Here is a 57,671-nt window from a genome sequence, read left to right on the forward strand (position 1 = left end):
TTATTACCAATGTTTTGTCCCGCCGTTGGCATGACCAGCCACGTGATCTTGGCCAAGATAAAAGCGATATAAATTAATAACAACACACTTATTGCTTGTGCAATAGTTCGTTGTGGTAATTTTGCTAACGCAGTCGAGAGTGATGTAAAATTATTAGTTAAAGTCATTGATATTTTAAACTTCTTTTTTACTTCATCATTTAAAGTGACTTATCACTTTAAATGTAAAATATGTGCAATTACAATATAAGGCTACCGATAATACTTGACCATTAGCCCACCAACAAGCGATGACCGTCGTTTTTAACTAATATTTACAAAAAAACACAAAAGAGTGCGCAGTTTATACTGGAATATGCTATTTTTCTGCTAAATAAATCTCTAAAATTAAATACATGCATTTTATAGTAACAACATCAATAAAACAGTCTCTATATGGCAACAACGCTTAAAGTTAGTTCAATATTATCGTGATTAACAAAAGTTAATATAGATCTCTGAATACTTATCATTGATAACTCTGCCAAAGCCCATATTATAATCAAAAGCTAATAGTTATTTAAGCACTGTTAACGTGATGGATTTTTAATTATATGACAATCATAAAGAACGCTGAACTTACCTCAGCTAGATTAGATAAATGGCTCTGGGCTGCACGTTTCTACAAAACTCGTGCTATAGCAAAGCAAATGATAGATGGCGGCAAAGTCTTTTATAATGGGCAACGAGCCAAATCAAGTAAAGCTGTTGCTATTGGTGATTTTATCAAGGTGCGACAAGGTTTCGACGAAAAAGAAGTAGAAGTCATTGCGTTAGCCGATAAACGCCGAGACGCAACTTTTGCTCAAACCTTATTTAACGAAACGGCAAAAAGTATTGAGATAAGAGAGAAGAATAGCTTAGCTCGCAAACAAGGCATTTTACTCAGCCCTGCAAGTGATACTAAACCCGATAAGAAACAACGCCGAAAATTACGAGAATTCAAAGAAAGGATATAATCACTATGTCTACAACCGACATCAGTAAAACCGACGTACTAAACCGCTACTTATTTAACGATAGACATGTACGTGGCGAATTAGTGCAATTAAGTCAAAGTTATCAATCTATTATTAATAACCATAACTACCCTCTTGGTGTACGTTTATTATTAGGTGAATTGCTTGCTGCTACTTGCTTGCTTACAGCTACCTTAAAATTTGAAGGAGAAATAACCGTTCAATTACAAGGAGATGGTCCAGTAGGTTACATGTCTGTTAATGGTGATAATAATCAAAAATTACGTGGTATTGCTAAAGTTGTAGAAGTAGAAACTGCTAATATAGCACATTCCCTAAAAGAGCTTATGGGTAAAGGTAATATGATCATTACTGTTAAGCCTGAGAAAGGTGAAGCCTATCAAGGCGTAGTCGCGCTAGATCAGCCGACTCTTGCCCAATGCTTTTCCCAATATTTTGAAATATCAGCACAAATTCCAACACAAGTATGGTTATTTAGTGATGATGAGAAGCAGCAAGTTGCTGGTAGTTTAGTTCAATTATTGCCTGACGGTGATGGCAGTAATGAAAATAAAGCCCAACAACAAGATGATTTTCAGCATTTAGCACAATTAACAAATACCATCAAAGCCGATGAAATTTTTTCGCTCGAAGCTGAAGCACTACTTTACCGCTTATATCACCAAGAAAAAGTTAGTTTGTTTGAGCCTCAAGCAGTGAGTTATCAATGCGGTTGTTCAAATGAAAAATGTCTTAGCGCTATTGCGCAAATAGAAGGCGATGAAATTGAAAAAATACTGGCTGAACAAGGAAAGATTTCAATGACCTGTGACTATTGTTTGACTACATATGACTTTTTTAATGAACAATTAAAAAGTTTCATTTCGAAAGATAGCCATTAGTTACTAACTTTCAATTGTAACGCTAATTTTCTTTATCGATGCCATTTTGGTTAATTATTACTTAAATGGTGTCGTTCTTCACCCTTCTACAGCCCTTATCAGTATTAATGTTGTAAACTTACAAACAATATTAGCACCGCTAATTTAACCATTCATGTCGCTTATACTGAAAACTTTCATCTTAGGTTATTTTTTACTTTCGTTTTGAGTATTTATCAAATAGAATGTCGGATTATTAGCTAGATGAAAACTTTTATACCCTATTACACAGTAATAAATACTAACCAGATCGAACTAAACCACAACTTAAAATTCGTCATACCTTAGGAGTAAAGTCGCTATGACCGCCCAAAAAAACTCAATTGATTTGTCGCAATACGGCATTAGTAATGTTGCAGAAATTGTTTACAATCCATCTTATGAGTTGCTTTTTAGTGAAGAAACCAAAGCAGGCCTCGAAGGCTTTGATAAAGGCGTAGTCACAGAGCTTGGCGCTGTCAATGTTGATACAGGTATTTTTACTGGTCGTTCACCTAAAGATAAGTACATTGTTCGTGATGATGTAACGCGAGATACTGTTTGGTGGTCTGATCAAGGTAAAAATGACAACAAAGCTATGAGCCAAGAAACATGGTCTGAGCTTAAAAGTTTAGTTACTACTCAGCTTTCTGGCAAACGCTTATTTGTTGTTGACACTTATTGTGGCGCAAACGATAACACTCGTTTAAAAGTACGTTTTATCACAGAAGTAGCTTGGCAAGCACACTTTGTAAAAAATATGTTTATTCGCCCAAGTGACGAAGAACTTAAAAGCTATGAACCTGATTTTGTTGTAATGAATGGTGCTAAAGCCACTAACCCTAATTGGGAAGCACAAGGTTTAAACTCTGAAAATTTTGTAGCCTTCAATTTGACTGAAAAAGTACAGTTAATTGGCGGTACATGGTACGGCGGCGAAATGAAAAAAGGTATGTTCTCAATGATGAACTATTACCTTCCATTGCAAGGTATTGCCTCAATGCACTGTAGTGCTAATGTTGGTAAAGATGGTGATACGGCAATTTTCTTTGGCTTATCAGGTACAGGAAAAACAACACTTTCAACAGATCCTAAGCGCCAATTAATTGGTGATGATGAACATGGCTGGGATGATAATGGTGTGTTTAACTTTGAAGGTGGCTGTTATGCGAAAACAATCAATCTAAGTAAAGAAAATGAACCTGATATTTATAATGCTATTCGTCGTGATGCGTTATTAGAAAATGTAACTGTTAATGACGAAGGTAAGATTGATTTTGATGATAACTCAAAAACTGAGAACACTCGTGTATCTTACCCAATTCATCACATTGATAACATTGTAAAACCGGTATCACGTGCTGGTCACGCTAAGAAAGTAATTTTCTTAACAGCTGATGCTTTCGGTGTATTACCACCAGTAGCTAAATTAACACCAGAGCAAACTGAATATTACTTCTTGTCTGGTTTTACTGCTAAGTTAGCAGGTACAGAACGAGGTATTACTGAGCCAACACCTACTTTCTCTAGCTGTTTTGGCGCAGCTTTTTTAAGTTTACATCCTACACAATATGCTGAAGTATTACATAAACGTATGGAAGCTGTTGGCGCAGAAGCTTATCTAGTCAATACCGGCTGGAACGGCACAGGTAAACGTATTTCAATTAAAGCGACTCGTGCGATTATTGACGCTATTTTAGACGGTTCAATTGATGAAGCTGAAACAACAGTAATACCAATGTTCAACTTAGAAGTACCTAACGTTGTTGCAGGTGTAGAAGGTGATATTCTTGATCCAAGAAATACTTATCACGATACTGCTGAATGGCAAAGCAAAGCAACTGACTTAGCAGAACGTTTTGTAAATAACTTCAATAAATTTACTGATACAGATAATGGCAAAGCGCTTGTTGCTGCAGGACCTCAACTGTAATAACAGTATAAAGTGATAAAATAAAAAGTCGCTAACAAGTCATTGTTAGCGACTTTTTTTACAAAAATATTCAGCTAAATATTCTTATAACTGACTAAGTTAATAATCAAAAACTACACCAAAAGTAATTAAATCTGCGCCTTTTAATTCAACTGATATTTTTATATTAGCTCGTTCAGCTAAAGTTTTAACAATAGCTAAACCTAAGCCAAAATGGGTTTCAGATGTTCTGGCATTATCTTTTTGCCACAGCGGTTCGAACATATTATTTATATCTGCTGCCGTTAATTGCTGCAGTGGTATGTTAGATATGGTTAGTTTTGGCTTGTCATTAATAATATTCAGTTCAATTGTTACTATACTTGCTTCTGGGCTGTAATGGATCGCATTGTTAATAAGATTTGTTAGTATTGCTTCTAAGGAAAACACATCATTCGTAATAACAATGTTATTGGTAAGCTTGGTGCTAATTCTTTGTTCAAAATTAGGTATTGTTATTGCTAGCCTTTCTAAAATACAGAACACTTTATCTGATAAATCTATATCAACCATGGTTAAGTTAAATTGCTCAGTACTCACTTTATTTAATAGCAATAATGACTCTACAATATTTTTCATACGTGTAGATATAGATAAAACATCATCTTTATAGTTTTCGATAACCTCTTCATTTTCTGGATATTTAATTGCTATTTCACTCACACTCATTAATTCAGTAATAGGTGTTTTTAACTCATGTGCAATATCAGAAGTTAATCGTTTTTCATTTTTAAGTAATGCCCTGTTTTCAATTAAAAATTGATTTAATTCATCAATAATTGTTTTAATTTCACTCGGAGGATGATCAATGAAAAATTTTTCTGATTCATTATTAATGTCAATTTCTCTGATCTGTTTATTAAGTAAGGTGATTGGCTCTACCCCCTTAGAAACAATTTTATTCACTAAATAGCGAACAAAAAATGCAGTACCGATAGCAGTAATTAAAAAAACAATATCAATTAATATTAAAATTTGTTCAAGCGTTGCACTTGACCGAGCAAAAACTAGGTATATAGGAGACTGAATATCTGTGGCGTCATTGTCATTCGTCGGTATAAATTTAAATAAAAAAACACGCCCACTTTCACCATTGGGTAAATCAGCTTGCGTAATCATATGTCCGCCAAGTGACAATGCTACGCGATTAAAGTCAAATTCAGGTGTTTGATTTAATGTCGGTGAATATTTTAATATTTTATCATTTGACCAAATTTGAAAATATTCAGCATGTTCTGTGCGGCTAAACTCCGTCATCACATCAATTAGCATGGTTAATTGTAATGAATTTTCTTTATAACTAATTAAATTAACGAGACTCTTACCTTTCTGTTCTAAAGCATCATCAAATTGTTTATCTACATACGTATCGACACTAATGTCTAAAAATAAGAGAACAATAAATAAAATAAAGGTAATAAGTGTGGTTAGTTGCTTAACTAAAGACTGCTTTATTGACTTCATGTTGAACCTTACAGTTTATTGTTAATAATGTATTGCTCAAGCATTAGTAGCAACATAGCCAAATCCACGTTTATTTTTTACAGGGAATACAGCTGAAAACTTTTTCAATTTTTTACGAATAGATGAGATATGAGCTTCTAATGAGTTTTTATTAATGGCATCGTATTTACCAACAATATACTCCCCCATCTTTTCAGCGCTCACTACTTTCTCTTTATTAATAAATAAACATTCTGTAATTTTATATTCTGTTGGGGTTAAGTCTATCGCTTTACCCGAAAAGCTAAGCACTTTTGCTTGTAAATCGACAACAAAATCATCAATAGTGATTGTGTTTGATGTTCTTAATAACTCACCTCGCCTTGTTAACGCGATAATTCGAGCATGCAACTCATCAAATGAAAAAGGCTTAGTCATATAATCATCGGCACCGGTAAACAAACCATCAATGCGATCTGACAGTTGATCTTTAGCAGAAAGAATAAGTACCTTACTTTGTTTTTTATGCTTTCTTAGCGATTTTAATATTGATAAGCCATCAACACTGGGTAACATTAAATCTAAAATAATAATGTCATAATCATCTGATAATGCCATCGCCAAAGCATCGGCTCCGTCACCTGCTTCATCAACAGCAAATCCTAAGGCAACTAAGCCTATACGCAAACTACGCCTTAATTTATCAGAATCTTCAACAAGTAAAATATTCATATTAATCATCAATAGCATTTTTCTTTAATTTATCACGCTAAACTTAATATTGGCTGAATTTTATAAAAACCGCGAATAAAAGAGACCTTTTATAATATAAACATCGGTATATTCAGTAAATCTTAAGCTCCCCTTCAGGTGCACTTAAGTTCACTTTGCTAAATTAATGATGAAAGATTATTTATTATTGAGTTAACAATGACAATACAAAAACATAAAGGTGCTAAACGCATTTTTCTAGCCTTAATTAATTCATTACAAGGCTTTAAATGGTTAATAAAAAATGAAACAGCTTTCCAACAAGAGTTAATTATAATCCTTGTATTATCAAGTGCTAGCTGCTTTCTCAATATCAGCTTATTACTGCATTTATTACTAATTGTGTCACTGCTGTTTGTTCTATTAGTTGAAGTTATTAACACCGCAGTAGAAGCCACGATTGATCGCATCGGGTTAGAGCATCATTCATTATCTGGTTTAGCAAAAGACTTAGGATCTCTTGCTGTATTGATTAGTTTAGCAATCGCTATTGCTACCTGGGGAGTAGTTTTATGGGAGCTATAATTTATCCGTAAACAAGAAAATTCAGCAAAAATTCAGTTTACGCTCAGTTTTAATTAAGGTTGAAAAGGCACACTATTATTTTTACTAAAGAGATAAGATTGTGCAAAAAATATTTTCTAAAACGCTATCATTAAATTCAGCAACAATATTGTTAAGCCTTTATTTTTCGCTTGTTTTTAACTTTCCGTTTTTACAAAAAACGTATTATGATTTAATTAAGTTAGATAGCTTTGATTTTGCCTACTTTATATCTCTCCCCTTATTTTTAAGCACTATTTTTGTTCTGCTATTTAGCCTATTGCCGAGAAGGTATGTTTATAAAACAGCGATGACTGTTCTGATCATATTATCAGCCGTATTCTGCTATGCAATGAGTAGTTATGGCATTATTTTTGACTACGGTATGGTTGAAAACATGGCTGAAACATCTACGTCTGAGGCTTTTACCTACCTTAATTTATCAGCTATTTTTTATATAGCATTTTTAACAATTACGCCTTTAGTGATATTAAGAAAAATTAATTCTCGATCAAATTCGCTGGGCTTAAGCGTAAAACTCCGTTTAAAGCTAATTGTTTCTGCCCTAATCATCTTTATCATTATTTTTTTTAGTCTGTATTCTAGCTACGCATCTGTTAACCGAAATAATAGAGATTTAGCAAAATATATTGTGCCAATACCAACATTAATTGCGAGCTATAAATACATTAAACGAAACCATTTCGCTGAGCCAATAGTATTTAAAAAGTTAGATTCTCATCCTAAAATGCAAACATCACTTAAAGCAGATAAAAAAGTCGTGGTAATGATTGTAGGAGAAACAGCAAGAGCAAAAAACTTCTCGTTAAATGGTTATTCTAAACAAACCAACGAATATACAGAGAAGTTTAATATACAGTCTTTTAAGCAAATGTATTCCTGTGGTACGGCAACGGCCGTTTCTGTTCCTTGTATGTTTTCATTATTAAACAAAGACCAGTTTAATAAGCAATCAGCGTCTTCACAACAAAATCTATTAGATATTGCGCAATTAGCAGGTGTCGATGTGTTGTGGGTTGATAATAATGAAGGTTGTAAAGGTGTCTGTAAGCGAGTAAAAACTATTAATATTGACAAAAATAAAAGTAATTCATTATGCGATGGTGACTATTGTTTTGATGAAATATTATTAACGCAATTAGATAATAAACTAACCACGTTAAGCGCTCAAACCACATTAATTGTCCTGCATTTAATGGGTTCACATGGGCCAACATATTATCGTCGTTACCCACAAGAATTTGCTACTTTTCTACCTGACTGTCAGCAAAGTGATATACAAAACTGTACATCAGAGCAACTAGTAAACACTTACGATAATACAATACATTATTCAGATTATGTGATTTCTGAAGTAATAAATAAATTAGCTAAATTTACCAAAAACAGTACTCAGACGATAAATGCAAAAATGATTTATGTATCCGACCATGGGGAATCATTAGGTGAAAATGGTCTCTATTTGCATGGTTTTCCATACGCCATTGCGCCTATCGAACAAACCCATATCCCGCTATTATTTTGGTCAAATAACACTCAGGAATACTTCCAAAATAATTGCTTAGAACAGAGTACGCAAACGATATATAATCATGACAATATATTTCATTCCATGCTTGGTGTATTAAATGTAGCGTCATCAACATATCAACCAAAGCTTGATGTTTTTAAACCATGTCGAGATAACACCAACATAATGCGTATCGCTCAAAATTAAATGAACAAAAATCGATAAGCAGTTTAGCCAACGTCGAGCTGATATATAGCAGTAATTTAGATGCCGAAAATGAAGAACCTATAATAACATTAGTTTCTTATTATTATTCTACAAACTATGCCAGCCAAACATATCCCGCGACAGGTTTAGAATATATAGATGGATTTAGATTTAACGTTGTTTTCTGGTGCGCTTAAATTTCAGCTCCCGTTAAATGATTCAACTATAGGAACATGAGATCTTACCGGTAGCTCAATAGAACAAAAATATAATGTAGATTTCAACTTTACAGAGTTAAACTCGACTAAATCATCAAGCAAACTCTAGTGTGAATTTTACAAACAACAATTCTTATTCTAGTAATTGACAATCAATATATTGTTATAAAAAATCACTAATTCTCGTTAGAACTAAGAATTAGTGATAAGGCTAAGTCTATTATTTAGTCTAGAGATATACCGGTTGGTAAGCTCATACCACGTTGAACAGCAGGACGTGAGCCAACATGCTGGTACCATCTTAAGAGATTTGGATAATCTTCAATATTAAGCGTTGTCCATTCGCTAACGCTAATCCAAGGATAAGCAGCCATATCGGCAATCGAATACTCTCCGGCTAAATATTCATTATCTGCGAGACGATCATCTAATAGACGATAAACACGTGCGGTAAAATTGGCATGGTAGTCTAATGCTTGAGGTAACTTTTCTACGGCTAAATCAGACCAATAATGTGCAGACGCACTATGTGGCCCTAATCCAGTTAATGCCACCATTAGCCATGAAAGAGTTTCACCACGCGCTTGACTGTCGACAGGAAGAAATTGTTTACCTGCTTCAGCAAATTGTATTAGAATTGCGCCTGATTCAAATAAAAGACGTTGCTCTTCACGCTCTTGCCAAACAACAATTGGCACTTTTCCAAATGGATTCAGATCAGTAATCTCAGTAGCAAATTGTTCTTTTGCTCTGATATTAACAGGGTGAACATCAAAATTAAGACCCAATTCTTCAAAAAGAATTGATATCCGTCGCGAATTGGGCGTTGCCCACATATATAGTTTAATATTATTCATTTGTATAGTATGACTGAATGATATAGCAAACAGCACTACCCGAAAGAGTGGATATCAATAAACTACCCCTTTGGGTGGTATAGCATTTGTTGCTTAGGAGTATCTTAATTTGAGTAGAATAAACTTTACAACTTGTCGAGTTTGAAGCAAGACCACCAAACAATAACAATAACTATAAAAAGATTACTAAAACAAAAATATATTTAAGGCGAGGTAGTTACCCCATGTTCAAATTTAGAATGAAAAACTCATTGTCATCTGCGATTACTGCAGCTTTGGCTTTATCATCATTAGCCCCTGTTTATACATCAGCACAGTCTGCAGCACCTGTACAAGATCAAGTACCTGCGCAATCTGATATAGATACAGAAGAGATTGAGAAGATATCCGTCACTGGTTCACGTATCCGTAGTGGTCGACAAGCAGCATCAATTCCGGTTGATGTCGTTTCATCAGAGCAGATAAAATTATCAGGTTTTCAGAACGTTGAAGAAATTCTAAATAACATGCCACAATTTGTGCCATCTGGCACAGCCTCAACAAACTCTACAGCCAACCCAACGGCGACGGGTGCTGCAACCTTAGATTTACGCGGGCTGGGCTCTACTCGTAGCTTAGTATTAGTTAATGGCCGACGATATACTTTTTTCGATTCTAGCCAAACAACTGACATTAATACCATTCCAGCCTCATTAATTGAACGTGTAGAAGTTGTTACCGGTGGCGCGTCAGCGGTTTATGGCTCAGATGCGGTAGCTGGTGTTGTTAACTTTATAATGAAGGATGATTTCGAAGGTGTTGAATTACGTACTCAATTCAACCAAACCGCGGAAGGTGATGGCAATACTAAAGACTTTACCCTAACTATGGGTGGTAATTTTGCTGATGGAAGAGGTAATGCTGTTATTGCCTTAAATTATTTAGATCGCGATGCAATTTATACAACAGATCGTGATTTTTCTTCTTCTGTTTTAACTGATGGTACTGATGCCAACGGCAATAGAGTTTTAGTACCAGGTGGTAGTAGCTTTGTACCAAATGGTCGTTTTACCGGACTACCAAGTTCAGCTGAAGGTATTGCTGCTATTCCTGGCTTAGATAGCGCACTCGCAGCAGCAGGGCTTACCGGTATCGGTGGTGATGGATTCATTCCAGATGCAGATGGTAATGTTCGCCCTTTTTCTCGCCCTGATGATCTATATAACTACACCTTAGATAATTTTCTACGTATACCGCAAGAGCGACACAGCTTAACGCTGTTCGCTGATTATGAGATCAATGATGATTCTAAGTTATATATTGAAGGTGCTTATACTCACAACGAAACCTCTACAGGTTTTGCCCCTTCTTTTATCAGCACATCATTACCTATTGACGTTACCAACCCTTATATCAGCTCAGAATTAAGTGATGTATTACAACTTGTAGATGCTAATGAAGCAGGTGTTGCTCAAAATGATGGTTTAGTTAATCTGGGCGTTAATCGTCGTTTAGTTGAAACTGGCGCTCGCCGTAATAACGATAGCCGTCACTCATTCAGAGCATTAATTGGTGTAGAAGGCGTTATCGATGATTACAACTATGATCTGTATTATTCTTATGCCCGCTCTGACAATACACAAACTCAAATAGGTAATGTATCTAGTTCTGCTTTTGCTGCTGGAATTTTATCCGTTGATGGTGCTGCACCGATAGTGAACCCATTTGGTCCGAATATTTCAGCTGAAGGAGTAGATTATATCAGTATTGATACTATCAATACTGAAGTCACTGAACTCAACGTGTTTGGTGCCAGTATCAGTGGCGATTTATTAGAAGTACCTCATGGCTTTCTATCGGCTTCATTCGGCGTAGAATGGCGCTCAAATAAAGTTGTCTTTGCTGTTGATCAGGCTTTACTTACAGGTGATGTTGCCGGATTTAATGCCGTACAACCAACCGCTGGAGAAATTGAAGTTTGGGAAGTATTTGGTGAAGTCTTTATGCCTATATTAGCAGACGTAGCAGGCATTAAGTCTTTAGATGCTACCGCAGCATACCGTTATTCAGAGTATGATCTTGAACAAACAGATGGCGTAAGTACTTTTCTTGTTGGCTTAGATTGGATGGTGAATGATTCTCTTGCCTTCGGTGCTCAATTCCAAAAAGCAATTCGTGCTCCTAGTCTTGGAGAAGCATTTGGGGGTCAACAGCTGTTCCCAGTTGCCGCAACAGATCCTTGTGCCCTGCCTAGTGCTGCAACGGATGCAACTATTCGCAGCCTTTGTGAAGCAACAGGTGTACCTGCCAGTCTTGTTGGCAGCGCAAACCTTCAGCCAAACAACGAAATACCAGGTGTTTTTGGTGGTAACCCCAACTTAAGCGAAGAAGAATCAGATACTATTACTGTTAGTGCAATTATTACACCTACCAGCATACCTAACCTACGTGTTTTAGTAGATTATTTCGATATTGAAGTTGATAACGCAATTGGCGCGTTTGGTGGTTCAGTAAATAACATACTCGATATTTGTTATAGCCAAGTACAAGATATCAATAGTACTGCATGTCAGGCTGTTAGTCGTAATTCTACTAGCGGAGTTATTGATACTCTTAATCCAGTTACTGCAACCAATGTTAACGTTGGCGGTTTAGCAACATCTGGGGTTGATTTCCAAGTAGACTATAAAGTTGAATTGGATGCTAGCGAGATTAATATTTTATTTAATGCAACCTTACTTAATGACTATGACCTAACCCCTATTGCCGATTTAAATACAGTGAATGACTGTGCTGGCGCATTTGGCACAACCTGTGGCGAGCCTAAATCAGAACTGAAAATGAACACTTCAGTTACATGGACAGATGGTGATTTAACTCTTGGTTTGAGACATCGTTGGTCTGAGGATACTACCCTTGACCAAGTACAATTTGGCGCTGATCCATCAACGTCTGCGGTTCCTGAACTTTCAGGCTACAGCTATCTTGATATTTCTGTTAACTATAATCTTAGTGATAACTCAACTATATGGGGTGGTGTAAATAACGTGTTAGATAAAAACCCTCCGCTATTAGGTTCACGTCAAAGTAGAGCAAATACTAGACCTGATACCTATAATGCAACAGGTGCTGAATTATTTATAGGTGGATCTTACCGATTCTAAGTTAAGGTAGAAGAAAGGAAGGTTTATTAGCCTTACTGGCATTAAACCTTCCTTCCTATAAACATACACCATACTTTAATAGGTAACTTAATGGACAATCAGAATGATAGTCTTTGGGAATGGAGTGTTTTCTGGCACTCTAACCAGTTGCATTCTTGCATGCCAGTTAACAATGAATCTGACGCATTAGCACCGATATGGCGCAATTTTTTTAGTGAGTTACCCTCAGGCGCCAAGATTTTAGATTTAGGAACAGGAAATGGAAGTTTAGCTGTACAAGCCGTTGCAGTTTCCCATAAAAAGCATCCTCCTTTTTCAATTCATGGGGTAGATCTCGCAGATATAGCACCTGCTAAGTATGTTGCCAATGCCAAAGAACAGTTATCAGATGTAATTTTTCACCCCCGAACTCCTATGGAAAAATTACCTTTTGAAGCCGATACATTCGATGCTATTGGCAGTCAATTCGCTATCGAATATTCCACAATTAATGAGAGTTTACGGGAAGCGTGTCGTGTATTAAAACCTGGAGGACGATTACGATTTTTGTTACATGCGAATGACGGCATATTAAAAGAGCGTTGTCGTCAGCAATATGAACAAGCCCAGGTAATTTTAGCTAGCGAATTATTTTCAATCACGACTCAATTACTTATAGCACTAAATGAAGCTGAAACTTGCAATACACCACAAGCCATACAAACAGCAGAAAATTTAATATTATCCGTTAAGCAGGTATTTGATGAATTAGAAAAACGCTTTGCTGGAATCGAAGAACGAAGTCTTATCGATAACTTGTTTGCTGCTGTTCGCAACCTTCTAGGATTACGCAAGTCTTACGAAATTCAAGTTATCATAAAAATGAATGAAGATATAAAACTATTATTATTAGCACAATCAAAGCGCCTGCAATCTATGCAAAACGCAGCTTTAGATGACACCACGGTGACTGAAATGGCTGAACAATTGCACCAGCTTAACATTGATAACGTGTCATTAGAATTAGCTACAACAAATACAGGAAACCGTAGCATCGGCTATTGGTTATCCGGAGAAAAGCCCCAGCGAGTGGGTGAGGAAATATTATGAAAAGACGTGAATTTTTAGTAGCTGCTGCTGCGTCGGCTACGGGTATTATGCTCTCTGGTTGTACGCCGCCAGACAGATCAAACGTGTTACGAGCAGTTATGCACGCCGATTTACAATCTTTAGATCCTATTGTGACAACCATTGGTATTGTACAGCGACACGCATTAATGGTTTATGATTTTTTATTCGGTCGTGACACCAATGGCGTTCCACAACCTCAAATGGTTGGGCACTGGAATGTAAGTGAAGACCAACTCAATTGGGAATTCACCTTACGTAATGGACTGTTATTTCACGATGGCAGCCCAGTAACAACAACAGATGTTATTGCTTCACTGAAACGCTGGGGACAACGCGATGTTTACGGCCGACAAATATTTGCTGTAACAGAGCAGCTAGAAGCCATTGATGCGCAAAAATTTGTTTGGAAACTTAATCAGCCATACAGCTTATTATTGCATGCATTATCTAAAACTGGTGGACCGGTTGCTGCCATCATGCCTGCAAGTATTGCAGCAACAGATCCATCAACGTCAATTCAAAGTAGTATCGGCTCTGGGCCTTATGTTTTTGACACCGCAGCCTGGGTTCCAGGTGCAAAAGTTGTTTACCGAAAAAACCAGCATTATATACCACGTAATGAAACCCCAAATGGTACCTCAGGTGGCAAACATGTTTATATAGATACAGTAGAATGGCTGAATATTCGAGACCCTCAGTCTGCAGTCTTAGCCCTTGCTAACGGTGAGATAGACTTTTTTGAAAACCCATCACCTGAATTTTTACCGCTTTTGCGTGATTCAGGTGTTGTTATTCAACGTGCTGATCCACTTGGATTTCAAGGCATGTTACGCATGAATCATTTACACCCTCCATTTGATGATCCACGCGCGCGTCAGGCCTTGTTATACCTAATCGATCAAGATCGCTACTTGCAAGCCATGTTTGGTGATCCTGAAGTCACCAATAACTGTAGCGCATTTTTTGTTTGTGGCTCGCCACATGAAAGCTTAGCAGGTGTACCTAAAGGTCTTGGTAAAAACCGTGAAAAAGCAAAAGCATTAATGGCTGCCTCAGGTTATGATGGCCGTCCAGTCGTCATTTTACACCCCACAGATATTCAGTTTATGAATCTTGCTACCTTGGTTCTTGCTGACGACTTAAGATCAATTGGTGTTAATGTTGACTTACAAGCAATGGATTTTGGTGCTATGGGGTCACGACGTATCAATCGCTCTAGTCCACAAAATGGCGGTTGGGATCTTGGCTTAACTTATTGGCCAGGCGGTAACATTACTGACCCTATTGGTAATGTACCTATGCATGCAAACTGTGAAGATGCTTGGCCTGGCTGGCCATGCGATGCTAAACATCAAGCTTTAATTGAGCAGTACCCTTATGCGCCTAATGAACTTGAACGTAAGAAATTAGCTGACAAAATCCAAACCAGCGCTTATGAATTAGTACCTTATGTGCCAATTGGACAATGGTTTGCTCCCGTTGCTTATAGTCCACGTATAACCGGGATGCTTGAAGTACATGGCAGCACTGTTTTTTGGAATATTAAGAAAAAACCTTACCAACCGGCTTAACCCGTCTCAACTCAATTTATGATGTGTTTAATCAGTTGAAATATAGTATTTCAACTGATTATACTAACTTACCTGAACTCGGTTTAAGATATTTTTAATCCATTGAAATAATTACTAATAAAATTTAACTTATACTCTAGCTTGATAGTTTTTCTTTCTTCAAGGCAAATTTCGCGTTAATAGCTAGTCTATTGAAAGTAAATTTAACGATGAAGCAAGTAAAAGTAGCTGTTAGAGAAGAATATATTAAGCGAGCTCAGGTTAACTTGATAATTGCTCTACTTTGGCAATAACAAATAGCTAAATTTCACCTCAATCACGAGTCTCTGACCAATAAATTAAGGATGAAATCAGCAAAAGCAATCACTAGATAAGCATATGCCCCATCAGACATGCTTTGTGCTTACTCGGTTAGCTAATAAGTATGACTTAACCGATATTCTAGGCTAAGTCATCCTCTTTTCTAAGCTTCTTCTTTCGCGAAATGACAAGCTGTTTTGTGCCCTAGGCCTTGTACTTCTAAGGCTGGCTCTTCACTTGTACAAATAGGTTGAGCGATTGGACAACGAGTACGGAAACGACAACCTGAAGGCGGGTTTGTTGGACTCGGAATATCACCTTTCAAGACAATACGATTATTGATAGCATCTGGGTCACTATTTGGTACTGCGGATAACAATGCTTTGGTATAAGGGTGCTTAGGCGAATTAAAAATACTCTTTTTATCAGCAATCTCAACAACTTTCCCTAAATACATTACAGCAACATGTGTCGATATATGCTCAACAACAGCTAAATCATGGGCAATAAAAAGATATGCAATCCCGAGCTCTTTTTGCAAGTCCACCAGTAGGTTAATCACTTGAGCTTGTACTGAAACATCAAGCGCTGATACGGGTTCATCAAGAATAATCAACTTAGGGTTTGTTGCCAACGCACGAGCAATCCCAATACGTTGTCGTTGACCGCCTGAAAATTCATGCGGAAATCGATCGACCTGATCCGCACGTAAACCAACACGTTCAAATAAGTCTTGTACTCTATTCTTCAATTCGTCGCCGCTTTTTAAGCCATAATTCCCAATAGGCTCTGCAACCGTTTGGCCAACAGTACGACGTGGGTTTAATGATGCAAACGGGTCTTGAAACACTACTTGTAAATGCTTCCTTAATGGGCGTAATACCTGTTCAGAAACATGTGAAATATCCTGCCCGGCTAATTCAATTGTACCTTTTGTTGGTTCAACTAGACGCAAAATAGAGCGTCCTACGGTTGATTTACCACAACCACTTTCCCCAACAAGCCCCAAAGTTTCACCTTCAGCAATACTAAAACTAACGCCATCAACTGAACGTACAACACTCGCTTTTTGACCAAGCATTCGGTCAATAATACCTGTGCCACCAATCTCATAATGTTTAACCAGATCTTTGACAACTAATATATCGCTCATCGCGGTACTCCAACTTTTTCGCTATGCCAGCACGAAGCCAAATGGCCCGTGTTACCAACAGGTTGTAATTCAGGTGCATCTGTTCGGCATTTATCTGTCGCCAATGAACAACGCGGAGCAAAAGCGCAACCTATGATTGGCTCAAGTAATGAAGGAACTGTTCCTGGTATTTCTGTTAGCCGAGCCTGAGAGTTTGTGTCACCTAATCGTGGCATTGCACCAAGCAAACCTAAGGTATAAGGGTGCTTAGGGGTTCGCAATAAATCACGCACAGGTGCTTCTTCAATTTTTCTTCCGGCATAAACCACAATAACGCGATCAGCCATTTCAGCAACAACCCCCAAATCATGCGTGATTAAAAGAATTGCGGTACCTAAACGGTTTTTTAAATCTCGCATTAAATCTAAAATCTGCGCTTGTATTGTTACATCAAGCGCTGTAGTGGGTTCATCCGCGATAAGTATTGAAGGAGTGCAAGCTAACGCCATTGCGATCATTACACGCTGACACATTCCTCCTGACAGTTCATAAGGATATTGATCTAAGCGCTTTTCAGGTTCGGTAAGCTGTACAAATTGCAACATTTCCAACGCACGGGCACGAGCAGCCTTTTTGTCAAGATGCTGATGTAGCTGCACCGCCTCACAAATTTGCTCAGCTATTGTCAGTACAGGGTTAAGACTAGTCATTGGCTCCTGAAATATCATCGCGATTTCATTACCGCGAATTTTTTGCATTTCACTCTCAGTCATACTGAGAATCTCTCTATCGTTGAACTTAATAGAGCCACTATCAATTTTACCCGGCGGATTAGGAATCAAACGCATCAATGCCAACGCACCAACGCTTTTTCCTGAGCCAGATTCACCAACAATCGCCAAGGTTTCACCTTCATTTAAGGAATATGAAAAGTTTTGCACTGCTGGAACATTACCTCGCTCGGTACGAAAAGTAACCGAGAGGTCTTCTACTGTGAGTAAAGGATTTAATTTTTTCATGTGCGACTCACAAAACGAGGGTCAAAGATATCACGTAAGCCATCACCTAGTAGATTTACACCCAGTACAGTAAACGATAACGCTATACCTGGGAACATTACAATGTGCGGCGCGATTGAGAATACGGTGCGACCTTCCGCAATAATATTACCCCAACTCGGTGTTGATGGCGGTGTGCCAGCACCAATAAAGCTCAATATAGCTTCAGTCAATACCGCTGAGGCAAATATATAGGTCGCCTGCACAAGTAAAGGGGCCAAGGTATTAGGCAGTATATGTCGCCATAAAATCAGAATAAAAGGTGTTCCTGCTGTAATAGCCGCCTCAACATAAGGTCGTTCTTTCAATTGCAATACAACACTACGAACTAACCTAGCAACCCTAGGAACTTCCGCAATTGAAATAGCAATAATGACATTTTTCAAACTGGCGCCAGTCAAAGAGATTAATGCCACAGCAAGTAAAATAGAAGGGATTGCCATTAAGCCATCCATTACTCGCATAAGTATCTGGTCAACCCAGCTGACAAAACCACTCAGAATACCAATGAGTAAACCGAAGAAAATACCGATAACGACAACACCAAGCCCTACAGCAAGAGAGATACGTGCTCCGTAAATTGTTCGGCTATATACATCACGGCCAACTAAATCACCACCGAACCAAAATTCAGTACCCGGGACTTCCAGTCGATTAAAAGGCGCAATCGTTTGTGGGTCAATAGTACCTAACCATGGGGCGGCAATAGCAGCGAAAACTGCAATAGCCAACATAGCACCACCAATAATAATATTAGGATATCGCTTCCAAATTCGCATAAGACCGGTGGGCGAAGATGGGGTCTGTGTTATTGCTGAAATACTCAATATTTAATCCTCGGATCAAATAAACTATAACTGAGATCTATAAGTAAATTAACCACAACATAGGTTGCAGAAAATACCAATATAACTCCCTGTATCACGGGATAATCTCGACGAAGAATGGCATCAACCGTTAAACGACCTAGCCCTGGTATATTGAATACAGTTTCTGTCACAACAACACCACTAATCAACAGAGCAAAGCTAATGCCTATAACGGTAACAATAGGAATCGCAGCATTCTTTAATGCATGTCGAATCAACACTCTACGTACCGAAAGACCTTTCGCTCTAGCAGCTCGAATATAATCTTGATTTAGTATTTCAAGCATTGTAGTACGTGTAATTCGGGCAATAAGCGCAGCGTTAATTATACCGAGTGATAACGCAGGTAAAATAAGATGTTCCAAGAAAGGGCCAATACCATAAGCAATGGGTACATAGCCTTGAACGGGCAATAGCTTCAAGTCAACCGAAACTACAGCGATTAGGATATAAGATAAGACAAAGACTGGTATTGAAAAACCAAGTACCGCGAAACTCATCGCCATACGGTCAATCAAGCCACCTGCACGCCACGCAGCAATAACACCAAGAGGTACAGCAATTGTTACCGCAATAAATAACGAAGCGATTGTCAACGCTATTGTTGGCTCTAGTCTTTGAACTATTAATTCCATCACCGGCCGTTGAGAGAAAATAGAGATACCGAGATCCCCTTGAAACACACCACCGATCCATTGACTAAAACGAACCAGAAAAGGCTGATCCAGACCAAGTGTGCTACGTAAACGATTAATATCTTCTATAGAAGCTTGTTCTCCTGCTAATACGGCAGCAGGATCACCGGGCGTTAAATAAAGCAGTGAAAATACGATAATGGCGACAATTGCCATCACCGGAATTGTTGCTAATATTCGCCTAATGACCAGCGCTAGCATTTACAAACTCCTAGGCGCAGAACGTTTGTTGTAAAGTAATTTAACATGCGACTCTCGAACAGTAATTTTCAACTATTATGTCCTTATAGTCGATAACTGTACAACTACCCCTTAGGGTGGTTTGCTGAGATACCCTAAAGACTATCCTTTTAATAGGCGCTATGCAGACTTACATGGCGCACCAATAATAGGATAAACAAAATTAATGTGTCGTTGGTTGGCTTATATCGGAGAACCCAGACTTATAGAACAATTTCTATATGATGGTCCACATTCCCTGTGTGAACAGGCATTACATTCACATAAAGCAAAACTCGGTGTACATGGCGATGGTGGAGGCTTAGGCTGGTATGGTAAACCAAGCGCTCCTGGCTTGTATCGAGATGCTGGCCCTGCATGGGCTGATACGAATTTGCGGGAATTAACCCGTGTCATTGAAAGTGATGTTTTTTTTGCACATGTGCGCGCTTCAACTGGCGCAGGTAACTTATTGGTAAATTGCCATCCATTTCGCGCTGGTCGATTGTTATTTATGCACAATGGCCAAATAGGTGGCTTTCATCTTTTACGGCGACAGCTGTTATCAATGCTATCAGATAAGAGTTTTGACTGTATTGAAGGTGGTACCGATAGTGAATTGTTATTTCAACTCATGATCACTTTTGGCCTTAGAGAAGACCCAGATAACGCGATTAGAAAAACCATTAGCGTGGTCGATGAATTACGACAGAAAGAAAACATTCAAGAAGCTTTTCGCGCAACATTTGCAATAACCGATGGAAAAACTTTACGGGTCGTAAGGTGGGCTTCAGATACATACGCACCGTCTTTATATATAAACCAGACACAAAGCGGTACACTCGTCGTATCAGAGCCATTAGATGAAGATATTTCAAAATGGGTATCCGTATTGCCGAACACTTTAGTACGCCTTGAGTTACAAAACAATAATGAAGTTAAGGTACATAGCGAGTTGTTTTTAATATAACATGATAAATAGTTTACAAAAAAGTTGTCATTGGTATGAAAACTAAATTTATTACCCCTATTAGCCGTTCAAAAATGATGAATCGGCATAAGCTATTAAAATCAAGCAAAAATAAACGAGAACCCAAACTGACATTAGTTGCTGCGCCCGCCGGTTTTGGTAAAACGACATTGCTAACTCAATCACGAGAAAGTTTACTGTCTGATGGTTATTTAGTTCCTTGGATATCTCTCGGTGCCGACGATTGCAGTGTTTCTAATTTGCTAAGAAATATTGTCGAAGCTATTCAATATGCAATCCCAACCTTTGGTGCTCGAACAGCACGAATTATTAGTGCTTGCGCTCGCCTTGATGTCACTCGTACACTGAGCGATTTGGTTGAAGACATACGTGATACAGAAGCTCCATTAATTTTGATTCTTGATGATTATCATTGTGTTAGTGGTGGCGAAACGGATGAGTTGATCGAATTATTGCTAAACCTTGCCCCTGAAAATTTTCAGATGATTGTTGCCTCAAGAACACGACCACAGTTTGGTTTAGCCGCACTGCGTGTTAGAGATGAGCTACGAGAAATAACGCCTACTCAATTACGATTCGACTTATCTGAAGCGTCAGAATTTCTCCTGGAAATTCGTAATTTAGGCTTAAACGACGATCAAATTGAAAAAATTCACCAGCATAGTGAAGGCTGGGTTGCAGGTCTGCAACTTGCTTCCTTATCCCTACGAGATCCTGAACGACGAGACGGATTTATCGAGTCTTTTTCCGGTAGCTTACAGGATATTGCCGAATATTTGGCAAGTGACGTACTAAACCAACAACCCAAAGCAGTACAAGAATTTCTATTGCGAACATCGGTGTCCAATCGTATTAACGGTGAGCTTGCCGCCTACCTAACAGGTAATGATAATGCTCCTACAATGTTGGAAGAGATCGAACGTGATGGATTATTTGTATCGCCGTTAGATCAAAACCGAACATGGTATCGCTACCACCAGCTTTTTCATGAATTCTTGCTTGCTGAGTTACGTCGACGTCACCCTGGCGAACTAGTTTGTTTGTATCGTAAAACAGCTATATGGTTTCAAAAACAAAACTTATCACGTGAAGCTGTTGAGTACGCATTACTCGCCGGCGATTTTAACATTGTAACCACATTAGTAGAGCAGCAATCATGGATAGAGTTAATGGCAGGACGCATGCCGCAAGTTATCACTTCGATTCGTAGAATTCCAGATGACGTGCGTAACGAAAACCCTAAAATACTCTACTTGTTAGGTACAGCACTTTACCATGCGAATAGCGCCGATGAGAGTGACGACGTACTGTCAAAAATGATTTCGCTTGTTGATAAGCAAGAAGCCTCTGCAGCATCAGACGAAAGTAAATACTTAAGAGAGCAAACACGTTTATTGTCGGCTGGCATAGCTATTGCCAGGGACGATCCTCATAAAATAATTGAACTACTCTCAGATGAATTTTATTACTTAAGTGACTTTGAACGTGGGCTTGCCTGTAATTTTCTAGGTTATGCACTATCGGAATTAGGTGAATTCGGGCCAGCAGCAAAAACCTTATCTGATGGTAGACACTATCATTTATTAGCTGGTTCAGAGTTTGGTGCTATTTACTCAGAGTGCTTCTTAGCGTTAACGGACTTTTCTAATGGTAACTTGGATCATTGTTTTGCACGCTTTTCTCCCGAAAGTAGAAGTTTTTCGAAAGAGAAGTACGTGGCACCGATACCGCAAGTAATTCAGGGTATTGTCTTATACCAATGGAATAGAATCGATGAAGCCCTAGAATGTTTACAGCCTAACCTGCCTTTAATTGGCGAAGTTGGTTTTACCAAATTACTCGTGTTTGGCTATACCGCACTGGCTCGAATAAGTGGCTTACACGGTGATCATCGTGCGGCAATGCGTTGTTATGATTTAATTGCCGCTGTAGGCGCTCGCTGGGGTGCTCCTTATGAACGCCATCAAGCACTAGTTGTCGGTGCTCGCATTGCTTACCTTTTACAAGCAGAACGCCTAAATGAAGCCTTAGATCATGCACTAATTAATGACATAGATGTAGACGCCGATACTTTATCACTACCGGCAGAATGGGCTCGTAAGCCTTGTCGAAACGCACTCACTTGGGCAAGGCTACAAATAGCCACGGGCCGACCTGAAGTGACACTTCCTGTGTTGGCTGAGTTACGCAAACTTGCCACTGAATCACGTTGGGGAATGCGTGTCCTTGAATGTTATATTCTTGAAGCTCGCGCTCGATTTTTACAAGACAAAATTAAAGCGCGTAGTCTAGTTGATGAGGCACTTGCAATTGCCGCGCCCAACCATTCCGTGCGTTGTTTTGTTGATGAAGGTAGTGAAATTGACTCATTACTACTCGATTTACGACAAAGTGAAATCAAAGGTTGGTCGTCTTCTAAAAGAAGTTTTTTGGAGGATGTTACTCTATCAATCGTAACCGAAGAATCTGAAGAAGCTGAGGTTACTAATAATATAAGCCCTGTTGCTGGTTTAATTGAACCGCTCAGTGATAGGGAGTGCCAAATATTAGGGCTTATTTCCGCCGGTTGTACAAACAATACAATTTCCACAACCTTGTTTATTAGCTTAAATACCGTTAAATGGCATTTGAAAAATATTTTTGGCAAACTTGGCGTGAATAATAGAACTTCTGCAGTAGCTGTCGCTCGACAGCTAGACTTGATACCTATGTAAAAATCGATAATAGCTACTTAAACCTTGAAGTGTCCTATATATAATCTATAGTGCACTTCAAGGCGCTACTTTGGAGTTAACTTAATTACTGACACTCATCGGCAGCAAACGGGAAATACCTTCGCCATCCACGCCTAAATAAATATAACCATCACTCCCTTGAATCACATTTCGATATCTACCACCAGTTTCAGTTACTACCTTGGTTTGTTTTACTACTTTGCTATCTTTCACTTCTAATAATACTAGGTGATTAAATTTCAATGATCCAAGCAATATTTTCCCTTGCCATTGTGGATATTTATCACTGGTAATAACTGCCATACCAGACGGTGCAATAGAAGGATCCCAAAAAAGTTTAGGCTGTTCCATCCCAATTTTTTCAGTCAAGTCCGTAAATGCTGAGCCATTATAATTAACACCGTAACTTATTATCGGCCAACCATAGTTTTTCCCTGCTTCAATTAAATTAACTTCGTCTCCGCCCTTTGGTCCATGTTCATGTGACCATATGACTCCTGTATCACCTAATTTAACTAATCCTTGAGGATTACGATGTCCATAAGAAAAAATAGCTTTTTTCGCACTATTACTCTGAACAAATGGATTATCATCCGGAATAGAGCCATCTAAATTTAAGCGATATATTTTACCGCCATCACGCGATAAATCTTGTGGATTTAAATCACGTGCTCCTCTGTCGCCTATTGAAAAATAAATATAATCATCATCTACCACTATTCGGCTACCATAATGTGAGCCTTTGGTGGTATTTCCTTCACCTTTATAAAGAACTTTTTGCTGTGTAAGGCGATTATTTTTTATGTCTAATTTAGCTTGCATTAATGCCGTATGACTGCCTTTACCCTCACCTTCAGGGCTAGCATACGAGAATAATATCAAGTGATTTTTTTCATAATATGGATGCAGAGCAATATCAAGTAAACCACCTTGATTATTTACATGTATTTTCGGTAAACCTTGAATTTCAATGGCGGGTTCATTCTCTGTTAATAAAAACAAGGTACCCGAACGTTCAGTCGCTAGCATTTCTCCACCGGGGAGTTGTACCATACCCCAAGGAATCGATACCTCTGGCCACATTAACTCAGTTTTATAAGTACCTTTATTCTTTTCTAAGTAAATAGAATGCTTTGCGTGTGCTGTTGATGATAAAAAAATCAACACAGTTACTATCAAATATCTCATAGTGTTCCTTATAATTTAACTCGGATTATTTGGCTATGGTGCAAAATATATAAACCTTACATAAGAAACAGTAGACTTTTATCGTGTTGAAATCAATAAAGCCAATTGACTCATATTTATCGATAACACTACCTGATTTTTTATAAACCAATAAGAAAACAAAAGCTTAGCTCAATAGTTTAAATAAAAAAGCATCGTTAAAAACGATGCTTGACACTATTTGACACAATTTTAATCACTGCTAAGCTGACGAAGCTATATCAAAAAAGCTTCAGCCAATCGCGACATTTACACCTTAAATGTACTTGCTATATCTTGTAACGAAGCAGCTAGCCTTGCCTGCTCTTGCGCTGTCAGTAATATTTGGTTTGCACCGGCCGTTGTTTCTATTGATTTTTCTTCAACAGAAACAACATTTTTTGCAACATCTTGAGTGACAAGGGCTTGCTCTTCTATAGCCGTTGCAATTTGATCTGTCATCGCAAAAATATCACCTACTGATACAGTGATTTCTTCTAACATGTGCTCAACATCTTTCGAATTACTCACCGCATCAACCGCTTTTTTCTGACTAGTTTCAATAACATTAAAAGCAGAGTTGGCATCATTTTGTAAGGAGCCAATAAAGCTCTCAATTTCAGCTGTCGACTCTTGAGTACGTTGAGCTAAGGTGCGTACTTCGTCAGCAACAACCGCAAAGCCACGCCCTTGCTCTCCTGCTCTTGCTGCTTCAATTGCAGCATTTAAGGCCAATAAATTTGTTTGTTCCGCAACCGCTTTAATTACATCAACAACACTGGTAATTTTTTGACTACTTTCATGCAACTTATGAATTCGTAGGGCTAAACTATCAATTTCATCTGCTAGTGCTTCAATTGAATGGTAAGCTTTTTGTACTATGCATAAGCCATCTTTCACCTTCTCGTCAGCATTTTTGGCTGAATTAGCAGTGTTTTGCGTATTTTCTGCCACTTCATTTACCGTAGCAGAAAGTTCTTCAATAGCGGCCGCAATTAAGCCAATACCGTTTTGCTGCTCAAATAACGATTGAGAATTATATTCACAAGTTTGTGCCGTCTCTTCTGCTGCTGACGCCAAAGTTAAGCTTGACGATGATATATCAGTAACAACATGAGCAAAGCTATCAATAGTTGCATTCAGCGCAATTGAAATCTGCCCTAATTCACTACTGCCACCATCAGGACTATGCACGGTTAAGTCATTTTCGTCTCGTACTTTTGATAAAACTATCGTTAAGCTACCCACCCTGCCAGTTAGCTCCTTAATCACATAAACACTAATGACTAATGCCAAAATTATCAGAAAAATACTAGCAATACTATTCACTAGCATGCTGATAAAAGCATCATGCTGCTTTGTTCTAACTAATGCTAATATTCTCTTATCCAACTGATTTTCTATTTTTTTTAGTTGTCCAATACGTTTGGTAGCTTGTTCAAACCAGTATTCAGCATCAACACTAAAATCAACTTGCTTGTCGCGAGCAATGTTTCGCATTTTATTTACGGCTGTTGACGAACTATGCGCTAATTGTTGATCAAAATAGGCCTTGTTATCCGAGTTACTAAAATATTTAAAGTTATCAAAATAGGTATTTTGTTCACTAACTAGCGTAATAAACTTAACAAACATACCTGGGCCAAATTGATTTTGGGCAAAGGTATTACTTAATACTGCACGCTCAATTCCCGCACGTTCTTTACCTTGTAAAAAGCTAAAATATGCGATGGTTTCTTTAGTAATAAGAGCATCCGAACTGATTTCAACGTTTAAAATAGCAACACTTAATAACTTTTTATTCAATTGAGTATAATAAGAAATAGCTGCGGTATTGGATATTAACTGGTTATCAACTTGTTGACGTATAGTGCTTAGCTGTTGAATTAGTTCAGTTATCGAAGAGTTCAACTGTACTATACTAGGTAAGGTAAAATCATGATCTAGCCAAAAACTCTCATATTTAGCACGTTGTTGGTCGGTACTTCGGCGTTGGGCGTTCAAGCTATTAACAAACTTAGCCCCTTTAGAGCCTAAGAAACCAGCTGTCATGCCTCTCTCTTTCTGTAGTTCATGCACTAAATCACTATAAACAACTGATAGTTCAGTTAAAGGTGCAATAGTTTGCATCTCGCTTTCAATTTTTATCGTGTCAAATATAGTGCTAATACTTAACCAAAGAAATCCTAAAGCAGGTAAAGCCAATAAAGTAAAAATTTTATTCTTAAAAGAGAGATCAGAAATATTCATCCATGTTCCAAAGGTTTGTATTAAATTAAAAACCTAATCATTGTATGTTGTAATAAAATGATAATTAAGCTCTAAATTAGACTTTATCTTGATATAAAACAATTAAATAGTAATTGACACACAAGAAAACTAATGCTTTATAATCAATGTATTACACAATTTTAAGGTAAAAAAAAGCCGATAGCAAAGCTATCGGCATATTAGCTATGGGGGAGAGCTAAAATATAAAATTATTACAAAAAGAGTTCATATAAGGAGAACAAAAAGAATTATAGAGTATATACTCTAAAAAGACAAGTTGAATATGTAATTAAATTACAATTATGTTATTTTTATTCTTTATCTACATGTAGGTTTTAACTACAGCGCATTATCGTGATAATTTTTAACTGATATTCAGCACTAACGAGTGTTTTAAATCAATAAAAGACACTTCGATATTTGGTTATCCTACTGACATAAAGTAAACTATTACCAATTTTCGTTATTAGTGAATAAAAGATGCCTGCTCAACAACAAAATCAATCACCAAAGCAACCCGAACCGTCGTCAGAAAACACCACTCACTTTGGTTACAAAACCATTGATAAAGAGGATAAAGTGCCTATGGTGGCAGGTGTATTCCATTCGGTTGCAAAGCAATATGACGTAATGAATGATTTAATGTCATTTGGTATTCATCGCCTATGGAAACGCTTTACGATTGATGCGAGTGGTGTACGACCTGGTAATAGCGTTTTAGATTTAGCTGGTGGTACCGGTGATTTAACGGCAAAGTTTTCTCAATTAGTAGGTAAAGACGGTAAGGTTGTACTAGCTGATATTAACAGTTCAATGCTTAATGTTGGCCGCGATAAGTTACGCGATAAAGGTTTAGTACAGAATATAAAGTATGTGCAAGCGAATGCCCAATACTTACCTTTTGAAGATAACACTTTTGATATAGTCACTATCGCTTTTGGTTTACGTAACGTTACTGATCAAGATATGGCTCTGCGCTCTATTTACCGTGTATTAAAGCCAGGTGGTCGTCTATTAATACTAGAGTTTTCTAAACCTGAACATGAATTACTTAATAAAGCTTACGACTTCTACTCATTCAATATCTTACCAAAAATGGGGGAATTAGTAGCAAAAGATGGCGACAGTTATCAATACCTTGCTGAGTCAATTCGCATGCACCCTAATCAAGAAACATTAAAAAGTATGATGGATAACGCTGGTTTTGAGCAAACGAGTTTTAAAAACTTAACCGGTGGTGTAGTCGCTTTACACAAGGGTTATAAATTTTAATCAGGTATTATTAACCGTAAATACAGGGTTATTATCATGTTACAGCAAGTCTTCACTGCGTCAATAGAGTTATTAATTAATAAAGTATTAGCATTAAATACTGAGAAGATTGATCTAAAAAAGTTAGAACAAAAAACCCTCTCAATTTTTTTGTCTGAATTAAAGTTTCCAATTAGTTTAACAATTAATGCTAATAAAATATTGGTCTCTGGACTAACAGAAAATGTTGATTGTACGGTAAAAACAAGCATCAAGACCTTACAAGTATTAAAAGCCGAACAACAGTTAACAGAACTAATTAAACAAAATAAACTTGATTTAACTGGAGATATAAAAGTTGCTCAACAATTCATGCAGCTGGCAGAAAGCCTAAATATTGATTGGCAAAGCGAGTTAGCTAGCCATATTGGTGATGTACCAACACACAAGTTAATGCAACTAGGTAAGCGTGTTGCAGGAAAATTACAATTTGCGAGTAAACAAATTAAAGCAGATGCTAGCGAGTACCTAGTGCATGAACAACGCTTAGTAGTTACTCGCAGCGAACTTGAAGCGTTTAATCAACAAGTCAGCCAAGTGAGTAAACACGTTGATAACATATCAACGCGACTCGATGCATTAACCAAAGGATATTCAAACACGTGAGTAACAAACGACTATATCGCATTGTTAAAACATTTTTAGATTATGGTTTGGACGAGCTGGTACCCAAGAAAATGTTACCGTGGTACGCAAAACTTGGACGTTTATCTTTATTTTGGTTACAAAACAAACACAAAAATAAAACTGTTGCTCAACGTTTCCGCCTAGCAATTGAAGAGCTAGGCCCTGTCTTTATTAAATTTGGACAAATGCTCTCAACCCGTCGTGACTTATTACCACCTGACTTCGCTGATGAATTAGCCTTATTACAAGATCAAGTTACCCCCTTCGATGGTGAGCTGGCAAAAGCAATAATTATTGAAGCCATGGGTGCTGAAATATTTGAGCAACATTTTAGTGCTTTTGACGTTAAACCCCTTGCTTCGGCTTCTATTGCCCAAGTTCATACTGCAACCTTAATTGATAATGATAAAGAGCAGAATATCGTTATTAAAGTACTGCGTCCAAATATAGGTGAGACGATTCTAGCCGATATAAAAGTGATGTCACGTATTGCTGCTGTAGTGGCTCGATGGCTACCAGACGGTAAGCGCTTACGACCCGTTGAAGTCGTTGCCGAATATAAGAAAACTATTTTAGATGAACTAGATCTTAATCGAGAAGCGGCAAATGCTATCCAGTTAAGACATAATTTTGAACAGGGACGAAACTATGACAATGTTCTTTATGTCCCTGAAATATACAGTGAATATAGTTACAAAAACATTCTAGTAATGGAACGTATTTACGGGATTGGGGTCGGTGAAATCAACCAATTAAACGACCTAAATGTTGACATGAAATTACTCGCTGAACGTGGTGTAGAAGTATTTTTTACACAAGTTTTTAGAGATAGTTTCTTCCACGCAGATATGCACCCAGGTAATGTTTTTGTTAATGCGACCAACCCAACAGATCCTACTTGGATTGCTATAGATTGCGGTATTGTAGGTACATTAAACCGAGAAGATAAACGTTACTTAGCAGAGAATTTCGTTGCCTTTTTCAATAGAGATTATCGTAAAGTAGCACAACTGCATGTTGATTCTGGCTGGGTACCGGCTAACACGAGTGTTGATGAATTTGAATTTGCAATTCGCGCAGTGTGTGAACCTATCTTCAATAAACCTTTATCTGAAATTTCTTTTGGTCAAGTACTCGTCAATTTATTTAACACCGCACGTCGCTTCAATATGGAAGTACAACCTCAGCTCGTTTTATTACAAAAAACCTTACTTTATATTGAAGGACTAGGCAGGCAGCTGTATCCACAATTAGATTTATGGCAAACAGCTAAACCGTTTTTAGAAAATTGGGTAAAAGAGCAGATGGGTGTTAAAGCTGTCTTTACAAAAATAAAAGACAACATACCTTTTTGGAATGAAAAACTACCCGAAATGCCTGATCTTATTTATGATTATTTAAAAGCAGGCAAAGAAAGCCAACTTCAACATATGCAATTAATAGAGCAAATAACCCAACAACAACAAACAAACAATCAGCGTTTAATTTTCAGTGTGTTAACGGCAGGTTTATGTATCACTTCAGCCCTGCTATTAGACCAAAGTAACAACATATTTGCGGCTATAAGTGCTGGCGCAGCGGCCATTAGTTTTATTTATTGCATTAAAAAATAAAACACGCTCTCAATTACTTACCTTTAGCTAATTGCGCTCTTAAACTTGCCATTCCTTGTTTATTGGCCTGTTCTTTATGGACTTGTGTTTTCTTCACTTGTCCTAACTCCCAGTTTAAATCATCTTGTGGCAGCTCATGCAAAAAGCGACTGGCTTCAGTGCGTGATACTTCACCAAACTGACGACGTTCACGCGCGTAAGTAAATATTAACTCACGTTGTGCACGCGTTATGCCTACGTAAGCTAAGCGACGTTCTTCTTCAACACTGCCTTCATCAATACTAGTTTGATGAGGTAGTAACCCTTCTTCCATACCAATTAAAAATACATAAGGAAACTCTAAACCTTTTGATGCATGCAAAGTCATTAATTGTACTTGATCACTATCATCTTCATCTTCATTACGCTCCATCATATCGCGCAACGTTAAACGAGTGACAATTTGCGGTAAAGTCATTGGCTCTTCATCATCGGAGCCTTCAAGCATTTGCGTAACCCAGCTAAATAGCTCGGTAACATTCTTCATCCGCATTTCAGCTGCTTTCGCACTAGGCGAAGTGTCATAGAGAAAATCTTCATAATTGATTTCTCGAATCATTGAGCGTAATACTGCCGCTGTATCGCCACGCTCTGCTTGATCAGCAACATCAACTAACCATTGTGTGAAAGCTTGCATTTTCATTAATGCACGCCCTGTTAATGTTTGCTCTAACCCCAATTCAAAACTCGCGGCAAACATACTTATTTGACGCATATTAGCGTAATTACCTAACTTTTCTAATGTAGCAGGACCAAGCTCTCGCTTCGGTACATTAACAATACGTAAGAAAGCATTATCATCATCAGGGTTAACCAATACACGTAAATACGCCATAACATCTTTAATTTCAGCACGAGAGAAAAACGATGTGCCGCCACTAATTTTATAAGGGATACGGTTTTGCATTAATGCTTTTTCTAATAATCGAGATTGATGATTACCACGATATAAAATAGCATAATCTTTATGGCGGCTTCGATTCATAAAGCGATGACCAATCAGCTCACCAATAATGCGCGAAACTTCATCTTCTTCATTTTTAGTTTGTACTACACGCAGTTCTGGCCCATACGCTAATTCACTAAATAATGCTTTATCGTAAACATGCGGATTATTCGCAATTAATATATTGGCACATTTTAAAATACGGCCACTTGAACGATAATTTTGCTCCAGTTTAATCAGCTTAAGTTGAGGAAAGTCTTTACCCAACAAGACTAAGTTTTCAGGTTTAGCACCACGCCAAGAATAAATAGATTGATCATCATCCCCTACCACCGTTAAGCGCCCACGTTCACCTGCAATGAGTTTTACTAATTCATATTGACTCGCATTAGTATCTTGATATTCATCGACCAACAGATAACGGATTTTACTGCGCCAGCGTTCACGCACCTCAGGATAGTTTTTCAATAACAGTGTAGGAATAAGAATTAAATCATCAAAATCAAGCGCATTGTACGCCTTCATATGCTGATGATACCGCTGATAAAACTCAGCGAATTCTTGAGAGCTGGCATCATTTGCTATTTTTAAAGCTGCATCGGGTAGTAATAAATCATTTTTCCAGTTAGATATTTTACTTTGTAATTGACTCAATAAATCTTTATCACCATCAAGCTCATCTAAGGTTAATTCTTTTAATAATGAAAGACTATCTTGATCGTCAAACAGTGTAAATCCTGGCTTATAGCCTAGTGTTTTAATTTCTCGACGTACAATATCGAGCCCAAGCGAATGGAAAGTAGAAACCGTTAAGCCACGCGTTGACTCCTTACCGAGCATTTTGATAATACGCTCTTTCATTTCTCGCGCAGCTTTATTGGTGAAGGTTACAGCGGCAATATTACGTGCTTTGTAATCACACTTTTGAATTAAGTAAGCAATTTTTTGACAAATAACTCCCGTTTTACCTGAGCCAGCGCCAGCCAATACAAGGCAAGGACCACTAACATATTTTACGGCTTCGTTTTGTCCGGGGTTAAGTTTCATAATTGCAGAAATGATTAATTTTAAGGACAGTAATTTTACCTGTTTTTACTCGTTAGCAAAACAGTTACAATGTGTTCAAGTGAAATTTTGTGTAATTATTTGGATCGTTATTTTATATAAATAGTAGATAAGAAATTCAAATAAATAATTCGAACCGATAATTTGGACCTATAGTATGATTAATGCAAAAAAAATTGAAGAAATAGCCAAACAAGTAACTGACGCCATACCTCCTAGTTTAAAGAGCATGGCTAATGATTTTGAAGACAAAACCAAAACCGTATTACAACGTAAATTATCACAACTTGACGTAGTAACTCGTGAAGAGTTTGATATACAAACACAAGTATTGATTAAAACACGTACTAAGTTAGCAGAGCTTGAAGCACGATTAACTGAGCTAGAAGCGAGTAATAACAATATCGAATAAAAATGTCGAACAAAAAAATTATAAAATAAGAATAGTCACGCTTACGAACATTACAAATCACCGATTTTATTTATCCGTAAGCATTGTGGTTCATAGGTAGTAAATTAACAGTCGGAACAAATGATTATGTTTAAATATACGCTTATTATCTTAATACTCGTTGGATTTATGACAAAAATTAACGCGAATAACTTTACTACTGAGGCACAACTTGGCAACCGTTATAGCAATGAAATTGCGCAATTTTGGCTTCAAGGTGAGTTTTCAAGTTTTAATGGTGTCAATGATAAGCGCATTGATTATGCAATATTCAATCATAATGAAACTGATCTAAAGACGGCTAATCCCGCCAATAGAAAATGCTTAATTATTTCCTCAGGACGCACTGAAGGTTATTTAAAATATAAAGAGCTAAGCTTCGATTTATTCAATCTGGGTTTCAATGTTTTTCTCGTTGATCACCGTGGCCAAGGTATATCAGCACGTTTATTAGATAACCCACATAAAGGCTATGTAGAAGACTTCCAATATTATGTTGATGACTTTGCTAGTTTTATTGAAAAAGCCGTTAAACCTTATTGTGATGTTAATGGAGAGAGCCAAAAGCCCTATCTATTAGCGCATTCAATGGGGGGGGCCATTGCTGCCAGATACTTACAAGATTATCCTAACAATATACAGGCGGCGGTATTATCTTCACCTATGTTAGGATTTAATAGCGGCCCTATTCCCCGTGTTATCGCTGAATCATTAGTTAAAGTGACCAACCAAATTAATCAAATAGTGTCTGATACACCTTGGTATTTTTTAGGACAAAAAGATTACACGCCAAAAGCAGATGATCCAACTTCATTCACCAATAACCCGCTAATGCATTCAGAATTACGTTTTCAACAATTTATTCAACTTTATCAAACAGAGCCTCAACTACAACTTGGCGGCATTACGGTAAAATGGTTATCTGAATCAATTACCGCACTTGCAACACTATTTAATAATATAGATAAAATAACGACACCGACATTAGTTATTCAAGCAGGTGCAGATACCATAGTATCAAATGAAGCACAGCATGATTTTTGTCAGCAATTACATCAACACTACCCATACTCATGTCCTGGGGGAAAACCCTTAGTAATAGAAGGTGCGTATCATGAACTATTTTTTGAAAGTGATGTTCATCGTGACAAGGCATTAACTGCAGCTGTTGAGTGGTTTAAGCAGCATTAAAACTAAATTTTTCTGATAATAACTAACATTACTTAGTAGCAGAGATTCTGTATTAAATGACCCACGGAATAACGGCAATAAAGCTAGAGATTCTGTATTAAATGACCTACGGAATAACAGCAATAAAGCTAGAGATTCCATATTAAGTCACCTACGGTATAGTGACGTGTGTAACTAACGCTAACCTAGTAACCCCTTAACTATCAAGCTTGATCATTCTATCAGACTCGTCATCCTGAACTTGATTCAGAATATCAATCACTTGACTCAACTTTAAGCTCTTCAGGCACAACTGAACTAGGATCATGGTGAATAAAAACCTCACATGGTGCAAGCGCTTGGCAGATTTCTGCTTCAATTTCGTTACCAATACTATGGGCTTCTAATAACGATAAATTATCTTCTAACTCTAGGTGAAATTGAATAAAACGCTGTGCACCTGACTGTCTTGTTCGTAATTCGTGTAACCCTAAAGCATGCTCATGTGACAAAATAATATTTTTAATTTGTGCTAAATCTTCAGCATTTAACTCATGATCCATCAATTGATAAACACTTTGATAAATAATCTGTCCTGCACCAAAAATTAAATATAAGCCAACAGCAATAGTAAATACACCGTCAGCTTGCAACCAAATGCCCTGACTTAAAAAGATAGCAGCCAAGACACCTAAATTTAATAATAAGTCTGATTGATAGTGCAGTGCATCGGCACTAATCACTATAGATCCTGTACGCTTGATAACATAACGCTGAAAAGCGACTAAAAATAATGTCAGTAATATCGCAATAATAGACACCCAAATAGCAATATCACTATGTACAATAGGGCGTGGATTCATCACTCGCTCAACACCATTAAAGATTAATAATATAGCTGAGCCTAAAACAAAAGCGGCTTGTACCAAGCCCGCTAAACTTTCAGCTTTACCATGACCAAATTTGTGTTCTTCATCAGCTGGAGCCAAAGCAAAACGAAGAATAACAATATTCATTACCGAAGCAAATAAATCTAAAATGGAATCTGTAGTTGATGCTAACATTGCACTAGAATCACTTATTATCCAAGCATATAACTTGATAAGCACTAAGAGCAAAGCAACCGAGGATGCGGTTATAGCGGCCAATCGGACCCAATAAGCATAATCAGTACTATGAGTTAAGTTACTTTGTACGTTACTGTGCGAGTTGTGTGATGATTTTTGTTCTGACATGAAAAAACAGACTTTATCGAAAGATTGTCGCTATAATAGCAAGAATTATTAAACTTATACCAATTTGATTAAATCATTATGTTAGATGTAGTTCTTTTTCAACCACAAATTCCACCTAATACTGGCAATATAATTCGCTTATGTGCCAACTCAGGATTCCGCTTACACTTAATTGAACCATTAGGATTTGATTTAGAAGATAAGAAACTTCGCCGTGCAGGGCTTGATTATCATGAATTTGCGGCACTGCAACGACATAAAGATTTTAATGCTTTTGTTGAACATGAAAAACCAAAACGTATACTTGCGATTACCACTAAAACTGATAATTTTTATGGTGATGTTACTTTTACCGAAGGTGATTATTTACTGTTTGGATCTGAAACTGCAGGCTTACCTGAAGAAGTGCGTGTACAAATTCCTGATGAGCACAAAATTAGAATTCCGATGTTAAAAGAAAGCCGAAGTATGAATTTATCAAACGCTGCAGCCGTAATCGTTTACGATGCATGGCGACAGCTAGGCTTTATAAATGCTGTGTAGTTATAGTCAATATTTACGACGTCTTCTTAGCAAATCACCATACAATAGCTAAGCTTCGTATGCTATCAAGCGTCGTCATCCTACCAAATCTTGTCATCCTATAAAGCCTCGTCATCCTGAACTTGATTCAGGAACTTAAGCAATTTAGTGCATAACTCTCAAGATTCCGTGCCAAAACACCAACGAAATAATGGTAGTAAAAAGAATGTTTGTAAAAGGTAGGGCTATTCTTGTTTTTGATCACGAGAGAGTAAATCAGCTGCAGCAAGTTTTGCTTCTTTACCTTGATACAACACTTCATATACTTGCTCTACGATAGGCATTTCAACATTCATTCGCTGAGCTAAAGTGTATACTTCTTTGGTATTGCGATAACCTTCAACCACTTGCCCAATATCAGCTATAGCTTGTTCAACACAAGCACCTTGCCCTAAGGCTAAACCAAAACGACGATTTCGTGATTGATTATCAGTACAAGTTAAGACTAAATCGCCTAAACCAGCCATACCCATGAACGTTGCAGGATCAGCACCTAATGCAGCACCTAAACGTGTCATTTCAGCTAATCCACGAGTAATCAAGGCAGTACGAGCATTCGCACCAAAGCCAATACCATCAGCGATACCTGCGCCAATAGCAACAACATTTTTCACGGCCCCACCTAGCTGAATACCAATAAAATCTTTATTTGGATAAACACGGAAGCATTTTTCACAATGTAATAAATCTGAAAGTTCTAAAGCGAAATTTTCATCCGTAGAAGATAAAGAAATAGCCGTTGGCAGCCCTATTGCCATTTCTTTGGCAAATGTAGGTCCAGACAATACCGCTAAAGCAACGTCGTCACCTAAAATCCTATTCGCTACAGTTTGCAGTAGATCTCCCGACTGAGGATCTAAGCCTTTGGTTGCCCAAGCGATTTTTGCACCTGGTTTCAACATTGGCTGAATGCTTTTAAGCATATCGCCAAACGCATGACTAGGTACCACTACTAGAATATTATCACTTGCACTAACAGCGGCGGCCAAATCACTAATAGGCTCTAAGCTATCAGGAAATGGGCAACCCGCTAAATATTTAGTATTTTCTCGCGCACTAATCATGTCGTTCACTTGATTAGCATCACGGCCCCATAATAATGTCTTATGTCCGTTCCTAGCCAAACAAATAGCCAATGCCGTGCCATAAGAGCCAGCACCTAACACTGTGATTTTAGCTGAAATTGTCATAATTACCTTGTTATAGAAGGGAGATAAATAACTTTGTAGTACTAAAGCTTAATCTAGGATTAATGCGTTTCTACACTTTCTGGTGCGTTAACTTTTGCTTCAGCTGCACGTTGTTGTACATAAGATGCAAATAATGCTTCAAAGTTCACTGGCGATAAGTTGAATTGTGGGAATGAACCGCGGTTAACTAAACTTGCTACTGTTTCACGTGCATATGGGAATAACGTTGTTGGGCAAAATGCACCAATCGTATGTGCCAATTGTGCTTCTGGTAAGTTACCAATAGTAAAAATACCCGCTTGCTGTACTTCAGCTAAAAATGCAGTTTGGCCTTCAACTGTTGCCGTTACTGTTACTGCTAAAACAACTTCATACGTATCATCAGCTAATTTATTAGAACGGGTGTCTAAATCTAACTTAATTTCAGGTTTCCATTCTTTTTGAAAGATAGCAGGAGAGTTTGGTGTTTCAAATGAAACATCTTTAGTGTAAACACGTTGAATAGCAAATTGTGGTTGTGCTGGTGCTGCTTCGCCTGCTGGGCTTTGATTTTCATCACTCATGAGTATTTTCCTGTATTTTTATAAATGTAATATTTGTGTATTTTTAAGCGTTAAAAAGTTTTTACTAGTTACTAGCAAGTAACTCATCAAGCTCATTATTTCTGTCTAAAGCGACTAGTTGATCACAACCACCAACATGAACATCATCAATAAATATTTGTGGTACGGTATAACCACCTTTACTGCGTGCAATCATTTTTTCACGTAATGCCATATCACCATCAATACTGATTTCTTCTACTTGTAACGATGGGTAAGTCGTTAATTTTTTCTCAAGCAATGCGAGCGCATGAGAACAAAAAGGACAGTACGCTTTAGTGTAAATTTCTACTTTTGCCATAGTTTTTCCATTATTTTTATTAATGCTAATTCATAAAGCACAGTCGGTATAATGTCACAACTGTATAGCTCAATTATTTACAAGCTACTTTAAGATAGTTCTAGCCTATTTTTTAGTAACAGGTAAGCCTGCGCCTATCCAAGCTCCCATGCCGCCTTTTAATATACTAACGCGAGCAAAACCCGCTTTATGTAAATCGCTCGCCACTTTTGAAGCAACAAGACCAGCACTGCATACAACTATGATGGGATTTTCTTTGTGTTTTTCAAGGCTAGCAAAGCCATTTTTAGTGATTTTATCGTTTGATAAATTGATCGCATCTAAAATATGACTCGTGTTAAATTCTTTTTCTTTACGAATATCAAGTGCAACACCTTGCTCTCTATTCATTAAAAAGGTTAATTCTTGTGTACTGATTTGTTTAATCGGTGATAACTGAATTCTAATTGTTATTACGATAATCATAACAACAAGCGCAACCCAAACCGCACTTAACAAGCCGTTATTGCTGGCAAAAGTAATAAATTGTTCCATAAATGGGGACTCTATTAGTAAATAGTGAAAGTAATGACTTTATTTAATAAATAAAAAAATCGTGACATTATACCCAAGCTGATTGGAATTGCGAGTTTAGTTCTTAGCTTTAGTAACCGCGAATGGATCATTTCTTACTTAATTAAATTGAAATGAATGTGTACAATGCGGATAACTAAATTTGAATACCAATTCTATTAAATTTATTCTCTCTTCAGAGTTAACTTAATATAGTTTGTATAAGCACTAATACAAGGCCAGTAATTATGTCTAATAGAGAAGCATCGACAAAAAAAACAACTGTGTTAATTATTTTAGATGGTTGGGGATATCGTGAAAACAGTGACTCAAATGCTATACAAGCAGCTAATACTCCCATATTAGATAAACTGAAAGTTGATTATCCAAACATGCTCATACAAACCTCGGGCATGGCTGTTGGGCTGCCTGATGGCCAAATGGGTAACTCTGAAGTTGGTCATGTAAATTTAGGCGCTGGACGCATTGTATATCAAGATTTTACTCGCATTACAAAATCAATAGCAGACGGTGAATTTTCACAAACACCAGCATTGTGCCAAGCGGTTGATAAAGCAGTTACGCAAGATAAAGCTGTACATATATTTGGTTTATTATCCCCTGGTGGTGTTCATAGCCATGAAGATCATATTTTTGCCATGATGGAACTGGCCAAAGAGCGCGGTGCAACAAAGGTTTATTTACATGCATTCTTAGATGGTCGAGATACACCACCACGCAGTGCAAAAAGTTCGCTAGAAAAAGCGCAACAAAAATTTGAGCAGCTTTATGCTGATTCGGCTGGCGAAGGACGAATAGCATCTGTTATTGGTCGTTACTATGCAATGGACAGAGATCAGCGCTGGGACCGTGTAGAGGCTGCATACGATGTTATGGTTTCAGGTATTGGTAAGTATCAATATCCAGATGCATTGTCGGCACTAGAAGCTGCATACCAACGTGATGAGAATGATGAATTTGTTAGTGCCAGCGCTATCGTAAACGAACAAGGTGAAGCCGTTGAAATTAATGATGGCGACGCATTAATCTTTATGAATTTCAGAGCTGATCGCGCACGTCAATTTAGTCGCTGCTTTACAGAAAGCGATTTTGATGGTTTTGCCCGTAAAAAAGTGCCTGCTATTAGTGATTTTGTTATGTTAACGCAATATTCGGCTGATATTAAAGCCAGTTGTGCTTTTGGCCCGACACCATTAAATAACGTGATGGGGGAGTGGCTTGCTAAACACAACAAAACTCAACTACGTATTTCTGAAACTGAAAAATATGCCCATGTCACCTTCTTTTTTAGTGGTGGTCAAGAAAAAGAATTCGACGGTGAAAAACGCATATTAGTGCCTTCTCCTGATGTTGCCACCTACGATTTACAACCTGAAATGAATTCAACTTTACTGACAGATAAATTAGTCGCAGCAATTGAAGGCGGTGAATATGACTTTATTGTTTGTAACTACCCTAATGGTGACATGGTTGGTCACACAGGTGATTTTGATGCTGCAGTTAAGGCTTGTGAAGCTGTTGATACCTGTATAGGCCGTGTGGTTACTGCATTAAAAAGTACTGGCGGTGAATGTTTAATTACAGCTGACCATGGTAATGCAGAACAAATGTTAGATGAAGAATCTGGCCAAGCTCACACCGCACATACGTGTGAGCCTGTACCGCTTATTTATGTTGGCAGAAAAGCGACACCGGCAAACACTGGTGCATTAAGTGATATTTCACCAACCCTATTACACTTAATGGCGATGGAGCAACCCGAAGAAATGACAGGTTCGGTATTGATGCAATTAGATTAATGGGGCAAACTGTAGGCTAATTTCAGCCGTCAATTAAGTTGATAATGCAGAATAAGATTATTTCTGCCATTTTCATTTAACATGTCGGGCTAAAGCCCAACCTACAGAAGATAATAACTTATTGATGCACATAGTCACTACATACTTCCCAAAGATAATAAGCAACTTAATATTGATAAGTTGCTTATTAATATCTGTTCATTGTGCAGCTAATGACGAAAGTGACAATGAAAAAGCAAAACAGCGCAACAGCGCTCGACTCAACAATGTTCAGCAAGAAATTGCCAAACAAGAATCAAATATTTTTAACACTAACAAAGCAAGAGCGACTTTAGAGAGACAATTAAAAAATGACGATCTAGCAATTGCTAAAGTAGCCAAAGCAATAAATGATACTGAGCAATCATTAAAAAGTACTCAAGAGAAAATAACGTCATTAAGTGAAGAAAAACAACAACTAACCTCACAAAAAATAACACAAGAAAAATTACTCGCCAAACAGCTTCGCTCGGCTTATACCACAGGCCAACATGATTATTTAAAGCTATTATTAAACCAACAACAAAGTGAAAAAATCCAACGTACTATTACTTATTATCAATATATGAATAAAGCTCGGATTAATGAAATTGAAAAGTTTCAAACGACCATCGAGCAGTTAGTACAGGTTACTTCACAACACCAAACACAAGTAGAAAATTTAAAAACACTCAAAATGAACCAGCAAAAACAACGTGCTATATTAAATGATAATAAAAGCAATCGTAGTAAAACGCTGGAATCTTTAAGCAAAGAACTACTATCAAGTAAACAACAATTGGCCAAATTAAAAACTGATGAAGCTAATTTGGCCGCCGCCCTACAAAAACTCACAGAAATTATTCGTGCCGAAATTGATTTAAACGGATTAAGTAAACTTAAACATAAATTGTCATGGCCGGTTAAAGGCCGATTATTACGTAGTTTTGGTAGTAAAAAACAAGGTTATTTAAAATGGAAAGGTGTTTTACTCGGCGCTTCTATTGGTAGCCAAGTACAAGCGATATATAACGGCACGGTAATCTTTTCTGATTGGTTAAAAGGTTATGGTTTATTAACGGTTATAGATCACGGTAATGGCTATATGAGCCTATACGCCCATAATCAAACATTGTTAAAATCAGTTGGAGACCGAGTAGAAACCGGTGAGCCTATAGCACTTGTAGGGCAAAGTGGTGGGCAAGATCGCCCAGGGCTCTATTTTGAAATTCGTCATCAGGGCAAGGCGGTTAATCCTAAATTATGGTGTCGCTAAACCATACTTCAACTTATATATTACAAAGAACCATAAAAGTTACTACTAAAAAACACAGTCAAATGTTACTCTTTTAAAACCCCTACTATTATAAAAACTTATTAAATGATTTCAGCTGTTTCGAAATTCGCACTCCTTATTATTCTATTTATTATCAGTGTATTACACAGCACATCTATACAAGCCCAAGCTATACGCGTGGCGATTGTTATCGATGACATTGGTTATCGTTATACCGACAAAGATGTTTTATCATTACCTGGCGCTATTACTTTCTCTATTTTACCTCATACCCCTTACGGTAAAAAAATAGCGATTATAGCCAACGAAAAGAATAATGATGTAATGCTGCATATCCCAATGGAAGCTGAAAATGGTAAAAAATTAGGTCCTGGTGGGCTCACTAGCACCATGAATGAAGAAGAAATCTTAGCAAGTTTAGGCAATTCTTTAGCTGATATACCTTTTGCTATTGGTATCAACAATCATATGGGTAGTCATTTAACACAATTAAATAAACCCATGACTTGGACGATGAACTTTTTAAAACAACATCACTTACTTTTTTTAGACAGTAAGACAAGTCCAGATTCAAAAGCAGGAGATATCGCAAAGTTAATTGGAGTGCCTATACGAAACAGACATGTTTTTCTCGATAATCATTTAACCGACAGTTATATTACTCAGCAATTTCAATCTTTAGTGCGTTTTGCTAAGTCACAAAAAACAGCTATTGCTATAGCACACCCTCACCCCGAAACAATTCAAACACTAAAGCGTTTAATTCCAACACTAGCACAAGAAAATATTGAACTAGTACCTTTATCTGCTTTATATAAAACCATAGAAAACGTATCAACAGAAGTAGCAAGCAATGAATAATAATTCACTATTTTTCTTATAATTTAATATTATTTTCTCTTAATATTTGATGTAAGTACTTAACAGGAATGGCATAAGTAATACCACTAGGATTACTAATAACAGCTTCTTTTGTTGCTTGTACAAACACCTTATTGATAACACCCAAGACTTCACCAGTTTTCATGTCGTACATAGCGCTACCACTATTACCAGGGTAAGCCGTTGCATCAAGTTGATACGCCAAATAAGGGTTTCGCATACGTTTAAGCATTTTTAAATTAATTTGTTCTGCTGCTTGTGCTGGCACAACTGTCGGTGTAGTACTAGCGATTATGCCTCGATGAGTCACTGGATATAAACCGAGAACAGTGCCAATAGGAAAGCCTGTAAACGCTACATAAGTACCGTCTCCACGAAATTTTTCATCAGCTAATGTCAATGCTGGTAAAGCCGATCCTGATAGTTTTAAAATGGCTAAATCATATAACTCAGAAGTAACAACAATTTCAGCTTGCCTAACTTTCGCTTTTTTACCTGAGCCAATGAAAACTGCCATTTTTTGCAATAAACTTTCATCTAATTCAGTTGGTAAGACATGAGCATTGGTTACCACATAATGTCCATCACCAATAACAAATCCTGTTCCACGTAAAATATTTTGTGGTCGACTCGTCGGTGTATGAATACCAATACCAACGACTGAGGGTTTGACCTTGGCAACTACATCCACAAATTCTGCTTGTGCTTCCTTTAATGGTGTAAAAGCAACTATCAGCAATACTATAAAAAACATTTTAAACATAACGAGCTCTATCTGAATTAATTTCATCACACTACTCTACGCAATTTTTTATTTAACAACCATAATTAAAAATAGCAACCGTACTTAATCATAAGCTAATTTTAATCATTCCCTTTATTGGCAGTTGTACTTCATCTAGAGTAGATAAATGAACGCACAATTATTAAATTATTAGTCAAGTGAGAAGCACCATTTTATTATATTAGTCTATACTCTACTGATAGCCTAAAACATTAGCATATGGTGTTCATTTGCTATGGTATTATTTTGCTCTATAGTAAGGTTTATATAGGCTATAATAATAAATTAATATTTATTTAGTTAACATTCACTAAATATTTGTCTATATTGGTTAAAGTATAATGATTCAAGTGCCTCTATACAAAATGGTGTTTTAGTATGATAAGGAATTCAAAATGGCTCATGAAAACATTAATGTTAACATTTGTATTAACATGAAAACTTGGAAATTAAATGAACTGGAATAAACGCCTACTAAATACACCTATTATTGGTGATATCACCAAAAAAATAGCCTCAATCAAGGTTAGTCGTGATGCTTATAATATTGCTGAGCATTTCACTCAGTTTTTAGAACCCCAAGTTGCCATTAACAATGAATTAAAAAAAGAAGCTTTTAAAATACGTCACAATGTTTACTGTGAAGAATTAGCTTTTGAAGATATAAAAGAAGGTGGACTAGAAAAAGATGAGTTCGACGATCAATCAATTTTTTCTTTAATCAAGCACAAGCCTTCAAATACATATACCAGCTGCGTTCGTATTGTTAATATTCAGCAATCGGATCAGCTTTTGCCAATAGAAAAATTCTGCCTCGACTCCATTACAAACGAAGAACTGCACCCCAAAAACTTTAATCGCTCTGAAATTGCTGAGATTTCACGATTAGCAGTAAAATCTGATTTCAGGCGTCGTAAAACGGATCAATTTAAGGGCTCGGCTACCGGTGCTATTCAAGAAACTACATACTCTGAAGTAGAGTTACGTTGCTTCCCATTTATCGCTATTGGTTTATACATGGCAGCCGCAACCATGGCGATTGATACCGGTGTGAAACATGTTTATGTCATGATGGAGCCAAGGCTTGCTCGAAGCATGAAGTTTGTTGGCATAAAGTTTCAACAGTTAGGCGACCCTATTGAATACCACGGATTAAGAGCACCCTATTATATTAGCCCGGATATCTTTCTTGAAAATTTATCGCCTGGCTTCCAACATTTATATCAATCGATAGAGCATGATATTAGTGGGCAACTAAACAGCATTAGCTTAGCTTAATAAACATTCATACTAACCAAATAAGCGTATAAAAATAAAGGAGCAATATGATGCTCCTTTATTTAGTTGAAGTTATCAGTAAGTTATTTATTATTTTGATAGCTTCTGTTTTTTCTCTTTTTGTGCAGGTGTTATCGCTGTAACTTCCGCTAAAATAAGCTTAGCTTCTTCATTATTATTATTCGCTAATAATGCTTCGGCAAGGTTCAATGCTATATCAATATCCTTACCTTTCGCTAATTCATAAGCTTCTTTTGCTTTCGTTAACGCCTCGGCCTTATTCCCTGACTTTAATAAAACTTGAGCATAAGTATCAACCACATTCGGTATTTCGCTCGTAATACCATAAGCTTGCTCTGCGTATTTTAATGCTTGAGTAAACTCTCCTTTGTCCATATAAAGCCATGACAAGTTGTTTAATACCACCACATTATTGGGTGAAACGGTAATAAGACGCTCATACTCACTAATCGCTTTATCTTGATTTTCAGCTAAATACATATTCGCTAAATGTAAACTCACATTAGGATTAACTTTATTGTCTAAAGCTTCCTTCGCGACATGCTGCTCAAGCAACGCTATTGCTTCTGGTTTTTGATTATTTCCTTCAAACGCAAAGGCAAGATGATTAGCGTTATTACCACTAGGCTTTATTTGGTAAAACTGTTGTAATTTAGGTATTGCTAAGGCGAATTTTTTCTCAAGTAAGAGGATTCGTCCTTCGATACCTGCACGTAAATCTTTATTAAGATCAAATTGCTCCAAGCTTTCAAGGAATGATTTAGCCTCATCCACACGCTTGTTATCTAGCAAGACCTGCATTTTAACCAGGTGAAGAATTAAATTTTGAGGATGCTTTTTAAAGGCGTCTTGTAATACACTTAACGCTCTATCAGGCGATCTTTTTTTAATCCAGTAATCAGACAGTAACAAGACAGGTTCAATATGATAAGTATTCGTTTTACGCCACTTTTCTAATATTAAGAAAACATCTTTGCCTTCAGCTTGTCTCGCATTCGAAGCAAGTAATAACTGCCAATAACGCTTAGGCGTTTTAGCCGTTAGCTCGTAGCCGTCTAAAATAGCGCTAGCCTGCTTGAATTTTTCGACTCGCATTAATGCTTCTGATAAAAGTATGCCATATTGAATATCATCAGTATTACGCTCTTGCACTTGTGTAATAACATTTAAGCCTTCCTCACCCTGATGAAATGCTAAATATTGGCGTAGTATTTCAATATTATTTGGATGGGCTTTTAGTGCTTGCTCAGTCAACAATGTTGCTTGTTTTATATCTTTTTGATGGCTAGCAAGCTGTACCATTTGTGTCAGTGCGAAGACATTATTCGGTTCCACTTCTAAACTTTTCGCTAATGCCGCTTTACCTTGCTCTAATTCATTTTTCTTAAAAAAGATGTTTGCTTGTAGATTATAGCCACTCGCCTTATCTGGGTATTCTTTTAGCCATTTATCAGCTATTTTACTCGCTCTTGGCAAATCTCCTAACTTAATGGATGCAAACGCTAAGGCAAGCTCTGCTGATACTAATTCTGGACTTTGCTGTAAAGCTAATTCTAATGTCTCAACACCTGATGGATCGTTCATCATTAATTTCAATATACCCGATCTTGCTGTTTGCTCTGCAGTCATGTCATTAGCACTAGCAGCTTGTTCCGCTAGTTTTTGTGCTTCATCAACAGCACCTACTTCTAATAATTCATAACTTAATGTTGATAAAAATTGAGCATTGTCTTTCGATGATGGATCATAACCTGTTAATGTTTCACTAATATCATCAATAAAGCCCAGCTGTAGTTGGCTTACGGCAAGCATTCTTCTAGCTGGATTATCGATAGGAAGATACTCCACAATATCTTTTAAGTGAAAATTACTTTGTTCATAGTTTTGCAAATAGAACGCACTAGCACCTGCGACCAACTTCAATCTAAAAGTATTAAAGCCTGAACTTAAAGACTGATTAGCATACTCGCTTGCCGTTTTATAATCTTTATTTTCAAAGCGTGTCACTGCTTTAATGTACTGTAAAAACGGCTGTGTCGGTACGGTAGCCAATATTGCATCAGCAATCTCTTCCGCTTCTTTAAGCTGACCATTTTTCAATAACGCATCAGCAATAAATAATTGCACTTTTCCTGAACTAGGCTGCAGTTGAAAATACTGCTTAAAACTATCTACCGCTAAAGCAAAGTTTTGGTCTGCTATCGCTATTTGCCCTTGTAACATCAAAGCATCCACATTATTAGGTGTTGCTGTAAGAATACGCTGAACTAATGTACTGGCATGAGGAATATCTTGCTCAGAAAATGCTAAATATGCACTTGCTAACATACTGTAACTATCACTTTCTGAAAACGCTAATGCGGCCTCAACTGTTGCTTGTGCTAGCGCTTTATCATTTGTACGTAAAGCTGCCATAGTTTTATATGCAAGGTATTGTGCACTAGGAGCCGAAAGCAGTTTTTCTTGTTCGGTTAATGATAAAATATCTTCATCATATTCCATCAACATATAAGCACGAGCTAGCAAAGGAAGCACTTTATCTATAGTAAATTTTAGCTGGTTAGCACGATTTAATTCTTTAGCTGCATTTTCAGCGTCGCCATCATTTAAATAAAGTTGCCCCAACAAGAATCGTGCTTTAGCATTTTTTGCATCAATTTTAATGGCATTCTTTAATGAAATAATCGCTGTATTGTTTTGTTTTTCTGCAATTAAACTTTCTGCTTTACTGATATACGTTTGTGCCGTTTCATTATCGCCACACGCTGATAGTGCAATAACAATACTTGCACAAACCATTGATTTTAAAAATTTCATTTAACTTCCCTTAAAATAAAAAGACCACTGAGTAGTGGTCTTCTGGCATTTAGGCCCTAGTATTTAACATAGCAGTCTTTAGTGATAAATTACCATAGCACTCGTGATCCGTAACTAAAATAATTACATCAGCCCACTCATCCATTTCTTCAATCGTTTTTATTCGTGGGCAATCCCAACTTTCAACATAAGGATCATGATAACTAACCTCAACACCAGCTAAATTAAAGTATTCTAAAACAGTTTCAGCGGGCGATTCTCGACAATCATCAACGTTTGCTTTATAGGCAACACCTAGAATACCAACTTTTTTATTTTTAACATCTGCGCCTAATAAATCTAAGGCTTGCTGTGCAACTATACTAGGTCGTTTATCATTAATTGCTCTTGCTAAACGAACCAATTCACCTGACTTAGTATTTTCTACCAAAAACCATGGGTCAATTGGAATACAATGACCACCAACACCTGGGCCTGGTGTTAAAACATTCACACGTGGATGTCTGTTTGCTAAGCGAATAACTTCATAAACATCGACTTTTAGCTCTTTAGCAATTTCAGATAGCTCATTCGCAAAAGCAATTCCCACATCACGAGAAGTGTTTTCAACTAATTTAATACACTCTGCTGTAGTCAAATCGGTTAAGAATACCTCTCCCTTAACAAAACTTTGGTAGATGGTTTTTACTTTTAATTGTGCTACTTCATTACTCGCACCAATTATGCGGTCATTGTGAACCAGTTCATGCAAGGTTTGCCCTGGTATTGCTCTCTCAGGACAATGAATAACATCAATAGATAAACCTACATCTTTAAAGCGTTCTTCAACCATTAAGCTTGTTTGTGGTGAAATAGTTGACTCTACAATAACCGTTTGACCATTTTTAGCTACTTTAGCAATAGCATCAACTGCACTAAAAACATAAGAGCGATCACAACTATTATTTTGATGTGGAGTAGGCACAGCAACTAGATAGGTTTCACTTGAAGGTATTTCTGTACTAGCTGTTAAAAATTTCTGGCTAACAACTTGCTTAATTAATTCAGGTAAGCCGGCTTCATCAAATGGGCATTCAGCTCGATTAATAGCATCAACTTTATCACGATTTAAATCTACTCCCGTAACACTATAACCCGCTTGCGCCAACAAGCTTGCGATAGGTAACCCCATATAGCCCATACCAATTACCGCTATAGTTTCATTTTTTGCATCAATAATTTCATCGAATTCATTTGATTCAACATTAGTGATAATATCTAAAATCAATTCAGCGACATGACCATCACCGAATGGATTTGTCCAACTAAAGTCACCATTTGACTGTGATAACCATTTATCTGCAGCAGCTAAGGCTTTATCAGCATCCCTACCAACAAGTACATTAGCACCAACCTCTATAGACTCTGGACGTTCAGTATTCTCACGTAAAGTAATACACGGCACCCCTAATAAACAGGCCTCTTCTTGAATACCACCAGAATCAGTCAAAATTAACTGAGCATGTTTTTGTAGTTGAATAAAATCTAAATAACCAATAGGTGGGATTAATTTCAAATAGCCAGGTACTTCAATACCAAATTCTTTTAATTTTGCTTGAGTTCTAGGATGTATAGGCCAAACAATTGTTTGACTATATTTTGCATGTAATTTATCAAACAAGGCTAATAGTTCTAATAAATTAGCCATTACATCAACATTAGATGCTCTATGCGCGGTCACTAGAAAAAAGTTACCTGACTTAACAGATAAATCATCCAAAATAGTACTAGAGCTCGCAGAAATATCTAAATGTTGGAATAAAGAGTCTGAAACCGTATTACCAACAGTGAAAATTTTATCAGAATCGATGCCTTCTTTTGCTAATATAGCATGTTGATTTGGCCCTACTGCAAATAAAAAATCACTAATATGATCCGTCATAATGCGATTAGTTTCTTCTGGCATAGCTTTATCATAACTACGAAGGCCAGCCTCGATATGCCCAACTTTAATACCAAGTTTAGAAGCAGCTAATGCACCCGCTAGCACAGTATTGGTATCCCCTTGAACAAGTACTACATCCGGCTTCTCCTGAATAAGAATAGGCTCCATTTTAATTAAAATATTTCCTGTTTGATTACTATGTAACCCGGAACCAACACCTAAATTATAATGAGGGGCTGGTAAATGTAATTCTTTAAAAAAGATACTATCCATTTCTTCTGAGTAATGCTGATTCGAATGGATTATAAAATAAGGAATGTCACGCTTCTGACATTCACGAATAACAGGTGCCATTTTGATGATTTCGGGGCGAGTGCCAACGATAATCCCTATTTTCATTTATAAATCCTTAATTATTTAAAATGTTTTTAATATTGTATTCAGTGTACTTTGCTAGCACTATTTTTTCAGCGTTTTTTTAACTATTTACGCAGTAAAGCTAATACTTCCTTAACTTTTTCTTTCATTAATTCTATATTACCCTTCGATTCAACATTTAGCCTAACGACTGGCTCAGTATTACTGCTACGTAAGTTAAAACGCCAATAACTAAACTCCATACTAATACCATCTGTATTATCTATCAACTGAGCATCACTTTGATAAAAATTAAATACACGAGTAATCGCTTTTTGAGCATCGGCAACGCGGCTATTAATTTCACCTGAAGTTGGGTAAGCTTTAATACGTGCTTGAACTAAATTTGATAATGGTTCTTGGCGTAAGCACATTAATTCAGCAATTAATAACCAAGGAATCATACCGCTATCACAATAAAAAAAATCTTTAAAGTAATGGTGAGCACTCATCTCTCCCCCATAAATAGCATCTTCACTACGCATACGCTCTTTTATAAATGCATGCCCTGTTTTATTTTGAATCGCTTGACCACCAGCTTGTGCAACTATATCAATGGTATTCCATGTTAAACGAGGGTCATGAATGATTTTTTGTGGTGACGAAGTTACCTGACGATTATTATTTTTAGCTAAAAAATATTCCGCTAATAAACCAACAATGTAATACCCTTCAATAAAATGCCCTTGCTCGTCAAAGAAAAAACAACGATCAAAATCACCATCCCAAGCAATGCCCATATCAGCACTGTGCTCTATTACCGCTTTTTGAGTAACTGATCTATTTTCTACGAGTAAAGGGTTTGGAATGCCGTTAGGGAAGTGACCATCGGGCTGATGATTCACTTTAATGAATTCAATAGGAACGTTTAATTGTTTGAGAGCAAGCTCAAGTGCATCTATTGTTGGGCCTGCCGTGCCATTTCCGGCATTAACCACTAATTTTAACGGCTTACCTGACTTTGAATATAATAAAGCAATATTTTTAGCATTAATATAAGTTAACAAATGTTCAGTATAGGTCTGAGTAATATCATAAGTTACATATCTTCCCTTTCGAGCAACATCAGTAAACTCATTTTTCTCAGCCAATGCCTTAATATCAAAAAGGCCAGTATCACCACTAATAGCTTTAGAGTTTTCTCGTACTAGCTTCATACCATTGTAGTCAATCGGATTATGGCTGGCAGTAACAGCAATCCCCCCTTCAACCCCGAGGTAACTCGTCGCAAAATAGATATGCTCAGTACCAGATAAACCTAAATCAACAACATCACTACCTTGGTCCATCAAACCGTTAGCAAGTGCTAACTTCAATGGTTCACTCGTTAAACGTATATCAGCACCTATAACGACTTTATTTGCTCTAGTATGTTTAGCAAAAGCACGTCCAATTCGATAGGCAATTTCTGTATTTAATTCTTCACCAATTTTGCCACGAATATCATAAGCTTTAAAACACGTAAGGTTGGTCACTATTTTATGCGTCCATATTTGTCTTCAAAACGAACAATATCATCCTCTCCTAAATAGCTTCCCGATTGTACCTCTATCATTTCTAAAGGAAGTAATCCTGGATTTTCTAGCGCATGAACAGCGCCAATAGGAATATAAGTAGATTGGTTTTCTTTTAAAATAATAATTTCATCATTAAGTGTCACTTTAGCTATGCCTGAGACAATAATCCAGTGCTCTGCCCTATGCTGATGAACTTGTAGAGATAATTTAGCGCCAGAGTTTACCGTAATACGCTTTACTTGAAAGCGTCCACCTTGATCAACCAAGTCATATTTCCCCCAAGGTCGATACACTGCTCGGTGCAACTTGGTTTCCGAACGTTGTCGCGCTTTTAACTCACTTACAATACTTGCGACATTTTGTACTTTATTTTTATCAGCAATCAATACAGCATCAGGCGTATCAATAACAACTAAATTATCAACACCTAAAGTAGTAATAAGTTTATTTTGACTATGCAGATAACTATTATGGGTATCCTGAGCAATAACATCTCCTTTTAAAACATTACCGTGTATATCTTGCTCGCCTATTTCCCAAAGCGCAGAATATGAACCTATGTCACTCCAACCAGCATCTAAAGGCACCACGACAGCATCGTCAGTTTTTTCCATAACCGCATAATCAATTGACACATTGGCACATTGTAAAAAAGCTTCTCGATCGGGACGAATAAAGTCTAAATCTGTTGTAACATTAGCCATTGCTTGCTGACAAGCTGCTAAGATATCCGGTCTACACTTTGCTAACTCTTCTAAATAGCGACTTGCTTTAAACAAAAACATACCGCTATTCCACAAATATTCACCTGACTCTACATAACTTTGTGCTTTCTCAATAGTTGGTTTTTCAATAAATTGAGCGACTTGATAAGTAGCTGTATCTTTTTTAGTGCCTTGCTTGATATAGCCATAGCCTGTTTCAACATGTGTTGGCACAATACCGAAAGTAACTAGCGCTCCTTGCTCTGCGGCTATACACGCAATATCAATGGCTTGATGGAATTTTTTTATGTCGTTAATTACATGATCTGCAGCTAAAACAAGTAAGAGTGCATCATCACCTTTTGCCAACGTATTTAAAGCCGCAATAGCAACAGCAGGTGCTGTATTCCTTCCTTGTGGCTCAAGCAAAATACTCGCCCCAGAACAATTCACTTGCTTAATTTGCTCTGCCACTAGAAAGCGATGATCTTCGTTGCAAATAAAAAGCGGCGCTTGGTGCTGCGTTGGTAAACGCGCCAAAGTGTCTTGCAACATACTCTTATCATTAATTAGCGCTAAAAACTGTTTAGGAAATTGCGCACGTGAAAGAGGCCATAAGCGAGTCCCACTACCACCACACATAATGATCGGTGATAAAATTGCATTTTTTTGTTTCATCGTGACTCTATAAATACAAAAATTTATGCTACATGATAAAACATTAAGCTGATTTATTTAAATTAAATAAAAGTACTCCCTACATAATATAATGATTAAAGTGTATATTTATTAAATTGGCTTAAGTAATTATTTTTACCTTACGACAGTGATTACAATGAAATATAAAGGGGATGTTAAATGTTTAATTACGAAAAAGCTTTTTCCAGAAACATTGGCTGGGTAACAAAAGAAGAACAACAAATACTTAGAGGTAAAAAAGTCGCCATAGCGGGTGCAGGAGGCGTTGGTGGAGTACACCTTTTAACCCTCGCGCGTTTAGGTGTCGGAAATTTTTACATATCAGATTTTGATGATTTTGAAGTACATAACTTTAACCGACAATCTGGAGCTTTCATATCTACACTCGGGCAGCAAAAAGTTGATGTAATGGAGCGTATGGCTAAAGACATCAACCCAGAAGCAAATATAAAGTCTTTTCCTGAAGGTATCTTTGCACATAATGTAGATGAATTTCTTGAAGGGGTAGATCTATATGTTGATGCCTTAGACTTTTTTGCTCTTCAAGCAAGAAAAATAGTTTTCAAAAAATGTTATGAAAAAAATATTCCCGTAATAACAGCTGCACCATTAGGTATGGGCTGTGCTTTTCTCTGTTTTATGCCTGGAAAAATGAATTACGAAGAATATTTTCGCTTTGAAGACAAAAAAACTGAGGATGATCAACTCATACAATTTTTAATTGGTTTATCGCCAGCCATGCTACAGCGTTCATACCTAGTCGATAAAAGTGCGGTTAATTTTAAAGAGAAGCGAGGCCCTTCAACCTCTATGGCAGTTAACCTTTGTGCTGGAATAGCCGAAACATACGCTCTTAAAATATTATTAGATCGCGGGGAAATAATTTCGGCACCTTACGGACTTCATTTCGATGCTTATCGTAATAAATACAAAAAAACGTGGAGACCATTTGGTAATGCTGGATTAATGCCAAGAATAATGTTTAATATTGCTAAAAGAATAGTTGCCAAATAGCCTTTTACGATAGAAAACAAATCAAAAAAAAGCTATATTCTGTTTAATTATAAATTGATTGCCATCATTGAAGGAAGATAATGAAAGTTACAGTTTTTGGAATTGGATATGTAGGGTTGGTTCAAGCAGCTGTTTTAGCTTCAGTGGGTCATGATGTTGTTTGTGTTGATATAGATCAAACGAAAGTAGATAACCTTAAAAAAGGTATAATTCCAATTTATGAGCCTGGTTTAACTCCACTGGTACAAGAAACACATAAAAATGGTCAACTAAATTTTACCACTGACGCTAAATTAGGTGTAGAACACGGTGAAATTCAATTTATTGCGGTAGGAACACCTCCTGACGAAGATGGTTCTGCTGATTTAAAATATGTTCTTGCTGTTGCTGAAACAATTGCTACTCATATGACAAGCCCAAGAATAATTGTCGATAAATCAACAGTACCTGTTGGCACAGCTGATAAAGTAAAAGCTAAAGTCGTTTCAGTGTTAAATCAACGAAAAATAAACATTGAATTTAATGTCGTGTCAAACCCTGAATTTTTAAAAGAGGGGGCTGCCGTTAGTGATTGCATGAAACCAGATAGAATTGTAATTGGCACTGAATCAGAAACAGCTAAAGCTGCAATGCGCGAGCTTTATGCACCATTTAACCGTAATCATGATCGCATGATATATATGGATGTACGCTCTGCAGAATTAACTAAATATGCTGCCAACTGTATGTTAGCAACTAAAATTTCATTTATGAATGAAATGTCTAACTTAGCAGAATTACTAGGCGCTGATATAGAAGCAGTTCGACATGGTATTGGATCCGATTCACGCATTGGTTATCAGTTTATTTACCCTGGTTGTGGTTATGGTGGTTCATGTTTTCCTAAAGATGTACAAGCATTAGTAAGAACAGCTCATGGCATTGAATATAAACCCGCTTTATTAGAAGCTGTTGAAAGTGTTAACTACGCTCAAAAACAAAAACTATTTAACAACCTAAATACCTACTTCAATGGCGATTTAAAAAATAAAACAGTTGCCGTTTGGGGTCTGTCATTCAAACCACAAACAGATGATATGCGAGAAGCATCATCAATGGTGCTAATGGAATCGTTATGGGCCGCTGGAGCCAAAGTACAAGCTTACGATCCGGAAGCCATGGAAGAATGCCAACGTATCTATGGTGTGCGTGATAATTTATCATTGGTTGGAACCAAAGAATCCGCATTAACTGGCGCGGATGCTCTAGTAGTTTGTACTGAATGGAGTCAATTTAGAGCGCCTGATTTTGATTTAATTGAAAAATCATTATCACATAAAGTTATTATAGATGGTCGTAATTTATACGACCCGGTACTATTGAAAGAACGTGGTTTCTCATACTATGGTATAGGTCGTGGTGACAGTATCAAAAAAATGTAAGTTGTCATTCCTTCTGACATGGGCAATAAATTCTAACCTACATAGGTAAAACCAAGGTAGGTTAGAATTTATTCTGACAACATGGGTAATGAAGTATGCCCTCAAGATAAATAATATTTAGGAAACAATGTGAAATTTTTAGTTACGGGTGCAGCTGGCTTTATTGGTTTTCATGTAGTGCAACGCTTATGTAAACAGGGACATGAAGTTATTGGTATTGATAACCTTAATGATTATTACGATGTTAACTTAAAATTAGCACGTTTAAATGAATTAAAGGCATATAAATCATTTAAATTTATCAAGTTAGATCTTGCTAACCGAGAAGATATAGCTCAGTTATTTGCAATAGAAAAATTTAACCGTGTTATACATTTAGCCGCACAAGCAGGTGTTCGTTACTCTATTGATAATCCAATGGCTTATGCTGATTCTAACTTGATTGGCCATTTAACTATTTTAGAAGGGTGTCGTCATAATAATGTTGAACACCTTATTTATGCATCATCTAGTTCAGTTTATGGCTTAAACAATAAAACACCATTTGCCACGTCTGATAGTGTTGATCATCCTATTTCATTATACGCTGCTACTAAAAAATCAAACGAATTAATGTCTCATACTTATTCTCATTTATATAACATTCCAACAACCGGCTTAAGGTTTTTCACTGTTTATGGACCTTGGGGTCGTCCAGATATGGCTTTATATAAGTTTACTAAAGCTATAATCAACGGTGATCCAATTGACGTATACAACCAAGGTGATATGCGAAGAGACTTCACTTATATCGACGATATTGTTGAAGGCATTATAAAAATTCAAGACATTATTCCTGAAAAAAACAAAGATTGGCAGGTAGAATCTGGCTCTACAGCTGAGAGTTCAGCACCGTATAAAATCTTTAATATAGGTAATGGTAACCCTGTAAAATTATTAGACTTCATTGACTCATTAGAAAGTTCGCTCGGTATAAAGGCAACGAAGAATTTCATGCCTATGCAAGCAGGGGATGTATACCAAACTTATGCTGATATTGAAGAACTGTTTATAGCTACCGATTATAAACCTTTAGTCGCAGTTAGTGATGGTGTTAAAGAGTTTGTAAATTGGTATAAAGGTTTTTATCAATAGTATGAACTATTCATTAGAGTGCTTTATCACCCAAAAATAATAGTGGTGTGTTCCGAATAAACACAAGATAAGAAACGTGTCAGATTTTTTTACACTATTATTTATGATAAATAGTCACAGTTTATCATCACTACACTTTAACCTTTAACATCAACAGCTTAAAAAAAATTAAAAAGTTGGCACCTTGCTTGCTTATACAGAGTAGAGAATAAAATCTATTACATTGCTTTTAAAAATACTAATGCAGTGTTATTACAATTATTATGTTTAAAGGATAAATCATGAAATTAAAAACTCTATATACAGCATCTGCATTATTATTAGTATCTGGTGCTGCAAGTGCAGACCCAATTAGTATTTCTACTCCGTTTGGAGCAACATCTTTCTTTAATGCTTTAGGTGCGACTAACTTACCAGTAACATCTACATATGTTAATGATGGCACTATTTCTATGGGTTCAGAAGCTAGTGACCTTGTTGGTGCTTCTCTTGCTTTTACTGATATGGGCGTTGGTACTATTGGTCAATTATCACCTTTATTAGGTACAGGCACTACCGCTAGCTACGGTAACGATTGGGTATTAGACTTTACTTATACACTAACTGGTGTTGCAGAATTCATAGATGGTGGTGCTGTTGGTGGCCTTATTACTGATAATACTTTAGATGTAGATGGAAATGGTGTTATCGATTTTGTAGATGCTATTTCTCCTACATATACTGGCGGTACTTTTGAATTTTTCTACAGAAATGTAACTACAGCAAACACAACTAAAGTATTAGAGCTAGACTTAAATAACTTTGATGTGAACGGACCTAATGTTGTATTTAACAGTGTTGTAAATTATGACTGGTATACAGCTGGTAGTGATGCACTAGTAGAGAACTTGTTCATTGATGATTCTGGTTATACATTCTATGAGTTAGCAACTGCTGGTGGCACTATAACTGAAGCTCAAGATATATCTTTCCGTACTGATTTTAACATAGACCCTAATCTATTACCTACTTGTGACGATGCAACTTGTGACACAATATCTCGTACTACAGATATTAATCTTTCAGGTGTATTTGCAGTTCCAGAGCCAACATCAATTGCAATTTTAGGCTTAGGTTTATTAGGTTTAGGTTTAAGAAGAAAAACTAAAGCATAATGACATAACCTTATCTAGTATAGATACCAAAAAAAGTGACCTTTAGGTCACTTTTTTTATGCCTTTAACTTTATCATATGCTAACGTAGCACAAATACTTTGAAGGAACTCCAATGATGAAACGTCTCCACATTCTAATAATTGTTATAACATTTACTTTTCTTAGTGGCTGCGAAAACAATAATACTCCAGAACAAGTTTTACTAATCGCTAAGCAAGCCATTGAGGATAATAAAAGTAGCGAATTAAATAATGCTATTATTTCACTTAAAAACTCTATTCAACAACATCAAAATAATCCCGAGTTAAGAGCTTCTCTTGGAAAAA

General features: G+C 37.0%; 45 protein-coding genes (1 of these 45 running past the window's edge). 25 read left to right on the top strand and 20 right to left on the bottom strand.

Annotated elements, in window-relative coordinates:
• The first annotated feature begins 592 nt into the window (after positions 1 to 592).
• From hslR to pckA, 3 genes are all read left to right on the top strand, one after another.
• Complete coding sequence (hslR, locus tag Q4503_RS08065) at positions 593 to 997, top strand: ribosome-associated heat shock protein Hsp15 (RefSeq protein ID WP_215972962.1); 405 nt, start codon at positions 593 to 595, stop codon at positions 995 to 997.
• 20 nt (positions 998 to 1,017) lie between these two features.
• Positions 1,018 to 1,899 (top strand): Hsp33 family molecular chaperone HslO, encoded by an 882-nt coding sequence (gene hslO / locus Q4503_RS08070; protein WP_303602013.1) that lies wholly within the window; start codon positions 1,018 to 1,020, stop codon positions 1,897 to 1,899.
• A 340-nt stretch (positions 1,900 to 2,239) separates the two neighbouring features.
• Complete coding sequence (pckA, locus tag Q4503_RS08075) at positions 2,240 to 3,850, top strand: phosphoenolpyruvate carboxykinase (ATP) (RefSeq protein WP_303601936.1); 1,611 nt, start codon at positions 2,240 to 2,242, stop codon at positions 3,848 to 3,850.
• Positions 3,851 to 3,949: 99 nt separating this feature from the next.
• Here the strand turns inward: pckA and Q4503_RS08080 are convergent, their stop codons facing one another.
• Both Q4503_RS08080 and Q4503_RS08085 read right to left on the bottom strand, forming a co-directional pair.
• Positions 3,950 to 5,353 (bottom strand): sensor histidine kinase KdpD, encoded by a 1,404-nt coding sequence (locus Q4503_RS08080; RefSeq protein WP_215972964.1) that lies wholly within the window; start codon positions 5,351 to 5,353, stop codon positions 3,950 to 3,952.
• A gap of 36 nt (positions 5,354 to 5,389) precedes the next feature.
• Complete coding sequence (locus Q4503_RS08085) at positions 5,390 to 6,064, bottom strand: response regulator transcription factor (protein WP_303601937.1); 675 nt, start codon at positions 6,062 to 6,064, stop codon at positions 5,390 to 5,392.
• A 198-nt stretch (positions 6,065 to 6,262) separates the two neighbouring features.
• Here Q4503_RS08085 and Q4503_RS08090 point away from each other — a divergent pair, with 198 nt between their 5' ends.
• Together Q4503_RS08090 and Q4503_RS08095 are read left to right on the top strand one after the other, a co-directional pair.
• A complete protein-coding gene (locus tag Q4503_RS08090) occupies positions 6,263 to 6,628 on the top strand; it encodes a diacylglycerol kinase (RefSeq protein ID WP_215972966.1) in 366 nt (121 codons plus the stop codon).
• Positions 6,629 to 6,728: 100 nt separating this feature from the next.
• On the top strand, positions 6,729 to 8,384 hold the full coding sequence (locus Q4503_RS08095) for a phosphoethanolamine transferase (RefSeq protein ID WP_303601938.1): 1,656 nt from the start codon (positions 6,729 to 6,731) through the stop codon (positions 8,382 to 8,384).
• Between the two features lie 442 nt (positions 8,385 to 8,826).
• Here Q4503_RS08095 and Q4503_RS08100 read toward each other — a convergent pair whose 3' ends face one another.
• Positions 8,827 to 9,459 (bottom strand): glutathione S-transferase family protein, encoded by a 633-nt coding sequence (locus Q4503_RS08100; protein ID WP_303601939.1) that lies wholly within the window; start codon positions 9,457 to 9,459, stop codon positions 8,827 to 8,829.
• Between the two features lie 224 nt (positions 9,460 to 9,683).
• Here Q4503_RS08100 and Q4503_RS08105 point away from each other — a divergent pair, with 224 nt between their 5' ends.
• The 3 genes from Q4503_RS08105 to Q4503_RS08115 all read left to right on the top strand — a co-directional run bounded on the left by Q4503_RS08105 (position 9,684) and on the right by Q4503_RS08115 (position 15,283).
• A complete protein-coding gene (locus tag Q4503_RS08105) occupies positions 9,684 to 12,602 on the top strand; it encodes a TonB-dependent receptor (RefSeq protein WP_303601940.1) in 2,919 nt (972 codons plus the stop codon).
• A gap of 90 nt (positions 12,603 to 12,692) precedes the next feature.
• Positions 12,693 to 13,691, top strand: a complete 999-nt coding sequence (locus Q4503_RS08110) for a class I SAM-dependent methyltransferase (protein ID WP_303601941.1) — start codon at positions 12,693 to 12,695, stop codon at positions 13,689 to 13,691.
• Positions 13,688 to 15,283: an ABC transporter substrate-binding protein gene (locus Q4503_RS08115; RefSeq protein ID WP_303601942.1), complete on the top strand. Its 1,596-nt coding sequence runs from the start codon at positions 13,688 to 13,690 to the stop codon at positions 15,281 to 15,283. The genes Q4503_RS08110 and Q4503_RS08115 overlap by 4 nt, the downstream gene beginning before the upstream one ends.
• 463 nt (positions 15,284 to 15,746) lie before the next feature.
• On the opposite strand, the gene Q4503_RS08120 is transcribed toward Q4503_RS08115, so the two are convergent.
• From Q4503_RS08120 to Q4503_RS08135, 4 genes are read right to left on the bottom strand one after another with little or no spacing between them, the layout of a single operon-like run.
• Positions 15,747 to 16,736 (bottom strand): ABC transporter ATP-binding protein, encoded by a 990-nt coding sequence (locus Q4503_RS08120; protein WP_303601943.1) that lies wholly within the window; start codon positions 16,734 to 16,736, stop codon positions 15,747 to 15,749.
• Positions 16,733 to 17,734: an ABC transporter ATP-binding protein gene (locus Q4503_RS08125; protein WP_303601944.1), complete on the bottom strand. Its 1,002-nt coding sequence runs from the start codon at positions 17,732 to 17,734 to the stop codon at positions 16,733 to 16,735. Before Q4503_RS08125 ends, Q4503_RS08120 begins: the two co-directional genes overlap by 4 nt.
• Positions 17,731 to 18,600, bottom strand: a complete 870-nt coding sequence (locus Q4503_RS08130) for an ABC transporter permease (protein WP_252727470.1) — start codon at positions 18,598 to 18,600, stop codon at positions 17,731 to 17,733. Before Q4503_RS08130 ends, Q4503_RS08125 begins: the two co-directional genes overlap by 4 nt.
• The gene (locus Q4503_RS08135) at positions 18,597 to 19,538 is read right to left on the bottom strand and encodes an ABC transporter permease (protein WP_303601945.1); all 942 of its coding nucleotides are present in this window, start codon (positions 19,536 to 19,538) and stop codon (positions 18,597 to 18,599) included. Before Q4503_RS08135 ends, Q4503_RS08130 begins: the two co-directional genes overlap by 4 nt.
• A 205-nt stretch (positions 19,539 to 19,743) precedes the next feature.
• Between Q4503_RS08135 and Q4503_RS08140 the strand changes: the two genes are divergently transcribed.
• Together Q4503_RS08140 and Q4503_RS08145 are read left to right on the top strand one after the other, a co-directional pair.
• On the top strand, positions 19,744 to 20,526 hold the full coding sequence (locus tag Q4503_RS08140) for a class II glutamine amidotransferase (RefSeq protein ID WP_215972974.1): 783 nt from the start codon (positions 19,744 to 19,746) through the stop codon (positions 20,524 to 20,526).
• Between the two features lie 35 nt (positions 20,527 to 20,561).
• The gene (locus Q4503_RS08145; protein ID WP_303601946.1) at positions 20,562 to 23,261 is read left to right on the top strand and encodes a LuxR C-terminal-related transcriptional regulator; all 2,700 of its coding nucleotides are present in this window, start codon (positions 20,562 to 20,564) and stop codon (positions 23,259 to 23,261) included.
• A gap of 81 nt (positions 23,262 to 23,342) precedes the next feature.
• Here the strand turns inward: Q4503_RS08145 and Q4503_RS08150 are convergent, their stop codons facing one another.
• Entirely contained in the window at positions 23,343 to 24,470 is a 1,128-nt protein-coding gene (locus tag Q4503_RS08150; protein ID WP_215972976.1) for a PQQ-dependent sugar dehydrogenase, read from the bottom strand.
• A gap of 288 nt (positions 24,471 to 24,758) precedes the next feature.
• A complete protein-coding gene (locus Q4503_RS08155; protein WP_303601947.1) occupies positions 24,759 to 26,738 on the bottom strand; it encodes a methyl-accepting chemotaxis protein in 1,980 nt (659 codons plus the stop codon).
• 501 nt (positions 26,739 to 27,239) lie between these two features.
• Between Q4503_RS08155 and ubiE the strand changes: the two genes are divergently transcribed.
• Genes ubiE through ubiB form a run of 3 tightly spaced genes read left to right on the top strand, consistent with a single transcriptional unit; the run spans position 27,240 to position 30,310 of the window.
• A complete protein-coding gene (ubiE, locus tag Q4503_RS08160; RefSeq protein ID WP_303601948.1) occupies positions 27,240 to 28,031 on the top strand; it encodes a bifunctional demethylmenaquinone methyltransferase/2-methoxy-6-polyprenyl-1,4-benzoquinol methylase UbiE in 792 nt (263 codons plus the stop codon).
• A gap of 36 nt (positions 28,032 to 28,067) precedes the next feature.
• Positions 28,068 to 28,676, top strand: coding sequence for an SCP2 domain-containing protein (locus Q4503_RS08165; protein ID WP_215972979.1), 609 nt, complete (start codon positions 28,068 to 28,070; stop codon positions 28,674 to 28,676).
• The gene (gene ubiB, locus Q4503_RS08170; protein WP_303601949.1) at positions 28,673 to 30,310 is read left to right on the top strand and encodes a ubiquinone biosynthesis regulatory protein kinase UbiB; all 1,638 of its coding nucleotides are present in this window, start codon (positions 28,673 to 28,675) and stop codon (positions 30,308 to 30,310) included. Before Q4503_RS08165 ends, ubiB begins: the two co-directional genes overlap by 4 nt.
• Before the next feature lie 13 nt (positions 30,311 to 30,323).
• On the opposite strand, the gene rep is transcribed toward ubiB, so the two are convergent.
• A complete protein-coding gene (gene rep / locus Q4503_RS08175) occupies positions 30,324 to 32,342 on the bottom strand; it encodes a DNA helicase Rep (RefSeq protein WP_215972981.1) in 2,019 nt (672 codons plus the stop codon).
• A 175-nt stretch (positions 32,343 to 32,517) separates the two neighbouring features.
• Between rep and Q4503_RS08180 the strand changes: the two genes are divergently transcribed.
• Positions 32,518 to 32,772, top strand: a complete 255-nt coding sequence (locus Q4503_RS08180) for an accessory factor UbiK family protein (protein WP_303601950.1) — start codon at positions 32,518 to 32,520, stop codon at positions 32,770 to 32,772.
• Positions 32,773 to 32,940: 168 nt separating this feature from the next.
• The gene (locus Q4503_RS08185; protein ID WP_215972983.1) at positions 32,941 to 34,002 is read left to right on the top strand and encodes an alpha/beta fold hydrolase; all 1,062 of its coding nucleotides are present in this window, start codon (positions 32,941 to 32,943) and stop codon (positions 34,000 to 34,002) included.
• 254 nt (positions 34,003 to 34,256) lie between these two features.
• On the opposite strand, the gene Q4503_RS08190 is transcribed toward Q4503_RS08185, so the two are convergent.
• A complete protein-coding gene (locus tag Q4503_RS08190; protein WP_303601951.1) occupies positions 34,257 to 35,216 on the bottom strand; it encodes a cation diffusion facilitator family transporter in 960 nt (319 codons plus the stop codon).
• Between the two features lie 78 nt (positions 35,217 to 35,294).
• On the opposite strand from Q4503_RS08190, the gene trmL reads away from it, so the two are divergent.
• On the top strand, positions 35,295 to 35,759 hold the full coding sequence (trmL, locus tag Q4503_RS08195) for a tRNA (uridine(34)/cytosine(34)/5-carboxymethylaminomethyluridine(34)-2'-O)-methyltransferase TrmL (RefSeq protein ID WP_215972985.1): 465 nt from the start codon (positions 35,295 to 35,297) through the stop codon (positions 35,757 to 35,759).
• Between the two features lie 224 nt (positions 35,760 to 35,983).
• Here trmL and gpsA read toward each other — a convergent pair whose 3' ends face one another.
• From gpsA to Q4503_RS08215, 4 genes are all read right to left on the bottom strand, one after another.
• Complete coding sequence (gpsA, locus tag Q4503_RS08200) at positions 35,984 to 36,988, bottom strand: NAD(P)H-dependent glycerol-3-phosphate dehydrogenase (RefSeq protein WP_215972986.1); 1,005 nt, start codon at positions 36,986 to 36,988, stop codon at positions 35,984 to 35,986.
• A gap of 59 nt (positions 36,989 to 37,047) precedes the next feature.
• Positions 37,048 to 37,551, bottom strand: a complete 504-nt coding sequence (gene secB / locus Q4503_RS08205; RefSeq protein WP_215972987.1) for a protein-export chaperone SecB — start codon at positions 37,549 to 37,551, stop codon at positions 37,048 to 37,050.
• 64 nt (positions 37,552 to 37,615) lie between these two features.
• Positions 37,616 to 37,891: a glutaredoxin 3 gene (gene grxC, locus Q4503_RS08210; protein ID WP_215972988.1), complete on the bottom strand. Its 276-nt coding sequence runs from the start codon at positions 37,889 to 37,891 to the stop codon at positions 37,616 to 37,618.
• 105 nt (positions 37,892 to 37,996) lie between these two features.
• A complete protein-coding gene (locus tag Q4503_RS08215; RefSeq protein ID WP_215972989.1) occupies positions 37,997 to 38,425 on the bottom strand; it encodes a rhodanese-like domain-containing protein in 429 nt (142 codons plus the stop codon).
• A 266-nt stretch (positions 38,426 to 38,691) separates the two neighbouring features.
• Between Q4503_RS08215 and gpmM the strand changes: the two genes are divergently transcribed.
• From gpmM to Q4503_RS08230, 3 genes are all read left to right on the top strand, one after another.
• Complete coding sequence (gpmM, locus tag Q4503_RS08220; protein WP_215972990.1) at positions 38,692 to 40,263, top strand: 2,3-bisphosphoglycerate-independent phosphoglycerate mutase; 1,572 nt, start codon at positions 38,692 to 38,694, stop codon at positions 40,261 to 40,263.
• A 172-nt stretch (positions 40,264 to 40,435) separates the two neighbouring features.
• Positions 40,436 to 41,557, top strand: a complete 1,122-nt coding sequence (locus Q4503_RS08225; RefSeq protein ID WP_303601952.1) for a murein hydrolase activator EnvC — start codon at positions 40,436 to 40,438, stop codon at positions 41,555 to 41,557.
• A gap of 198 nt (positions 41,558 to 41,755) precedes the next feature.
• Entirely contained in the window at positions 41,756 to 42,439 is a 684-nt protein-coding gene (locus Q4503_RS08230; protein WP_303495406.1) for a divergent polysaccharide deacetylase family protein, read from the top strand.
• 16 nt (positions 42,440 to 42,455) lie between these two features.
• Here Q4503_RS08230 and Q4503_RS08235 read toward each other — a convergent pair whose 3' ends face one another.
• Positions 42,456 to 43,223 (bottom strand): serine protease, encoded by a 768-nt coding sequence (locus Q4503_RS08235; RefSeq protein ID WP_303601953.1) that lies wholly within the window; start codon positions 43,221 to 43,223, stop codon positions 42,456 to 42,458.
• 474 nt (positions 43,224 to 43,697) lie between these two features.
• Between Q4503_RS08235 and Q4503_RS08240 the strand changes: the two genes are divergently transcribed.
• Entirely contained in the window at positions 43,698 to 44,522 is an 825-nt protein-coding gene (locus Q4503_RS08240; RefSeq protein WP_303601954.1) for a PEP-CTERM/exosortase system-associated acyltransferase, read from the top strand.
• 90 nt (positions 44,523 to 44,612) lie between these two features.
• On the opposite strand, the gene prsT (Q4503_RS08245) is transcribed toward Q4503_RS08240, so the two are convergent.
• From prsT (Q4503_RS08245) to Q4503_RS08260, 4 genes are all read right to left on the bottom strand, one after another.
• On the bottom strand, positions 44,613 to 47,360 hold the full coding sequence (gene prsT, locus Q4503_RS08245) for an XrtA/PEP-CTERM system TPR-repeat protein PrsT (protein WP_303601955.1): 2,748 nt from the start codon (positions 47,358 to 47,360) through the stop codon (positions 44,613 to 44,615).
• 49 nt (positions 47,361 to 47,409) lie between these two features.
• Entirely contained in the window at positions 47,410 to 49,683 is a 2,274-nt protein-coding gene (gene wecB, locus Q4503_RS08250; protein WP_303601956.1) for a non-hydrolyzing UDP-N-acetylglucosamine 2-epimerase, read from the bottom strand.
• A gap of 83 nt (positions 49,684 to 49,766) precedes the next feature.
• Positions 49,767 to 51,179 carry a phosphomannomutase CpsG gene (locus Q4503_RS08255; protein ID WP_303602014.1) on the bottom strand — a complete coding sequence of 471 codons (1,413 nt, stop codon included), beginning with the start codon at positions 51,177 to 51,179 and terminating at the stop codon, positions 49,767 to 49,769.
• Positions 51,176 to 52,600 carry a mannose-1-phosphate guanylyltransferase/mannose-6-phosphate isomerase gene (locus Q4503_RS08260; RefSeq protein ID WP_303601957.1) on the bottom strand — a complete coding sequence of 475 codons (1,425 nt, stop codon included), beginning with the start codon at positions 52,598 to 52,600 and terminating at the stop codon, positions 51,176 to 51,178. The genes Q4503_RS08255 and Q4503_RS08260 overlap by 4 nt, the downstream gene beginning before the upstream one ends.
• A gap of 180 nt (positions 52,601 to 52,780) precedes the next feature.
• On the opposite strand from Q4503_RS08260, the gene Q4503_RS08265 reads away from it, so the two are divergent.
• The 5 genes from Q4503_RS08265 to prsT (Q4503_RS08285) all read left to right on the top strand — a co-directional run.
• Positions 52,781 to 53,635, top strand: a complete 855-nt coding sequence (locus Q4503_RS08265; RefSeq protein ID WP_303601958.1) for a ThiF family adenylyltransferase — start codon at positions 52,781 to 52,783, stop codon at positions 53,633 to 53,635.
• Positions 53,636 to 53,715: 80 nt separating this feature from the next.
• On the top strand, positions 53,716 to 55,056 hold the full coding sequence (locus tag Q4503_RS08270) for a UDP-glucose/GDP-mannose dehydrogenase family protein (RefSeq protein WP_303601959.1): 1,341 nt from the start codon (positions 53,716 to 53,718) through the stop codon (positions 55,054 to 55,056).
• 129 nt (positions 55,057 to 55,185) lie between these two features.
• Positions 55,186 to 56,190, top strand: coding sequence for an NAD-dependent epimerase (locus tag Q4503_RS08275; protein WP_303601960.1), 1,005 nt, complete (start codon positions 55,186 to 55,188; stop codon positions 56,188 to 56,190).
• Between the two features lie 281 nt (positions 56,191 to 56,471).
• Positions 56,472 to 57,344, top strand: a complete 873-nt coding sequence (locus Q4503_RS08280) for a PEP-CTERM sorting domain-containing protein (RefSeq protein ID WP_303601961.1) — start codon at positions 56,472 to 56,474, stop codon at positions 57,342 to 57,344.
• 113 nt (positions 57,345 to 57,457) lie between these two features.
• Positions 57,458 to 57,671: the 5' end (the start) of an XrtA/PEP-CTERM system TPR-repeat protein PrsT gene (gene prsT, locus Q4503_RS08285; protein ID WP_303601962.1), read on the top strand. The gene runs 2,408 nt beyond the window's last position; only the first 214 of its 2,622 coding nucleotides appear in the window; it begins with the start codon at positions 57,458 to 57,460; its stop codon lies beyond the right edge, outside the window.

It is taken from the genome of Colwellia sp. 6_MG-2023 (assembly GCF_030547765.1).
Lineage (GTDB): Bacteria > Pseudomonadota > Gammaproteobacteria > Enterobacterales > Alteromonadaceae > Colwellia.

What these genes read in the sequence shown, in the direction of transcription:
- hslR (WP_215972962.1), top strand. Translation starts at nt 593, where the DNA reads ATGACAATCATAAAGAACGCTGAACTTACCTCAGCTAGATTAGATAAA.
- pckA (WP_303601936.1), top strand. Translation starts at nt 2,240, where the DNA reads ATGACCGCCCAAAAAAACTCAATTGATTTGTCGCAATACGGCATTAGT.
- Q4503_RS08080 (WP_215972964.1), bottom strand. Translation starts at nt 5,353, where the DNA reads ATGAAGTCAATAAAGCAGTCTTTAGTTAAGCAACTAACCACACTTATT.
- Q4503_RS08085 (WP_303601937.1), bottom strand. Translation starts at nt 6,064, where the DNA reads ATGAATATTTTACTTGTTGAAGATTCTGATAAATTAAGGCGTAGTTTG.
- Q4503_RS08090 (WP_215972966.1), top strand. Translation starts at nt 6,263, where the DNA reads ATGACAATACAAAAACATAAAGGTGCTAAACGCATTTTTCTAGCCTTA.
- Q4503_RS08100 (WP_303601939.1), bottom strand. Translation starts at nt 9,459, where the DNA reads ATGAATAATATTAAACTATATATGTGGGCAACGCCCAATTCGCGACGG.
- Q4503_RS08105 (WP_303601940.1), top strand. Translation starts at nt 9,684, where the DNA reads ATGTTCAAATTTAGAATGAAAAACTCATTGTCATCTGCGATTACTGCA.
- Q4503_RS08110 (WP_303601941.1), top strand. Translation starts at nt 12,693, where the DNA reads ATGGACAATCAGAATGATAGTCTTTGGGAATGGAGTGTTTTCTGGCAC.
- Q4503_RS08115 (WP_303601942.1), top strand. Translation starts at nt 13,688, where the DNA reads ATGAAAAGACGTGAATTTTTAGTAGCTGCTGCTGCGTCGGCTACGGGT.
- Q4503_RS08120 (WP_303601943.1), bottom strand. Translation starts at nt 16,736, where the DNA reads ATGAGCGATATATTAGTTGTCAAAGATCTGGTTAAACATTATGAGATT.
- Q4503_RS08125 (WP_303601944.1), bottom strand. Translation starts at nt 17,734, where the DNA reads ATGAAAAAATTAAATCCTTTACTCACAGTAGAAGACCTCTCGGTTACT.
- Q4503_RS08135 (WP_303601945.1), bottom strand. Translation starts at nt 19,538, where the DNA reads ATGCTAGCGCTGGTCATTAGGCGAATATTAGCAACAATTCCGGTGATG.
- Q4503_RS08140 (WP_215972974.1), top strand. Translation starts at nt 19,744, where the DNA reads ATGTGTCGTTGGTTGGCTTATATCGGAGAACCCAGACTTATAGAACAA.
- Q4503_RS08145 (WP_303601946.1), top strand. Translation starts at nt 20,562, where the DNA reads ATGAAAACTAAATTTATTACCCCTATTAGCCGTTCAAAAATGATGAAT.
- Q4503_RS08150 (WP_215972976.1), bottom strand. Translation starts at nt 24,470, where the DNA reads ATGAGATATTTGATAGTAACTGTGTTGATTTTTTTATCATCAACAGCA.
- Q4503_RS08155 (WP_303601947.1), bottom strand. Translation starts at nt 26,738, where the DNA reads ATGAATATTTCTGATCTCTCTTTTAAGAATAAAATTTTTACTTTATTG.
- ubiE (WP_303601948.1), top strand. Translation starts at nt 27,240, where the DNA reads ATGCCTGCTCAACAACAAAATCAATCACCAAAGCAACCCGAACCGTCG.
- Q4503_RS08165 (WP_215972979.1), top strand. Translation starts at nt 28,068, where the DNA reads ATGTTACAGCAAGTCTTCACTGCGTCAATAGAGTTATTAATTAATAAA.
- rep (WP_215972981.1), bottom strand. Translation starts at nt 32,342, where the DNA reads ATGAAACTTAACCCCGGACAAAACGAAGCCGTAAAATATGTTAGTGGT.
- Q4503_RS08180 (WP_303601950.1), top strand. Translation starts at nt 32,518, where the DNA reads ATGATTAATGCAAAAAAAATTGAAGAAATAGCCAAACAAGTAACTGAC.
- Q4503_RS08185 (WP_215972983.1), top strand. Translation starts at nt 32,941, where the DNA reads ATGACAAAAATTAACGCGAATAACTTTACTACTGAGGCACAACTTGGC.
- Q4503_RS08190 (WP_303601951.1), bottom strand. Translation starts at nt 35,216, where the DNA reads ATGTCAGAACAAAAATCATCACACAACTCGCACAGTAACGTACAAAGT.
- trmL (WP_215972985.1), top strand. Translation starts at nt 35,295, where the DNA reads ATGTTAGATGTAGTTCTTTTTCAACCACAAATTCCACCTAATACTGGC.
- gpsA (WP_215972986.1), bottom strand. Translation starts at nt 36,988, where the DNA reads ATGACAATTTCAGCTAAAATCACAGTGTTAGGTGCTGGCTCTTATGGC.
- secB (WP_215972987.1), bottom strand. Translation starts at nt 37,551, where the DNA reads ATGAGTGATGAAAATCAAAGCCCAGCAGGCGAAGCAGCACCAGCACAA.
- grxC (WP_215972988.1), bottom strand. Translation starts at nt 37,891, where the DNA reads ATGGCAAAAGTAGAAATTTACACTAAAGCGTACTGTCCTTTTTGTTCT.
- Q4503_RS08215 (WP_215972989.1), bottom strand. Translation starts at nt 38,425, where the DNA reads ATGGAACAATTTATTACTTTTGCCAGCAATAACGGCTTGTTAAGTGCG.
- gpmM (WP_215972990.1), top strand. Translation starts at nt 38,692, where the DNA reads ATGTCTAATAGAGAAGCATCGACAAAAAAAACAACTGTGTTAATTATT.
- Q4503_RS08235 (WP_303601953.1), bottom strand. Translation starts at nt 43,223, where the DNA reads ATGTTTAAAATGTTTTTTATAGTATTGCTGATAGTTGCTTTTACACCA.
- Q4503_RS08240 (WP_303601954.1), top strand. Translation starts at nt 43,698, where the DNA reads ATGAACTGGAATAAACGCCTACTAAATACACCTATTATTGGTGATATC.
- prsT (WP_303601955.1), bottom strand. Translation starts at nt 47,360, where the DNA reads ATGAAATTTTTAAAATCAATGGTTTGTGCAAGTATTGTTATTGCACTA.
- wecB (WP_303601956.1), bottom strand. Translation starts at nt 49,683, where the DNA reads ATGAAAATAGGGATTATCGTTGGCACTCGCCCCGAAATCATCAAAATG.
- Q4503_RS08260 (WP_303601957.1), bottom strand. Translation starts at nt 52,600, where the DNA reads ATGAAACAAAAAAATGCAATTTTATCACCGATCATTATGTGTGGTGGT.
- Q4503_RS08265 (WP_303601958.1), top strand. Translation starts at nt 52,781, where the DNA reads ATGTTTAATTACGAAAAAGCTTTTTCCAGAAACATTGGCTGGGTAACA.
- Q4503_RS08270 (WP_303601959.1), top strand. Translation starts at nt 53,716, where the DNA reads ATGAAAGTTACAGTTTTTGGAATTGGATATGTAGGGTTGGTTCAAGCA.
- Q4503_RS08280 (WP_303601961.1), top strand. Translation starts at nt 56,472, where the DNA reads ATGAAATTAAAAACTCTATATACAGCATCTGCATTATTATTAGTATCT.